The 56,383-nt window shown below is 72.1% G+C and carries 53 protein-coding genes, 1 pseudogene and 1 riboswitch (1 of these 55 only partly in view); of the genes and pseudogenes, 24 read left to right on the forward strand and 30 right to left on the reverse strand.

What is annotated here, in order from left to right; translation table 11 throughout:
* The 5 genes from BLA60_RS28695 to typA all read right to left on the reverse strand — a co-directional run.
* Nucleotides 1-933: the 5' portion of an ABC transporter permease gene (locus BLA60_RS28695; RefSeq protein WP_245812196.1), read on the reverse strand. 45 nt of this gene lie to the left of the window's left edge; the window shows 933 of its 978 coding nt (coding positions 1-933); it begins with the start codon at nt 931-933; its stop codon lies beyond the left edge, outside the window.
* A 10-nt stretch (nt 934-943) separates the two neighbouring features.
* The gene (locus BLA60_RS28700) at nt 944-1,876 is read right to left on the reverse strand and encodes an ABC transporter permease (RefSeq protein WP_075136129.1); all 933 of its coding nucleotides are present in this window, start codon (nt 1,874-1,876) and stop codon (nt 944-946) included.
* Between the two features lie 77 nt (nt 1,877-1,953).
* Nucleotides 1,954-3,678 carry a peptide ABC transporter substrate-binding protein gene (locus BLA60_RS28705; protein ID WP_075136130.1) on the reverse strand — a complete coding sequence of 575 codons (1,725 nt, stop codon included), beginning with the start codon at nt 3,676-3,678 and terminating at the stop codon, nt 1,954-1,956.
* 444 nt (nt 3,679-4,122) lie between these two features.
* Entirely contained in the window at nt 4,123-5,802 is a 1,680-nt protein-coding gene (locus BLA60_RS28710) for an ABC transporter family substrate-binding protein (protein ID WP_211288875.1), read from the reverse strand.
* 101 nt (nt 5,803-5,903) lie between these two features.
* Nucleotides 5,904-7,808, reverse strand: coding sequence for a translational GTPase TypA (gene typA / locus BLA60_RS28715; protein WP_075136131.1), 1,905 nt, complete (start codon nt 7,806-7,808; stop codon nt 5,904-5,906).
* Nucleotides 7,809-8,075: 267 nt separating this feature from the next.
* On the opposite strand from typA, the gene trpS reads away from it, so the two are divergent.
* Complete coding sequence (gene trpS / locus BLA60_RS28720; protein WP_075136132.1) at nt 8,076-9,056, forward strand: tryptophan--tRNA ligase; 981 nt, start codon at nt 8,076-8,078, stop codon at nt 9,054-9,056.
* Here trpS and BLA60_RS28725 read toward each other — a convergent pair.
* The 3 genes from BLA60_RS28725 to BLA60_RS28735 form a co-directional block, all read right to left on the reverse strand.
* Nucleotides 9,053-9,481: a (deoxy)nucleoside triphosphate pyrophosphohydrolase gene (locus BLA60_RS28725; RefSeq protein WP_075136220.1), complete on the reverse strand. Its 429-nt coding sequence runs from the start codon at nt 9,479-9,481 to the stop codon at nt 9,053-9,055. The genes trpS and BLA60_RS28725 overlap by 4 nt on opposite strands.
* A 269-nt stretch (nt 9,482-9,750) precedes the next feature.
* Nucleotides 9,751-11,046, reverse strand: coding sequence for a sensor histidine kinase (locus BLA60_RS28730; RefSeq protein ID WP_075136221.1), 1,296 nt, complete (start codon nt 11,044-11,046; stop codon nt 9,751-9,753).
* A gap of 65 nt (nt 11,047-11,111) precedes the next feature.
* A complete protein-coding gene (locus tag BLA60_RS28735; RefSeq protein WP_075136133.1) occupies nt 11,112-11,828 on the reverse strand; it encodes a response regulator transcription factor in 717 nt (238 codons plus the stop codon).
* A 156-nt stretch (nt 11,829-11,984) separates the two neighbouring features.
* On the opposite strand from BLA60_RS28735, the gene BLA60_RS28740 reads away from it, so the two are divergent.
* From BLA60_RS28740 to BLA60_RS28750, 3 genes are all read left to right on the forward strand, one after another.
* Entirely contained in the window at nt 11,985-13,082 is a 1,098-nt protein-coding gene (locus BLA60_RS28740) for a LolA family protein (RefSeq protein ID WP_075136134.1), read from the forward strand.
* Nucleotides 13,083-13,204: 122 nt separating this feature from the next.
* Nucleotides 13,205-14,200 (forward strand): ABC transporter ATP-binding protein, encoded by a 996-nt coding sequence (locus tag BLA60_RS28745; RefSeq protein ID WP_084735337.1) that lies wholly within the window; start codon nt 13,205-13,207, stop codon nt 14,198-14,200.
* Entirely contained in the window at nt 14,197-15,039 is an 843-nt protein-coding gene (locus tag BLA60_RS28750; RefSeq protein ID WP_075136135.1) for an ABC transporter permease subunit, read from the forward strand. Before BLA60_RS28745 ends, BLA60_RS28750 begins: the two co-directional genes overlap by 4 nt.
* Before the next feature lie 31 nt (nt 15,040-15,070).
* On the opposite strand, the gene BLA60_RS28755 is transcribed toward BLA60_RS28750, so the two are convergent.
* The 3 genes from BLA60_RS28755 to BLA60_RS28765 form a co-directional block, all read right to left on the reverse strand.
* Nucleotides 15,071-16,099 carry an ABC transporter ATP-binding protein gene (locus tag BLA60_RS28755; RefSeq protein WP_075136136.1) on the reverse strand — a complete coding sequence of 343 codons (1,029 nt, stop codon included), beginning with the start codon at nt 16,097-16,099 and terminating at the stop codon, nt 15,071-15,073.
* The gene (locus tag BLA60_RS28760; RefSeq protein ID WP_075136137.1) at nt 16,099-17,697 is read right to left on the reverse strand and encodes an ABC transporter permease; all 1,599 of its coding nucleotides are present in this window, start codon (nt 17,695-17,697) and stop codon (nt 16,099-16,101) included. Before BLA60_RS28760 ends, BLA60_RS28755 begins: the two co-directional genes overlap by 1 nt.
* Nucleotides 17,673-18,725 carry a thiamine ABC transporter substrate-binding protein gene (locus tag BLA60_RS28765; RefSeq protein ID WP_075136138.1) on the reverse strand — a complete coding sequence of 351 codons (1,053 nt, stop codon included), beginning with the start codon at nt 18,723-18,725 and terminating at the stop codon, nt 17,673-17,675. Before BLA60_RS28765 ends, BLA60_RS28760 begins: the two co-directional genes overlap by 25 nt.
* Nucleotides 18,720-18,833: riboswitch (TPP riboswitch) on the reverse strand. It overlaps the preceding gene by 6 nt.
* Nucleotides 18,834-18,879: 46 nt before the next feature.
* Here BLA60_RS28765 and BLA60_RS28770 point away from each other — a divergent pair.
* Complete coding sequence (locus BLA60_RS28770) at nt 18,880-19,206, forward strand: 4a-hydroxytetrahydrobiopterin dehydratase (RefSeq protein ID WP_075136139.1); 327 nt, start codon at nt 18,880-18,882, stop codon at nt 19,204-19,206.
* A gap of 27 nt (nt 19,207-19,233) precedes the next feature.
* Here the strand turns inward: BLA60_RS28770 and BLA60_RS28775 are convergent, their stop codons facing one another.
* Both BLA60_RS28775 and BLA60_RS28780 read right to left on the reverse strand, forming a co-directional pair.
* Nucleotides 19,234-20,832, reverse strand: coding sequence for an alkaline phosphatase D family protein (locus BLA60_RS28775; protein WP_075136140.1), 1,599 nt, complete (start codon nt 20,830-20,832; stop codon nt 19,234-19,236).
* Entirely contained in the window at nt 20,832-21,260 is a 429-nt protein-coding gene (locus BLA60_RS28780) for a hypothetical protein (protein WP_075136141.1), read from the reverse strand. Before BLA60_RS28780 ends, BLA60_RS28775 begins: the two co-directional genes overlap by 1 nt.
* A gap of 95 nt (nt 21,261-21,355) precedes the next feature.
* On the opposite strand from BLA60_RS28780, the gene BLA60_RS28785 reads away from it, so the two are divergent.
* The 4 genes from BLA60_RS28785 (at nt 21,356) to BLA60_RS28800 (ending at nt 24,834) form a co-directional block, all read left to right on the forward strand.
* Nucleotides 21,356-23,350, forward strand: coding sequence for a hypothetical protein (locus tag BLA60_RS28785; protein WP_075136142.1), 1,995 nt, complete (start codon nt 21,356-21,358; stop codon nt 23,348-23,350).
* A gap of 66 nt (nt 23,351-23,416) precedes the next feature.
* Nucleotides 23,417-24,121: an NIPSNAP family protein gene (locus tag BLA60_RS28790; protein ID WP_075136143.1), complete on the forward strand. Its 705-nt coding sequence runs from the start codon at nt 23,417-23,419 to the stop codon at nt 24,119-24,121.
* Between the two features lie 69 nt (nt 24,122-24,190).
* On the forward strand, nt 24,191-24,412 hold the full coding sequence (locus tag BLA60_RS28795) for a hypothetical protein (RefSeq protein ID WP_075136144.1): 222 nt from the start codon (nt 24,191-24,193) through the stop codon (nt 24,410-24,412).
* Between the two features lie 200 nt (nt 24,413-24,612).
* Nucleotides 24,613-24,834 carry a hypothetical protein gene (locus tag BLA60_RS28800; RefSeq protein WP_075136145.1) on the forward strand — a complete coding sequence of 74 codons (222 nt, stop codon included), beginning with the start codon at nt 24,613-24,615 and terminating at the stop codon, nt 24,832-24,834.
* On the opposite strand, the gene BLA60_RS28805 is transcribed toward BLA60_RS28800, so the two are convergent.
* The 3 genes from BLA60_RS28805 to map are packed head-to-tail and all read right to left on the reverse strand — an operon-like array spanning nt 24,790 to nt 27,391.
* Nucleotides 24,790-25,539: a nucleotidyl transferase AbiEii/AbiGii toxin family protein gene (locus BLA60_RS28805; protein WP_084735338.1), complete on the reverse strand. Its 750-nt coding sequence runs from the start codon at nt 25,537-25,539 to the stop codon at nt 24,790-24,792. The genes BLA60_RS28800 and BLA60_RS28805 overlap by 45 nt on opposite strands.
* Nucleotides 25,529-26,566 carry a hypothetical protein gene (locus BLA60_RS28810; protein ID WP_075136146.1) on the reverse strand — a complete coding sequence of 346 codons (1,038 nt, stop codon included), beginning with the start codon at nt 26,564-26,566 and terminating at the stop codon, nt 25,529-25,531. The genes BLA60_RS28805 and BLA60_RS28810 overlap by 11 nt, the downstream gene beginning before the upstream one ends.
* Before the next feature lie 54 nt (nt 26,567-26,620).
* A complete protein-coding gene (gene map / locus BLA60_RS28815) occupies nt 26,621-27,391 on the reverse strand; it encodes a type I methionyl aminopeptidase (protein ID WP_075136147.1) in 771 nt (256 codons plus the stop codon).
* A gap of 55 nt (nt 27,392-27,446) precedes the next feature.
* On the opposite strand from map, the gene BLA60_RS28820 reads away from it, so the two are divergent.
* Entirely contained in the window at nt 27,447-27,716 is a 270-nt protein-coding gene (locus tag BLA60_RS28820) for a helix-turn-helix domain-containing protein (RefSeq protein WP_075136148.1), read from the forward strand.
* Here BLA60_RS28820 and BLA60_RS28825 read toward each other — a convergent pair.
* The 4 genes from BLA60_RS28825 to ychF are packed head-to-tail and all read right to left on the reverse strand — an operon-like array spanning nt 27,698 to nt 30,795.
* A complete protein-coding gene (locus BLA60_RS28825) occupies nt 27,698-28,945 on the reverse strand; it encodes a type II toxin-antitoxin system HipA family toxin (protein WP_075136149.1) in 1,248 nt (415 codons plus the stop codon). The two genes, BLA60_RS28820 and BLA60_RS28825, sit on opposite strands and share 19 nt — an antisense overlap.
* Nucleotides 28,942-29,229, reverse strand: coding sequence for a helix-turn-helix domain-containing protein (locus BLA60_RS28830; protein ID WP_075136150.1), 288 nt, complete (start codon nt 29,227-29,229; stop codon nt 28,942-28,944). The genes BLA60_RS28825 and BLA60_RS28830 overlap by 4 nt, the downstream gene beginning before the upstream one ends.
* Before the next feature lie 58 nt (nt 29,230-29,287).
* The gene (locus tag BLA60_RS28835; protein WP_075136151.1) at nt 29,288-29,716 is read right to left on the reverse strand and encodes an acetyltransferase; all 429 of its coding nucleotides are present in this window, start codon (nt 29,714-29,716) and stop codon (nt 29,288-29,290) included.
* Nucleotides 29,713-30,795, reverse strand: a complete 1,083-nt coding sequence (ychF, locus tag BLA60_RS28840) for a redox-regulated ATPase YchF (protein WP_075136152.1) — start codon at nt 30,793-30,795, stop codon at nt 29,713-29,715. Before ychF ends, BLA60_RS28835 begins: the two co-directional genes overlap by 4 nt.
* 264 nt (nt 30,796-31,059) lie before the next feature.
* On the opposite strand from ychF, the gene BLA60_RS28845 reads away from it, so the two are divergent.
* Both BLA60_RS28845 and BLA60_RS28850 read left to right on the forward strand, forming a co-directional pair.
* Nucleotides 31,060-34,266 carry a S8 family serine peptidase gene (locus tag BLA60_RS28845; protein WP_075136153.1) on the forward strand — a complete coding sequence of 1,069 codons (3,207 nt, stop codon included), beginning with the start codon at nt 31,060-31,062 and terminating at the stop codon, nt 34,264-34,266.
* Nucleotides 34,267-34,359: 93 nt separating this feature from the next.
* Nucleotides 34,360-35,802, forward strand: coding sequence for an AlkA N-terminal domain-containing protein (locus tag BLA60_RS28850; RefSeq protein WP_075136154.1), 1,443 nt, complete (start codon nt 34,360-34,362; stop codon nt 35,800-35,802).
* A gap of 37 nt (nt 35,803-35,839) precedes the next feature.
* Here the strand turns inward: BLA60_RS28850 and BLA60_RS28855 are convergent, their stop codons facing one another.
* Nucleotides 35,840-36,292, reverse strand: coding sequence for a VOC family protein (locus BLA60_RS28855; protein WP_075136155.1), 453 nt, complete (start codon nt 36,290-36,292; stop codon nt 35,840-35,842).
* 138 nt (nt 36,293-36,430) lie between these two features.
* Nucleotides 36,431-37,402 carry a LacI family DNA-binding transcriptional regulator gene (locus BLA60_RS28860; RefSeq protein ID WP_075136223.1) on the reverse strand — a complete coding sequence of 324 codons (972 nt, stop codon included), beginning with the start codon at nt 37,400-37,402 and terminating at the stop codon, nt 36,431-36,433.
* A gap of 137 nt (nt 37,403-37,539) precedes the next feature.
* Between BLA60_RS28860 and BLA60_RS28865 the strand changes: the two genes are divergently transcribed.
* A complete protein-coding gene (locus BLA60_RS28865) occupies nt 37,540-38,373 on the forward strand; it encodes a PfkB family carbohydrate kinase (RefSeq protein ID WP_075136156.1) in 834 nt (277 codons plus the stop codon).
* Complete coding sequence (locus BLA60_RS28870) at nt 38,370-38,993, forward strand: nucleoside/nucleotide kinase family protein (RefSeq protein WP_075136157.1); 624 nt, start codon at nt 38,370-38,372, stop codon at nt 38,991-38,993. The genes BLA60_RS28865 and BLA60_RS28870 overlap by 4 nt, the downstream gene beginning before the upstream one ends.
* 17 nt (nt 38,994-39,010) lie before the next feature.
* Here the strand turns inward: BLA60_RS28870 and BLA60_RS28875 are convergent, their stop codons facing one another.
* Nucleotides 39,011-41,950: an AAA family ATPase gene (locus BLA60_RS28875; protein ID WP_075136158.1), complete on the reverse strand. Its 2,940-nt coding sequence runs from the start codon at nt 41,948-41,950 to the stop codon at nt 39,011-39,013.
* Nucleotides 41,947-43,128: an exonuclease SbcCD subunit D gene (locus BLA60_RS28880; RefSeq protein ID WP_075136159.1), complete on the reverse strand. Its 1,182-nt coding sequence runs from the start codon at nt 43,126-43,128 to the stop codon at nt 41,947-41,949. Before BLA60_RS28880 ends, BLA60_RS28875 begins: the two co-directional genes overlap by 4 nt.
* Before the next feature lie 149 nt (nt 43,129-43,277).
* Here BLA60_RS28880 and rmuC point away from each other — a divergent pair, with 149 nt between their 5' ends.
* Together rmuC and BLA60_RS28890 are read left to right on the forward strand one after the other, a co-directional pair.
* Nucleotides 43,278-44,264, forward strand: coding sequence for a DNA recombination protein RmuC (rmuC, locus tag BLA60_RS28885; protein WP_084735339.1), 987 nt, complete (start codon nt 43,278-43,280; stop codon nt 44,262-44,264).
* Nucleotides 44,265-44,491: 227 nt separating this feature from the next.
* Entirely contained in the window at nt 44,492-45,328 is an 837-nt protein-coding gene (locus tag BLA60_RS28890; RefSeq protein WP_075136160.1) for a DUF6542 domain-containing protein, read from the forward strand.
* Nucleotides 45,329-45,335: 7 nt separating this feature from the next.
* Here BLA60_RS28890 and BLA60_RS28895 read toward each other — a convergent pair whose 3' ends face one another.
* The gene (locus BLA60_RS28895; RefSeq protein ID WP_211288877.1) at nt 45,336-46,304 is read right to left on the reverse strand and encodes a 4-hydroxy-3-methylbut-2-enyl diphosphate reductase; all 969 of its coding nucleotides are present in this window, start codon (nt 46,302-46,304) and stop codon (nt 45,336-45,338) included.
* 66 nt (nt 46,305-46,370) lie between these two features.
* Here BLA60_RS28895 and BLA60_RS28900 point away from each other — a divergent pair, with 66 nt between their 5' ends.
* The 4 genes from BLA60_RS28900 to BLA60_RS28915 are packed head-to-tail and all read left to right on the forward strand — an operon-like array spanning nt 46,371 to nt 48,864.
* Complete coding sequence (locus BLA60_RS28900; RefSeq protein WP_075136162.1) at nt 46,371-46,988, forward strand: lipid droplet-associated protein; 618 nt, start codon at nt 46,371-46,373, stop codon at nt 46,986-46,988.
* A complete protein-coding gene (gene xseA, locus BLA60_RS28905; RefSeq protein ID WP_075136163.1) occupies nt 46,981-48,249 on the forward strand; it encodes an exodeoxyribonuclease VII large subunit in 1,269 nt (422 codons plus the stop codon). Before BLA60_RS28900 ends, xseA begins: the two co-directional genes overlap by 8 nt.
* Nucleotides 48,230-48,667: a sugar ABC transporter substrate-binding protein gene (locus tag BLA60_RS28910; RefSeq protein ID WP_075136164.1), complete on the forward strand. Its 438-nt coding sequence runs from the start codon at nt 48,230-48,232 to the stop codon at nt 48,665-48,667. Before xseA ends, BLA60_RS28910 begins: the two co-directional genes overlap by 20 nt.
* The gene (locus BLA60_RS28915; RefSeq protein ID WP_075136165.1) at nt 48,664-48,864 is read left to right on the forward strand and encodes an exodeoxyribonuclease VII small subunit; all 201 of its coding nucleotides are present in this window, start codon (nt 48,664-48,666) and stop codon (nt 48,862-48,864) included. The genes BLA60_RS28910 and BLA60_RS28915 overlap by 4 nt, the downstream gene beginning before the upstream one ends.
* Nucleotides 48,865-48,867: 3 nt before the next feature.
* Here the strand turns inward: BLA60_RS28915 and BLA60_RS28920 are convergent, their stop codons facing one another.
* Together BLA60_RS28920 and BLA60_RS28925 are read right to left on the reverse strand one after the other, a co-directional pair.
* Nucleotides 48,868-49,647 (reverse strand): enoyl-CoA hydratase-related protein, encoded by a 780-nt coding sequence (locus BLA60_RS28920; RefSeq protein WP_075136166.1) that lies wholly within the window; start codon nt 49,645-49,647, stop codon nt 48,868-48,870.
* A gap of 19 nt (nt 49,648-49,666) precedes the next feature.
* Nucleotides 49,667-50,467 carry a PaaX family transcriptional regulator gene (locus tag BLA60_RS28925; RefSeq protein WP_075136167.1) on the reverse strand — a complete coding sequence of 267 codons (801 nt, stop codon included), beginning with the start codon at nt 50,465-50,467 and terminating at the stop codon, nt 49,667-49,669.
* Between the two features lie 183 nt (nt 50,468-50,650).
* On the opposite strand from BLA60_RS28925, the gene BLA60_RS28930 reads away from it, so the two are divergent.
* A complete protein-coding gene (locus BLA60_RS28930) occupies nt 50,651-50,818 on the forward strand; it encodes a DUF3117 domain-containing protein (RefSeq protein WP_075136168.1) in 168 nt (55 codons plus the stop codon).
* 49 nt (nt 50,819-50,867) lie between these two features.
* A complete protein-coding gene (locus BLA60_RS28935; RefSeq protein ID WP_084735341.1) occupies nt 50,868-52,466 on the forward strand; it encodes a leucyl aminopeptidase family protein in 1,599 nt (532 codons plus the stop codon).
* Nucleotides 52,467-52,480: 14 nt separating this feature from the next.
* Here BLA60_RS28935 and BLA60_RS46450 read toward each other — a convergent pair.
* Nucleotides 52,481-52,831: pseudogene (locus BLA60_RS46450) on the reverse strand (GtrA family protein); the annotation flags it as partial.
* Nucleotides 52,832-52,901: 70 nt separating this feature from the next.
* Nucleotides 52,902-54,059 carry a glycogen synthase gene (glgA, locus tag BLA60_RS28945; protein ID WP_075136171.1) on the reverse strand — a complete coding sequence of 386 codons (1,158 nt, stop codon included), beginning with the start codon at nt 54,057-54,059 and terminating at the stop codon, nt 52,902-52,904.
* Nucleotides 54,060-54,105: 46 nt separating this feature from the next.
* Between glgA and glgC the strand changes: the two genes are divergently transcribed.
* Nucleotides 54,106-55,323, forward strand: coding sequence for a glucose-1-phosphate adenylyltransferase (gene glgC, locus BLA60_RS28950; protein ID WP_075136172.1), 1,218 nt, complete (start codon nt 54,106-54,108; stop codon nt 55,321-55,323).
* 37 nt (nt 55,324-55,360) lie between these two features.
* Entirely contained in the window at nt 55,361-55,660 is a 300-nt protein-coding gene (locus BLA60_RS28955) for a hypothetical protein (protein WP_075136173.1), read from the forward strand.
* Nucleotides 55,661-55,691: 31 nt separating this feature from the next.
* On the opposite strand, the gene BLA60_RS28960 is transcribed toward BLA60_RS28955, so the two are convergent.
* Nucleotides 55,692-56,342, reverse strand: coding sequence for an O-methyltransferase (locus BLA60_RS28960; RefSeq protein ID WP_075136174.1), 651 nt, complete (start codon nt 56,340-56,342; stop codon nt 55,692-55,694).
* Nucleotides 56,343-56,383: the final 41 nt, after the last annotated feature.

The raw sequence follows: 56,383 nt of genomic DNA on the forward strand, positions 1-56,383 counted from the left end.
GAACGCGAACGCCAGCGTGGTGATCACGATCGCGAGGCTGGGGAACATCCACATGTGCGCTTCGCCCTCGACGTTGAGCGACGGAACGGCCTTGGCGATCATCGTCCCCCATTCGGGGATGTCGGCCGGCACGCCGATCCCGAGGAACGCCAGCGAGGCCATCGCCACGATCGCCACACCGATGTGGCTGAACGAGTAGATCAGCGTCGGGCCGATGGCGTTGGGCAGGATGTGCCTGGTCACGATCCGGGTGTCGGACGCGCCGATGGACCTGGCCGCCTCGACGTACTCCGACTCGCGCAGCGACAGCGTCGAGCCGCGCATCAGCCGCGCGGCCGTCGGCCAGCTCAGGATCACCAGCGCGATGATCACCTGGGGGATGCCGTTGCCGAAGATCTGCACGACCAGGATGGCACCGATCAGGGCCGGGAAGGCCAGCACGATGTCGGTGATCCGCATGATGATCGAGTCGGTCGCCTTGCCGCGGAACCCGGCGATCGCGCCGAGCGCCAGCCCGACCACCAGCGACAGGATCATCACGCTCCAGCCGACGATCATCGCCAGCCGGGTGCCGTAGACGATCCCGGAGAACATGTCGCGGCCCAGGATGTCGGTGCCGAACCAGTGCCGGGCCGACGGTGGGTTCCGCGAGTTGATCGGGTTCTGTTCCATGGGGTCGAACGGCGTGATCCACGGCTGCAGGATCGCCAGCACCATCAGGAAGATGACCAGCGCGAGGCCGACGACGGCGAGCTTGTTGCGCTTGTACCGGCGCCAGATCTCCTTGAACTGGCCGGTCGAGCCGTTCTTCCTGCGGCCGTTTTTCGGCCCGGTCTCGGTGCTGTCCGGGTCCGGCGCCTCGAACCGCGTCATCAGTGCCTCGGCCGGGACGTGGGTGTCCGGCTCGCGCCCGCTCTGGGGTGGTGTCGTCACGGGATGCTCCTCAGTGCAGCCTGATCCGCGGGTCAAGGTACGCGTAGAGAATGTCGACCAGCGTCGAGAGCAGCACGAACACGACCACCGCGAAGACCACGATCGGCACGATGACGGGGTTGTTGTGCTGGCTGATCGCCCGGACCAGCAGGTAGCCCAGGCCCTGGTACTCGAAGATCCGTTCGGTGATCAGCGCCCCGCCCAGCAGCACGCCGAGGCTGACGCCGGTGTAGGTGACCACCGGGATGATCGAGTTGCGGAAGGCGTGCTTGCCGATGACCTTGCGCTCGGAGATGCCCTTGGCGCGGGCGGTGCGGATGAAGTCGGCCCGCAGGACCTCCAGCATCGACCCGCGCATCAGACGGGCGATGAACGCCGCGTCCAGGATCGCCAGGGTCAACGCCGGCAGGATGATCTCCTGCCACCACGGTGTCTCGACGGTGAAGCTGCGCGGTACGGCCGGGAAGATCCACTCGCCGGACAGCCACGCGCGAAGTCCGATGCCGATCACGAAGACCGGGATGCCGATGCCGAGGGTGGTGATGATCGTGATGAACACGTCGCGGAAGGTGTACGGGGCGACCGCGGCGATGATGCCGGCGGTCAGACCGATGATCACCTCGATGATGATCGCGAACAGGGCCAGCCGCGCGGTCGCCGGGACCGCCGTCGCGAGCATGTCGGCCACGTCGCGGCGCTGTTCGAAGTCGATGCCGAAGTCGAACGTGAACATGTTCTGCAGGTAAGTCAGGTACTGCATGAAGAACGGCTGATCCATGCCGAACTTCGCGCGCAGCGCCTCCTGGATCTCCGGTGGGACCGTCTTCTCGCCGCTGGAGGCGAACGGATCACCCAGGGTGAACAGCCCGAGGTAGATCAGGAAGGTGGCCGCGATGATGACCAGGACGGCGTGGGCGAGCCTGCGGGTGATGAACTTCGCCACGGCCGCTTCGACCTCTCTCGTAGGTGTGGTCGGCGGCCTCGTCGTGCGAGGCCGCCGACCACCGGTTTACGCGTTGACTACTTCTGGAAGATGACGTCGAGCGGCGGGTTCTCGTGGAAGTCCATGAACCCGGCGTTGCCCCACTTCGAGCTGTCGTACGCGCGGAACTGCTGGCGCTCGAACATCGGGATGTTGGCGAGGTCGTCACCGATCGCGATCTTCTCGGCCTTCTTGTACAGCTCGTTGCGCTCCGCCTCGTCCTTGGACGCGGCGGCCTCCTCGATCAGCTTGTCGAACTCGGGGTTCGAGTACCGGCCGCGGTTGTCGCCGGTGGCCGGCGCGTTCGGGTCGGAGGTGCCGATCGCCGAGGTGGCGAACAGCGGCTGGAGGAAGTTGCCCGGGGTGCCGTAGTCGCCACCCCACGACAGGCGGTAGATGCCGGTCGAGGTGGGCTGCTTCTGGTTCTCCAGCATGTCGCTGAACTCGACGCCCGAGTAGTTGACCTTCAGGCCGAGGTTCTTCTCCAGCTGCTGCTTGACCGCGGCGGTCCACTCCTCGTGGCCACCACCGGTGTTGAACTGGAAGTTGATCTCGGTACCCGGCTTCAGGCCGGCCTTCTCGGCCAGCTTCTTGGCCTCTTCGGGGTTGTACTCACAGGCGTCGCAGACACCAGGCTGGTAGGCGTCCTTGTAACCGCCGGGAACCCAGGAGGTGGCCGGCGCACGCGAGGAGTCGAACACGCCCTCGCTGATCGTGGCGCGGTCGATGGCCATCGAGACGGCCTTGCGGGCGTCCGCGCTGTCCATCGGCGCCTTGGTCACCGCGACCTGCAGGTAGTCGATACCGAAGGTCTTCTTCGAGATCCAGCCGTCCTGCGGCTCGTACTTGTCGCGGGTCGTCTTCAGCTGGTTCGGTGGGACGCGGGCCCAGTCGAACTGGCCGTTGTTCAGACCGTCGAGCTCCTTCTGCTGCGCGGTCTCGTCACCGACGAGGATGGTCAGCTCCACGGCGTCCAGGTACGCCTTGTCGCCGGTGGTGTAGTCCTCGTAGCGCTTGAGCTTGATGCCGGCGTCGTGCTGCCACGGGCCGTCCATCATGAAGGGGCCGTTGCCGATCGGCAGGTCGTTGTAGGCCTGGTTGTCCGCCGCGCCGGCCACGGTGGGAACCGGGCTCATCGCGGTGTGCGCCGTGCGCATGTAGAACTCGCAGCTCGGCTGGGACAGCTTGACCTTGAGGACCTTCGGGTCGCTGGCGTCCACGCCGGACAGCGTGGTGGCCGAGCCGCCCTGGATGGCGTCGTAGCCCTCGATCTGGTCGAAGTGGTACGCCACGTCGGACGCGGCGGCCTTGGCGGTGGTCCGCTCCCAGCCGCGCTTGAACGACGCCGAGGTGACCTCTTCACCGTTGTGGAACTTGTTCCCGGTCTTCAGGTTGAAGGTCCACTCGGAGCAGTCGTCGTTGGTCTCCCAGTTCTCCGCCGCCGCCGGCTCGGTCGTGCCGTCGGGGTTGGTGTGGGCGAGACCCGTGAACAGGGACTCGGTGACCAGCATGCCCTCGGACTCCTGGGCGTTGTACGGGTCGATGGCGGTCGGCTCGACGATCCCCAACCGGAACGTGCCGCCCGGCTTGCCTTCGGTGATCTCGGTGTTCTCGACCTCCGGGTAGCCGAAGGCCGTGGGCTTGTCGTCGCCGTCGCCGGAGTTGTCGGTTCCGGTATTGCTCTGCTGAGAGCACGCGGTCAGCACCAGACTGGACACCGCCAGCCCAGCTGCCGCGCGCAGCAGAACGGATTTCGTTCTCAAGTCGATCCTCCATGGGCGAGCATGCCCCGATCCGGGGGTGTGCTCCCTGTGTTGTCGTGACACATCGTGCACGGAGCCAGCCGCCACCGCGCGGTGGGGGCCGACGCGCCGCACCGATGTGCCGCATGATCGGCTCGCGCCGAGGCACACGTCGTTCCTGGGTGCACGTCGTCCGAACCCCTGTGTCAGTTGATCTTGTGACGCGTCCAGCCTGGAACGTCGACACGCCGTTGCAGGACGGTAGGAACTTCGGAAGTCGCCGTCACGGTTACCCGAGGGATCGTGACCAAAGGGTGACACGCTGGTGGCCGCACGCGACCTAACGGTTACCGCAAGGCATTTATTTGCAGGTTGAGCCCTACTTTTGGCGGGTTGCACGCTCAGTGCGTAGGCCGTCCGGATGACGTGACGATGTCCGGTCGGTGACCGGCCCGCCGCACCCGGTCAACCGGCCGCGCGCTGCCAGGACGCCGCGCCGGCAAACGGACCAACGAGCGGGGGGCCGACCGCGACACCCGATACCTCCGGGCGGACGGCCAGCGTCTCGGACTCCTGGTAGAGCGGCAGCGCGACCGCCGTGTCCCACAGCAGAGGCTCGATCGCCGCCAACGCGTCGGTTACGGAGAGTGCTCCCGTGAGCGCAGCGTCCATCGTCGGCTGGACCCCGGGATCACACAGCCCGAACACGTTCGCCGGGCTCGGCCCCTGCCCGTCCTGCGCCGGCGCGCAACCGAAGTTCGAGGCCAGCACCGTCGCCTGGTCGCCGTTCACCGGCCGGGAGATCACCGCCAGGTCCACCGTGTCCCCGTCCACCGGCTCCTCACCGTCGGTCTGGGCACCGGAGAGCTGGGCGTAGAGCTCGTCGGCCGGCGGGGTGACCACCCGCGCCGCGATGCCCACCGCCGCCAGCTGGCGGGCCACCTCCCGGGCGACCAGCTGGGCGGTCTCCCGCTCGGCCGGCGCACCGACCACCAGATCCAGCGGCTGGCCCTCACGCGTCCAGCCGGTCGCGGTGCGGGTGTAGCCGGAGCGGCCGAGCAGCGTCACCACGTCGGCCGGGCTGTGGCGGCGGCTCGCCGGCTGGGTCGCGCGGTAGCCGGGCAGCGCCGGCGCCAGCACCTGGGCATCGGAACGCAGCTCCACGCCCGGCCCGCCGGCCGTGCCGACCGTGACCAGCTGGTCGCGGTCCAGGGCGGCGATGACCGCCGCGCGCACCGTGCGTTCGGTCAGCTGCGGGCGGTCCGGGCGCACCGCCAACGTCAGCACACTGGGCCTGGCCGCCGTCTGGACCGGCACCGGCGGGGCGATCCGGGCGATCTCGCCGGCGCTGACCGCGTCCAGCCTGGCCAGCGCCAGCTGGTCGTGACCGGCCTCCAGCGCGTCGACGATGCCGGAGTTGTCGGCGCGGCGCAGCACGATCCGGTCCAGCTTCGGCGGCTCCTCCCAGTACCGGTCGTTGCGCTCCAGCACCACCTCGCCCCGGTCGGTGTCCAGCGCCTTGACCGCGTACGGGCCGGCGGTGGCCGGGAAGTTGGTCTGCAACGCGCCGTCCCAGCCGCCAGGGGCGTCCTTGAGCAGGTGCGCCGGCAGCAGGCTGGTGAACAGCGACCGCCAGCCAGGGTAGGGGTCGGTGAACACGACCTCCACCACCTTGCCGGCGTCGCGCGCGGTGATGTCGCTGATCAGCCGGTAGCCGGCGGCGTCGATCGCCCCCGTCGAGTCGATGATCTCCTGCCACAGGTAGACGAAGTCCTCGGCGGCGATCGGCGCGGTGTCCGACCAGGACGCGTCCGAGCGGATCCGGTAGGTCACCGTGTACGGGTCGTAGTCGGTCACGCTGGCCGAGGACATCAGCGTGTCGTCCAGCCGGGGCGTGCCGTCGGCGCCGGGCCGGAACACCGAGGGCAGCACCAGGTTGGCCAGCGCCGTGGTCACCACCGACTGGTCGCTGAGGTGGTGCGGGTTGTACCCGCCGGCGACGCTGCTGACCCCCACGACCAGCTCACCGGTGTCGACCTTCTCCGGCACCGGGCTGGTCACCGGCGTGTCGACCAGCCGGGGAGCCGGGGTGCACGCGGCCAGGGTGAGCACGACCAGCAGCGCGGGAAACCATGGTGCACGCACCCCCCGGCCTCCTCCCCAAGTCCCACCGGTGTGCCCCGACCCTTTCAGACCCCAACGGCGCACCCGCGTTGAGGTGACGCGCACGGGGCGGGCGCGGTTCCTCAGGCGTCCCGGGACTTCTCCCGCGAGCGGGCCCTGGCGCGCTGGACGCTGTCCAGGATGACCTTGCGGATCCGCACGACCTCCGGCGCGACCTCGACGCACTCGTCGACCGCGCAGAACTCCAGTGCCTCCTCCAGCACCAGCTTGCGCGGGCGGGCCAGGCGCTCCAGCTCGTCGCCGGTGGAGGAGCGCATGTTGGTCAGCTTCTTCTCCCGGGTGACGTTGACGTCCAGGTCCTCGGCCCTCGGGTTCTCGCCGACGACCATGCCCTCGTAGACGTCGGCGCCCGGCTCGACGAAGAACGAGCCCCGGTCGGCCAGCTGCAACATGGCGTAGCTGGTGACCGAGCCGGTGCGGTCGGCGACCAGCGAACCCGAGTGCCGGCCGCGGATCGCCCCGGCCCACGGGAAGTAACCCTCGAAGATCGCGTTGGCGATGCCGGTGCCCCTGGTCTCGGTGAGGAAGTCGGTGCGGAAGCCGATCAGCCCGCGCGAGGGCACCACGTACTCGACCTTGATCCGGCCCGTGCCGTGCCCGCCCATGTGCTCCAGCCGGCCCTTGCGCGCGGCCAGCAGCTGGGTGATCGCGCCAAGGTGCTCCTCGGGGGCGTCGACGGTGAGCCGCTCGAACGGCTCGCACAGCGTCCCGTCGACCGTGCGGGTCACCACCTCGGGGCGGCCGACGGTCAGCTCGAAGCCCTCCCGGCGCATCGTCTCGACCAGGATCGCCAGCGCCAGCTCGCCCCGGCCCTGGACCTCCCAGGTGTCCGGCCGCTCGGTGGGCAGCACCCGGACCGACACGTTGCCGACCAGCTCGGCGTCGAGCCGGTTGCGCAGCAGCCGCGCGGTCAGCTTCGTGCCGCCGCCCCGGCCGGCCAGCGGCGAGGTGTTCACGCCGATGGTGACCGAGATCGCCGGCTCGTCGACGGTGATCCTGGGCAGCGGGCGCGGGTCGTCGGGGGCGGCGAGGGTGTCGCCGATGGTGATCTCCGGGATCCCGGCGATCGCCACGATGTCCCCGGCCTCGGCCTGCTGGGCGGGCATCCGCTCCAGGGCCTCGGTGATCAGCAGCTCGGTGACCTTCACCGTGGTGACCGAGCCGTCCTCCCGGCACCACGCGACCGACTGGCCCTTGCGCATGGTGCCGGCATGGATGCGGCACAGCGCGATCCGGCCCAGGAAGCTGGACGCGTCGAGGTTGGTGACCAGCGCGCGCAGCGGGGCGTCCGGGTCGCCGGCCGGCGGCGGGACGTGCTCGAGCAGCGTGTCGAACAGCGGGTCGAGGGTGTCGCTGTCGGGCAGGCCGCCGTCGGCGGGGGCGGTCAGGCTGGCCCGCCCGGCCCGCGCCGAGGCGTAGACCACCGGCAGGTCCAGGATGTTGGCGTCCAGGTGGTCCAACTCGGTGGCCAGGTCCAGCAGCAGGTCGTGGGTCTCGGAGACGACCTCGGCGATCCGCGCGTCGGCCCGGTCGACCTTGTTGACCACCAGCACCACCGGCAGCCCGGCGGCCAGGGTCTTGCGCAGCACGAAACGGGTCTGCGGCAGCGGGCCCTCGCTGGCGTCCACGAGCAGCAGCACGCCGTCCACCATGGACAGCCCGCGCTCGACCTCGCCGCCGAAGTCGGCGTGACCCGGGGTGTCGATCACGTTGATCGTGATCGGACCGTCGGGGGTCTCCCGGCGCACGGCGGTGTTCTTGGCCAGGATCGTGATGCCCTTCTCCCGTTCCAGCTCGCCGGAGTCCATGACCCGGTCGACCGGTTCGGCACGGGCGGAGAAGGCCCCGGACTGGCGGAGCATGGCGTCGACGAGGGTGGTTTTCCCGTGGTCGACGTGCGCGACGATCGCGACGTTGCGGAGGTCGGTCCTGGCGATCGCAGGCGCCCCGGTATCGGTGGCAGGCACGCACGTGCTCCTGATTCGTGGCTTGGCGTCGTTGGTTGCGCGCGCAGATGGCGGTCGCGGCGCGTCCCAGGATAACTGTCGCCACTGGTGACCCGGGACCGTACGGGGTTCTAGACTGTCGGGGTGTGTGACGTCACGAACCGTGAGTGGTGGGCCGCTGACCGGCGGCCGTGACGCGCACGCGTGCGAGACAACAGGCCGCCCACGGGCGGCCTTCGTCGTGTCGGGGGCTGGTCGTGGGCGGTGACGACCCGAAGGAGCCCTGACATGCCCCGCCTCTCCGCGATCACCCCGTCCGGCCCCGCCCACCTGGGCAACTACCTCGGCGCCGTGCGGCGCTGGGCCCGCGAGGGCCGCCCCGGCGACCTCTACTTCGTCAGCGACCTGCACGCGATGACCACCTTCTACGACCCGCAGCGACTACGGTCACGCACCCGCGACCTGCTGGCGCTGCTGGTGGCCTCCGGGATCGACCCGGACCGGGTGTTCGTCCAGTCGGACCTGTTGGCCCAGCTCGGCCCGCTGACCTGGTTGCTGGAGTGCACCTGCTCGTTCGGCGAGGCGGCCAGGATGACGCAGTTCAAGGAGAAGAGCGCCGCGCGGGAACTGGCGGAGACGCCGGTCCGGGTCGGCCTGTTCACCTACCCGGTGCTGATGGCCGCCGACATCCTGCTGCAGGGCACGGCCGAGGTCCCGGTCGGCGACGACCAGGCCCAGCACGTGGAGTTGGCGCGGGCACTGGCGCGGCGGTTCAACGGGACGTTCGGCGAGGCGTTCGTGGTGCCGGTGGCGGTGACCCCGCCGGCCGCCGCGCGGGTCAGGGACCTGGCCGACCCGAGCCGCAAGATGGACAAGTCCGCCCGCGACGCGGCCGGCGTGCTGTACGTGATGGACGCTCCGGACCTGTTGCGCCGCAAGGTGAAGCGCGCGGTGACCGACAGCCTGGACCGGTTGGAGTACCGGCCGGACGAGCAGCCGGGCCTGGCGAACCTGCTGGAGATCCTGGCCGCCTGCACCGGCAAACCGGTCCGCGAGGCCGCCGACGGATTCAGCTCCTACGGCGAGCTGAAGGACACCGTGGCCGAGGTGGTGATCGAGGAGCTGCGCCCGGTGCGGGAACGGATCAGCGCCCTGCTGGCCGACCAGCCCGAGCTGGACCGGGTGCGGCGCCGGGGCGCGGAGCTGGCGACCGCGCGCGGCGCCGAACGGCTGGAGGTGGCGCTGCGGCTGGCGGGACTGGGTCGCTAGCCCAGCGGCCGTCCCAGCAGCCGGCCCAGTGCCGGCAGCAGGACACGGTCGGCCGGTAGCCAGCTGACCTGGCCGAACTGGTCCGGGGTGAGCCAGCGCAGCGCCTGGTGGTCGTGCGGGTGCGGTTGCGGCGCGGAGGTGGCGAGGGCGGCCCGGTGCACGCGCAGCACCCGGTCGCCCGGCAGCGCCACGTCCGGCCCGACCGTCTCGCCGACCACGACCGGGACGCCCAGTTCCTCGACGCACTCGCGGACCAGGGCGTCCCGGTCGGACTCGCCGTCCTCGACCCGGCCGCCGGGCAGTTCCCACTTCCCGGCGGCCGAGGGCGGATACGCCCGCTGCTGGGCCAGCACCGCCCCGTCCCGCACGATCGCCGCGCCGACGATCACCTCACCGCCGGCCTTGGCCGCGGCCCGCGCGGCCATGGTGTCCACGATCCCGCGCAGCGGCACCGGCGCGGACGTCTCGGCGGTGACCAGCACACCGTCCGGTGTGGTCGCCAGCCCGATCGTCAGCCGCGCCCCGCCGACCAGCGCCAGCCATGCCAGATCCACGTCCTCGACCAGGAAACGGTGGTGTGCCAAGGAGATCTCGTCGCCCGGGGCCAGCACGCCGGTGCCGCCGAACGGTTCGCGTTCGGTCAGCGTCGCCGACACCGCGCGCAGCGGCGCGTCCAGCAGCGCCTTATGTCGCGTCATCCGCTGTCACCGCCGGTGTCCAGGGCGCGCCACCGCACCTGGAACCGCGCCCCGCCCTCCGGCGACTCGACCACCCGCACCGAGCCACCGCGCCGGCGGACCACCTCGGCGACCAGCGCCAGCCCCAGCCCCGACCCGCCGGAGACCCGGGCGCGGTCGTCCTGCACCCGGTAGAACCGGTCGAACACCTTCTGCCGGTGCTCGGCGGCCACCCCGTGACCGTCGTCGTCGACCACCAGCCACACCGAACGCGGGCGCGGCAGCACCGAGACCGTCACCAGCGCGCGGCCGTGCCGCACGGCGTTGCGCAGCAGGTTGTCCAGCACCAGGTCGACCTCGGCCGGCGCGGCCAGCACCCAGCACGGCGCGGGCGGCGTGCTCGCGTTGACCACCAGCCCGGTGTCGCCCAGGCGGGTCACCGCGTCCCGCGCCGCCTGGCACACGTCGACCGGTTGCGCCGCCGGGATCTCCCCGGCGTCCGAGCGGGCCAACGTCAACAGGCCCTCGACCAGCGTGGACAGGCGCTCGGACTCGTGCACGACGTCGGTGAGCACCTCCTGGGCGAAGTCCGGGTCCGGGTTGGCGACCGCCACCTCGGCCTGCACCCGGATCGAGGCCACCGGCGAGCGCAGCTCGTGGGCGGCGTCGCCGGTGAACCGGCGCAGCCGGTCCGACGCCTCGTCGCGGCGGGCCAGCAGGCCGTTGAGCGCGGCCGCCAGCGAGCGCAGCTCGTCGTGCGCGCTGGGCAGCGGCAGCCGGTGACCGGCCGGCAGCCGGGACGCGGCGCTGCGCATCCGCTCCACCGGCCGCAGCGAGGACAGCACGGCGAACCAGGTCGCCGTGCCGGTCGCCGCCGAACCGATCAGCGCCGCCACCAGCAGCCAGTCCAACGCCCGCTCCTGGGCGACGAAGTACCCGGTCAGCGAGGTGCCGACGACCACGAGCCGCTGCACCCCGCCGGGGCCGGTGACCACCGTGCCCACCCAGCGCAGCGGCGGTTCGGCCGAGCGCCGCAGCACCGGCGTGCCGGCCTTGAGCGTGCGGATCTCCTCGGCCTCCAGCGGCGGCGCCGGCAGCCCGTCGACCGGCGCGCCCGAGGTGTCGAGCACCCTGGCCCGCACGCCCAGTGCGTCGTCGGCGGGAGTTCGGCCTTCGCGGACGTCGGTCACGGCGGCGTCCAGGATGGCGTTGAGCTGCTCGTCGGCCGAGCTGACCAGCAGCGGGCCGATCAGCCGGCTGGTCTGCACGGCCAGCACCAGCAGGACCACCAGCGTCGCCGCGGTGGCGACCATGGTGATCCGGAACCGGAGCGTCCGGCGCAGCCACAGCAGCCCCACGAGCCGCCCGACGCCACCTTTCAACGGCCGCGACCGGGTTCGAGCACCGCGTCCAGTTCCTTGCTGGAGGCGACGTAGCCGTGTCCGCGCACGGTACGCACGATCCCACCCGCGCCGGCCGCGTCCAACTTGCGCCGCAGGTAGCCGACGTACACCTCGACCGCGTTGCGGGTCGCCGCCTGCTCGTCGCCCCACACCGTGCGCAGCAGCTCGTCCTTGGTGACGACCGCGCCGGCCCGGCTGGCCAGCACCTCCAGCACCGCGAACTCCCGTGGCGAGAGCGCCACCACCGCACCGCCCCAGCGCACCTCGCGCATCGCCCGGTCGACCAGCAGGTCACCGACCTTGAGCCGCCGCTCGGCCCCGTCACCGGCGCCGCGCCGCAGCACCGCGCGCACCTGCGCGACCAGCACGACGAACGAGAACGGCTTGACCAGGTACCCGTCGGCGCCCAGGTCCAGCCCGTCGGCCTGGTCGATCTCGCCGTCCTTGGCCGACACCAGCAGCACCGGGGTGCCGACGCCCTCGGCGCGCAGCTGCTGGAGGACGCGGTAGCCGGACAGGCCGGGCAGCATGATGTCGAGCAGGATCACGTCGAACGCGCCGGTCCGCGCGATGTCCAGGGCGCTGGGCCCGTCGGCGGCGACCACCACCTCCATGCCCTCGGCACCGAGCCCGCGCTGTAGTGCCCTGCGTACCCCGAGTTCGTCGTCCACCACCAGCACACGCGGTTTCATGCGCCCCAGCATGCCGCGTCCGGGCGGCGACGTCGCGGTCCGTCTCAGCACTCTCTCAGCAAATCCGTCAGCGGGCCGTCACTCTCAGCGTCATCTCAGCGTCGGTGGTGCACTCTCGGTGTCACGGGAACACAGACCTGACACGAGGGGTACGACATGGAAACCAAGAAGACCGTGCTGGCGGTCGCGGCGGCCGGGACCGTCGCGGGCGTCGCCGGGCTGGTGCTGCTGGCTTCGCCGGCAGGCGCGGGGGAGGCTCCGCCCGCGCTGCCGGAGATCGGACCGGAGGCGCTGGTCGAGTCCGTACTGTCCACCACCGAGCTGCCGGCGCTGTCCGGAGCGGTCTCCCTGGAGAACAACCTCGGTCTGCCGGTCCCCGGCCTGTCCGAGATGGGCCAGGACGGTGCCGTGCGCGTGTTCACCGACGGCAACGGCAAGCACCGCCTGCAGCTGCCCTCCGACGGCGGCGAGACCACGGTCATCGACGACGGCAAGACGGTCTGGGTGTGGGACTCGGTCGACCGCACCGTCCAGAAGACCGCCCACGGCGCCGAGGGCAAGGGGAAGGCGGAAACCCCGCTGGAGAGCCGCTTCGCCGACCCGGCCACCGCCGCCCGCGAGCTGGTCGACACCATGCGCGCGGACAGCACGGTGGCCGTGGACGGCACGGCCAGGGTCGCCGGCCGCCCGGTCTACCAGCTGGTTCTCGCCCCGCAGCCGGACGAGCGCACGCTGCTGCGCGAGATCCGGGTGTCGGTCGACTCGGAGACCAGGGTGCCGCTGCAGATCGAGGTCCTGGCCAACGGCCAGGCCGACCCGGCGGTGAAGGTCGGCTTCACCGAGTTCACCGCGGGCCCGCAGGACGCGTCGCTGTTCCAGTTCACCCCGCCGGCCGGCGCCGAGGTGACCGAGCAGACCCCGGACAAGGAGTTCCGGGGCGAGTCGGCGGAGGACCTGTTCGCCGGTCTGGACATCGAGCCCTACGGCGAGGGCTGGGACACGGTGCTCACCGGCACCGTCCCGGCCGACCTGCTGACCTCGCAGCTGCCCACCGGGCCGCGCGGCGAGGCCGGTCCCGGCGGCAACCCGCTGGACCTGCTGGGCACCATCGGCAAGGAGGTCAGCGGTGATTTCGGCACCGGCTACGTCATCAAGGCGAAGGTCGGCACCGCGCTGATCACCGAGGACGGCAAGGTCGCCCTGGGCTTCGTGCCGGAAGAGGTGGTCACCGAGGCCGTCAACCAGATGAAGTGACGATCGACCCGCCGGCCCTGTCCCCGAAGCCCGGGGTCGGGGCCGGCGGGCTGTCCGGGGTGAGGAGGCGGGCGGTGACCCACGACGTTCGCGCTGATGAGCAGGTCAATAGTGTGGCGGGCATGACGATGGCCCAGGCCCCCGCCGGGCTCGCCGCCCGGACCCGTGACCTGCGCAAGGTCTACGGCAGGACGGTCGCTGTCAACCATGTCGACCTCGACGTGCCGGTGGGGTCGGTGCTGGGCATGCTCGGCCCCAACGGCTCGGGCAAGACCACCACGATCCGCATGCTGTTGGGCCTGGTGACCCCGACCGCCGGCACGGTGGAGCTGCTGGGCCACCCACTGCCCGACGGCGCGGCGGCGGCGTTGCCCGACGTCGGGGCCCTGGTCGAGAGCCCCGGTTTCCACCCGTTCCTGTCCGGCCGGGAGAACCTGCTGCGCTGCGCGGCCGCCGAGCCGCGCCTGGCGACCGGCGCGATGGCCGGGGCGGTCGACGTGGCGCTGGAGCGGGTCGGCCTGGCCGCGGCGGCCGGCCGCCGCTACCGGGGTTACTCCCTGGGCATGAAGCAGCGTCTCGGTCTGGCGGCGGCGTTGTTGCTGCCCCGGCGCCTGGTGGTCCTGGACGAGCCGACCAACGGCCTGGACCCGGCGGGCACCCGCGAGGTCCGGGCGGTGATCGCCGACCTGCACGACGCTGGCACCACGGTTCTGGTGTCCTCCCACCTGCTGGCCGAGGTCGAGGCGACCTGCACCCACGTGGCGGTGCTGCACCGGGGTTCGGTCGTGGCCCAGGGCGGCCTGCGCGAACTCCTCGAGGCCGGCAGCACGGGCCTGCTGGTCACCACCCCCGACGTGACGGTCGCCGTGAACGCCCTGCGCGACAACCGCATCCCGGCCAGGGCCACCCCCGAGGGCGTGTACGCCGACCTGACCGCCACGACGGCCCCCGAGGTGGTGGCGAACCTGGTCCGCGCGGAGGTCGCGGTGCACGAGGTCCGCCGCCAACGCACCGGCCTGGAGGACCTGTTCGCCCGCCTGACGGAGAACGACACCGTCCACCACCGCCTGTCCGATGACGGGCCGGCCGACGTCCTGGACGAGGAGTTCCCGCGATGACCACCGCTCCCGTCCGTGCCCCGCTGCCCCGGCTGCTGCGTTCGGAGCTGCGCTTCATGCTGCGCCGCCCCCGTACGCTCATCGCCCTGCTGGCCCTGGCGATCATGCCGGTGATCGCCGGTGTGAGCATCGCCATCGCCGCCGACTCGATGGGCGGCGGCCGCAACGCCGCGATCGAGGGCATCGCCTCCATGGTCGAGGGCAACGGCATGATGCTGCCGGTCCTGGTGTTGCTGCTGGCGGTGACGATGCTGTTGCCGCTGATCGGCTCCATGTGGGCCGCCGACGCCATCGCGGGCGAGGCGGCCACCGGCGGTCTGCGCAACCTGCTCCTGGCCCCTGTGTCGCGGGTGAGGCTGCTGGCCGTCAAGGCCTTCGGCGTGGCAACGCTCTCGCTGCTGGCCGTGGTGGTGATGGCCGTGGTCAGCGTCCTGGCCGGCGTGGTCTTCCTGGGTGGCGCCGAGATGGTGACGGTGTCCGGAACAACCCTCCCGTTCACCGAGGCCCTGGGCCGCGTCGCCCTGCTGGTCGTCGCGGTGACGGTCCAGGTCTGGGCCGTGGCCGCCGTCGCCCTGGCCATCTCCACCTGCACCGACCACCCTCTGGTGGTGCTGGCGGCAGCCACCGGCGGCATCATCATCTTCACCGTCCTGGGCGAGATCCCCTCCCTGGACTGGCTGCACCCCCTGCTGCTCACCGAGAGCTGGGAGGCCGTCGCCGACGTCGCGCGCGACCCACTCCCCATGAACGGCCTGACCGAAGGCTTCCTGAGAGCGGCCTGCTACCTCGTCATCGGCTACTCCCTGGCCCTGGCCCGGATAGTCACCCGCGACGGCTGAACCTCCCCGACCGTCGGCCACGGCCCGTTGGTCACGGCCGGGGAGACGGTTGGTCGGCGCGGCCTGGCGGCAGGACGGCGACCCCGTCGGCCACCAACGTCAGACACACCTCGTCCCCGACCTCGGCCACATCCCCCACCCCCGCCACGGCATCGACCACCATCTCCGCCACCCGAACCCGGACCCGAACGTGGTCCCGCCCCCGGACCCGCCACACCACGGTCCCACCGACCCCCTCCCGCGCCACCCGCAACGCCCCGGCCCGCAGCCCCAACCGAACGTCCCCGTCCCGCTCCCACTCCACGGTCACCGACCCCAACGCACACCGCGCCACCCCACCCGACACCGTCGCGTCCACGAACTCCCCGCAGCCGAGGAACCGCGCGGTCCGCTCGTCGACCGGCCGCTGCCACACCGCGTCGGGCGTGCCCACCTGCCGGATCCGCCCTTCCCGCATGACCGCCACCCGGTCCGCCAGGGTGAACGCCTCGTCGTGGTCGTGGGTCACGACCAGCGCCGTCGCCCCGGTCGCGCGCAGCACCCGCGCCAGGTCCACCGCCAGCTGTTCGCGCAGCGCCCGGTCCAGCGCCGAGAGCGGCTCGTCGAGCAGCAACAACCGTGGGCTCGGCGCCAGCGCCCGCGCCAACGCCACCCGCTGCTGTTCACCGCCGGACAGTTCGGTGACCCGCCGGGCTCCGTAGCCGTCGAGCCCGACGAGGGAGAGCATCTCGGCGACCCGCTCGGGCGAGCGTTCCCGCCGCATCCGCAGCCCGAACTCCACGTTGCCGGCCACGTCCCGGTGCGGGAACAGCTGCCCGTCCTGGAACACGAGCCCGAAGCCGCGCCGGTGCACGGGCACGCCCGCCAGGTCCTGGCCGTCCCAGCTCACCTGCCCGGTCGCCGGTTCCAGTCCGGCGACCGCCCGCAGCAGCGTCGACTTCCCGCACCCGGACGGGCCGAGCAGCGCCAGCACCTCACCGTCGGCCACCGTCAGGTCGGCGTCGGACACGGCGGCCAGGTCGCCGTAGGACACACCAAGACCGGACACGGTCAGCGCCATCAGAACTCCCCGACCCGGGTTCGCCCGGCCGACTCGACCAGCGCCACGGCCGCGACCGTCACCACGATCAGCAGCGTGCACGCCGCGTACGCCATCTGGTTGTTCAGTTCCCCCGGCCGCGAGATCAGCCGGGCGATCGCCACCGGCAGGGTCGCGGTGTCGGGCCTGGCCAGGAAGCTCGTCGCACCGAACTCGCCCAGCGCCACCACGAAGCCGAAACCGGCGGCGGTCAGCAGCGAACGGCCGGCCATCGGCACGTCGACCTCGCGCCACACCGCGGCCGGCGACGCGCCCAGGGACGCGGCCGCCTGGCGCAGCCGCTGGTCGATCGAGCGCAGCACCGGCAGCACCATGCGGATCACCAGCGGGGTCACCACCAGCGCCTGGGCCAGCGGGACCAGCGCCGGCGAGGTGCGCAGGTCACCGGGCAGCATGTCGAGGGTCACCAGGTAGCCGAAGCCGACGGTCACCGCCGACACCCCCAGCGGCAGCATCAGCGCGGTGTCCATGGTCTCCACGACACCGCGGCGTACCCGGCCGCGCGACAGCGACACCAGCACGACACTGGCCGTCACGCCCAGCAGCACGGCCAGGACGGTCGCGTCGGTCGCGGCGCGCAGCGAGTTCAGCGCGGCGTCCACACCGGACACCTGGAGCGAGCCGGCGTGGCCGAAGCCGGCCAGCGCGCGGTAGCCGGCCAGCCCACCGCCGAACGAACGCGCCACCAGCACCACCACCGGCACCAGCAGCAGCGCCACCACGCCCAGGGCGACCGCGACCACCGTCCACGACAGGGCGCCGCGCGGGCGGCGGGCGACGGTGGCGCGGCCGCGCAGCGCCAGCGCCGACTCGCCGCGCCGCCGGGCCAGCGCGCCGACCGTCAGCGCCGCCACCACCGCCGCCAGCTGCACCAGCGACAGTGCCGCCGCGCCGGGCAGGTCCAGCAGTTCGACCGTGCGCAGGTAGATCTCGGTCTCCAGCGTCCGGTACCGCGAGCCGCCGAGGATCAGCACGACGCCGAAACTGGTGGCACAGAACAGGAACACGACCGCCGCCGCCGACGTCAGGGCCGGGGCGAGCGCGGGGAGCGTGACCGACCGGAACGCGCGCAGCGGCGAGGCGCCCAGCGAACGCGCGGCGTCGCCCGCCCGTCCGTCCACATGTGACCAGAGGTTCGCGACGGTCCTGGCGACCACGGCCACGTTGAAGAACGCGTTGGCCAGCACGATCGCGAACACCCCGCCGTCGGGCAGCAGCGTGCGGAACGCCAGCCCGACCACCACCGTCGGCAGCACGAACGGCACCAGCACCGCCACCCGCACGAACCACAGGCCACGCAGCGACGTCCTGGCCAGCAGGTAGGCCACCGGCAGGCCGGCGAGTACCGCCAGCACCGTCGACGCGGCCGCCTGCCCGACGGTGAACCCGACCAGCCGCCACGTCTGCCCCGACCCGAGCACCGCCAGCACGCCGCCCTCGCCGACGCCCAGCCGCAGGATCGCCACCACCGGCCACACGAAGAACACCGCCAGGAACCCCAGCGGCAGCGCGGCGGCCAGCCCCAGCCAGGGGCTCAGCCCTGGACGAGCGCGCGCCACTCGTCGATCCACCGCTCCCGGTGCTCGGCGATCATCGCCGGGTCCAGTGTGGCCGACGCCTCGGGCTGGGGCGCCGCCTGCTGCCAGGCCGCCGGCAACTCGACGTCCGACCGCGCCGGATAGACGTACATCTGCTCGGGCACCTGCGACTGGAACTCGGGCGAGAGCAGGAAGTCCATGACCTCGCGGGCGTCCTCGCCGTTCGCCGCGCCCTCCAGGACGCCCGCGTACTCGACCTGCTGGAAACACGTGTCGAGCACGGCCGTGGTCCTCGGCTTGCCGTCCTCACCGATCTCGGCGGCCGGCGACGACGCGTAGGACACCACGATCGGCCGGTCACCCTTGCCGGAGGACCCGGAGAACTCCTGGGTGTAGGCCTCCTCCCAGCCGCTGACGACCAGCACGCCGCGTTCGGTGAGCGCGCGCCAGTAGTCCTGCCAGCCGTCCTCGCCGAGGGTGGCGATCGTGCCGAGCAGGAACGACAGGCCGGGCGATGACGTCGCCGGATCCTCCACCACCAGCAGGTTCGCGTACTCAGGGCGAGTCAGGTCAGCCAGGCCCGTCGGCACCGGCACGCCCTTGGCCGCCAGCGCCGCCGGGTCGACGTTGAGGCACACATCACCGACGTCCACCGCCGTCAGTCGCTCACCGTCACCGATCGCGTACCGCTGCGGGCCCTGGTCGGCCCCGGGGCCGCGGTAGGCGGCGAACACGTTCTCCGCCAGCGCCCGCGAGGCGAACGTGGTGTCCACACCGTAGGCGACGTCGGCGACCGGACTGTCCTTCGTGAGCACCAACTGGTTGGTCAACGCCCCCGCGTCACCGAGGCGACGCACGTCGATCGTGATGCCCGACCTGTCCCGGAACGCGTCGAGCACCTCCTCGCTCATCGCGAACGAGTCGTGGGTCGCCAGAACGACGCGCCGCTCGCCGTCCTGCGCGGACTCACCGGCGGTGAGCGAGCAACCGGTCAGCGTGACCGTCACGGTGAGCGCCAGCGCGGCGGCAAGCACGGTTCTACGTAACATGTTCGTCCTCTCTCCCTGCGCCGGCATGACCCGGATCAGGTTCGACGGTCGAGGGCTGCGAGCCCTCCTCTCAGCCCGGCGCTACACCGGACTCCCGTGGTGAACAGCAAGCCTACCGGTGCGACTCGAGTGGTGGGGGGCCACCATGGGGGGCATGCCAGAACTGCTCTCTGACGAAGCCAAGGGGAAAGCACTCGGTCGCCTGCGCAACTGGCGGCTGGCCGAGGGCGCTTTCGAGCGGACGGTCGAGTTGGCCAGCTTCCCGCAGGCGATCCAGGTCGTCACCGGGGTCGCCGACGTCGCCGAGACCAACAACCACCATCCCGACATCGACATCCGCTGGCGGACGCTCACGTTCCGCTGCACCACACATTCGGAGAGCGGCATCACGGCCAAGGACGTGACCCTGGCCGAGGCCATCGATCTCGTGATCGACGCCGTGCGCGCCGAGCGATCAGGGGGTGACGCCGTCGCCACGTGACGCGCCGACGGGCGTTGCCCGACGGGCTCAGTCGGTGAGCCCGACCGTGGTCAGGGGTTCGAGGGCGGGGGCGTCCGGGGTGCCGGTGGCGCGTTCCACCACGACCTTCGCCCGCCGGCCCTCGACGTGCAGGACGGCGATGGCGTTCCCGAAGTGCGGGCCGGTGGTCCTGGTCCACGTGACGGGCAGGGGCGCGACGCCCGCCACCCGCGCCCACCAGCGGGCGATCGCGGCCACCGGGCGCCACCAGCCCGCCCGCAGCGGCGGGCGCAGTGTCCACGGCACCTGGTTGTGGAGGGGGGAGCACACCAGTTGGTGCACCGACGCGCCGACCGGTTCCGGGAACCGTGCCCTGGCCGCGTACACGTGGTGGACATCGCCCGACAGCACGGTCACGGTGGCGGCGTTTCCCTTGGCCGCTCCGAGGATCAGGCGCGTGAGCCGGTCGGCGGAGTCGCGGAAGGACGGCCAGTGTTCGAGGTCGCCCGCCTGTCTGACGCGTTCGGCCAACGCGCCGCGCCAGCCAGGGCGGCGGCAGGCGACCTCGTTGACGGACTGGAGGTCGCTGATCGCGTGGGGCATCAGCCACGGCAGGGACGTGCCGATCAGCAGGTGGTCGTGGTCCCCGTCGGCGTGCTGTTCCAGCCAGGTGAACTCGGCGTCGCTGAGCATCGCTCGGGGGGTGAAGGTTCGGCCGGCGCGGGTGTCGATGGCCAGCAGCCGCACGGTGCCGAAGTCGCGACAGTAACTCCAGCGGACTTCCTTGTGGCCGTTGACTTCCCGGACCGCCCGTTCGGCGAGGTCGCGCAGGGCCGCTGTCACGTCGCCGGTGCGGACCTCGCGGTGAACGGGATCCTGGGCCAGTTCCGTGGGGGAGAGGTTGCCCAGGTGCTGGTAGACCCAGTACGACATCAGCGCCGCCAGCTCGCGTTCCGGCCACCACGGCTTCCCGGCCATCTGGCCGCGCCACGCCTGGGAGGTGTTCCAATCGTCGCGGACGTCGTGGTCGTCGAGCAGCATCGAGGTGGGGACGGTCGACAGCAGCCAGCGAACGTCGGGCGTCGACCACGACTCGTGGTAGAGGTGGGTGTATTCCTCGAAGTTGGCGACCTCGTGGCCGGGTGGTCGCGTCACGTCGCGGCGGGTGGCCAGCCAGGCCCGGGTCGCCGTCGTGGTTTCGTCGGCGTAGATCTGGTCGCCGGCCAGGAGAAGGGCGTCGGGCCAGGTGTGGTCCGGTTCGGTGCGCATGCGGTGGGCGTAGGCGGCCAGGGCGTCGATGCCGAAACGGCGCTGTTCGGCGGGATCTGCGGTGTCGGGCATGCGGCAGGTGCCGAACAGCATCGAGAACCGGGGATCGCCGCCCTCGGGGAACGTGCGGATGCGGCTGGGCGGGAACTCCGGCGGCGGCCACACGACCTCACCGTCCAGGGCCACCTCGTAGGGGGTGCTGGTGCCCGGCGCCAAACCCGTCAGGACCACCAGGGCGTAGTGGTGGCCGGCCACGGTGAACGTGGGGGTGTCGGTGCCGGCGACCGTGACCGTCGCGGGGGCGTCGGTCTCGACCCAGATCGTGGCGGACGTGCTGTCGACGTGGCGCAGCAGCGGGCCCAGCGTCAACGCCGGCATCAGGTGTCCAGGTACTTGCGCAGAACGTGGGTGAGCAGCGCGGTCGCCCCGTCGTACTGGGCCAGCACCTGGCGCGACCCCCGGTCGGCCACCACCCACGCACCCGCCCGCACCCCGAACAGGTCACCGTTGGCCTCACCGACCCACGTGCCCGACGGGTCACCCAGCCGCTCGTTGGACTCCACCACCCCGGCGACGAACATGCCCCCGACGTTACGGCCGTCGCGGGTGGCGTAGAGCATCGAACCGTTGAAGTCCAGGCCGTCGGTGCGGGCCAGCAAACCCCGGTAGGCCGCCGGCAGCACGCCGCCGGTGCGCGCCCGGAACCACCCGTCGACCCTGGCCAGGGCGCCGGGATCGGCCGGGCCGTTGAGCTCCCAGCCCTGCTCGGCCACCTCGTCGAGCAGCGGGTCAAGCGGTTCGGTCACCTGGACTCCTTCGGCTTTAGCCCGTTCGGTGCTAGCGGCTGGCCATGTCACGTGCCACGTTCGGCGGTGGCCATGACGTCGAACTGGGGAGCGCCATGAAGCGGTCGATGATGCCCGCCCTGATCGTGCTCGCCGCCCTGCTGGCGGCGGTCGTGACGGCTCCGAGCGTGTCGGCGGCACCACCGCGAACACCACCGCGGGCCACGCCGGTGTGCGACCCGATCGACCCGGCCGCCTGCCTGCTGCCGTTCCCGAACGACTTCTTCACGGTCCCCGACCGGTCGACGCCGACCGGCCGGCGGCTGAGTCTTGCCCCGGAGATGATGCCGCGCAACGTCGCGGGCGTGCCGATCGACCCCTCCGAGTGGAACCGGAGCGACGGGTTCTCGCCCGGGTCGATGCTGCTCGCGTCCGTGCCCGGCGTCGACCTCGCGCGCACCGGCGCCGCCCCCATCACCGACATCGGCCGCTCGCTGCGCCGCGACGCCCCCGTCGTGCTGATCGACGCCACCACCGGCAAACGGCACCCGTACTGGGTGGAGCTGGACTCGCGGGCCACCGACCCCACCCGGCAGGCGCTGATCGTGCGCCCCGCCAAGAACCTCGTCGAGGGCCACCGCTACGTCGTGGCGCTGCGGGACCTGCGCGACGGCGCCGGCCAGCCGATCCCCGCCGGGCCGGCGTTCCAACGGATGCTGCGCTGGTACCCGCCCAGCGACCCGACGCTGCGGGCCCGCTGGCTGCAGCTGCGGCCGGCGCTGGTCCAACTGTGGCTCTCCGGCGTCGACCTGTCCGACCTGCACCTGGCGTGGGACTTCACCGTCGCCAGCACCCGGAACCTGACCGGCCGGGCGCTGCACATGCGCGACGAGGCGTTCGCCGCCCTCGGTGACGCCGCGCCGGCCGTGACCGTCACCAGCGTCCAGGACCCCACGCCCGAGCAGGACCCGGCGTGGGCCCGCAAGATCGTCGGCACGGTCGAGGTGCCCCAGTACCTGACCGGCGAGACCGGCGGCCCCGGCTCGCGACTGGCCTACGGCCCCGACGGCCGGCCCGAGCCCGACGGGATCTACCGGGCGACGTTCCAGTGCAACATTCCGCGCAGCGTGCTCGCCGAGGGTGCGGCGAAGCCACTGCTGTGGGGGCACGGCCTGTTCGGCAGCCACACCGCCGTCAACGGTTTGGGCGCGGTCGCCAACGAGAGCAACTCGGTGCCCTGCGGCGCCAGCTGGCTGGGCATGTCCGGCGAGGACGTGCCGTTCATCGTCGGCGCGCTCGGTGACCTGTCGCTGTTCGGGTCGGTGCCCGACCGGATGCAGCAGGCGTACCTGAACGCGTTGTTCCTCGGCCGCTCGATGATCCACCCGGCCGGCCTGTCGGCGCTGCCGGAGTTCCAGGTGGGCGGCGCGCCGGCGCTGGACGCGTCGGCCGGTCTCGGCTACGCGGGCGCGAGCCTGGGCGGCATCCAGGGCACCGCGCTGTCCGCGCTGGGCCAGGACTTCACCCGCTCGGTGCTGATCGTGCCGGCGACGAACTTCTCCACGATGCTCAACCGCGCCTCGCCGTTCCAGCTGCTGCAACCGATCCTGGACGCCTCCTACCCGGACAAGCTCGACCAGCAGGTGGGTTTCGCGCTGATGCAGGTGCTGTGGGACCGGGGCGAGGGCAACGGCTACGTCGCGCACCTCGTCCGCGACCCGCTGCCCGGCACCCCGGTCAAGTCGGTGCTGCTGCACCAGGCGTTCGGCGACCACCAGGTGGCCAACATCGCGACCGAGGTCGCTTCCCGCACGCTGGGCCTGCGGGTGGTGCGCCCGACGCTCGCGCCGGGGCGGGACACCGCCGTCGAGCCGCAGTGGAACCTGCCGGCGGTGCCGAGGTTCCCGTACCGGGGTTCGGCGCTGGTCGTGTGGGACAGCGGCACGCCCGCGCCGCCGCTGGGCAACCAGGCCCCGACCCAGGGCCACGACCCGCACGGCGACACCGGCAACACTCCGGCGGCCCGCGCACAGGCCGCCCACTTCCTGCTCACCGGCGAGGTCATCGACGTCTGCGGTGGTGAGCCCTGCGTAGCGATCCCGACCAGCTGAGTGTCGGGGTAGCCCAATAAGGTGTCGCTCACCCGAGAGTCTCCATCGCAGAAGGAGCGGCCGCCGATGACCGAGGTTCTCGAACTGCGGCAGTACACGCTGCGTCCCGGCAGGCGGGAGGACCTGATCGCGCTGTTCGACCGGGAGTTCGTCGAGTCCCAGGAGGCGCTGGGCATCCGGTTGTACGGCCAGTTCCGCGACCTCGACGACGACGACCGGTTCGTCTGGCTGCGCGGATTCGCCGGCATGAGCGAGCGCGCCGAGGCGCTCACCGCGTTCTACGGCGGCCCGGTGTGGCGCGAACACCGCGACGCCGCCAACGCCACGATGATCGACTCCGACGACGTGCTGCTGCTGCGCCCGGTGACGACCGCCCCGGCGGTGGGCCCCCGCCCGCCGCTGGGCGCGCCGCCCCCCGGCTCGCTGGTGACGGTGACGATCTACCACCTGCCGGCCAGCGTCGACGAGTTCGCCGCCCTGTTCGTGTCCGAGGCCGTCCCCCTGCTCACCGAGCACGGCGCCGAGCCGGTGACGTGCCTGCGCACCGAGGCGGCCGAGAACACCTACCCGGCGCTGCCGGTGCGCACCGGCGAGAATGTGTTCGCCTGGGTGGCGTCGTTCCCCGACCAGCAGGCGCACACCGAGCACGTGCGCCACCTCGGCCGGTCGACCCGCTGGACCCACGACCTGTTGCCGCTGCTCACCAAGCACCTGGCCCGCCCGCCCGAGCAACTGCACCTGGCCCCCACGGCCCGCTCCCTGCTGCGGTGACGTAACGCGAGCCGGCCCGGGCGCGACCCTGCTTCCGAGTGCATGGGAGGTGGCCCGGTGGAGCCGCAAATGATCTGGGACGTTCCGGTCGTCGACGGTCTGGACCGCCAGCGCAGCCTGGTGGTGACGGTGTCCGACGGCCGGGTGGCCGTGCTCCCGCCCCCCGGCGAGGGTTTCTACCTGCCCGCACAGTCGATCTGGCAGCTGCACGAGGCGATCCGCGCGGCCGCGCTGGTGGCCGCCGGCATGGCGCAGCGTTCCGCCGCCGAACCCGCTCGCGCCGCCCACTGACGCGGCGCCCCCCGACCACACCGTGACGGCCCCCGGCACGGTGTGGTCACCCCCGATTCCACCCGATGGCTGTGACCTGGAGATGCGGCCGTTCGGCGGATACACGCGCGGCCGTTCGCTGAGGTACACAGTGGTGGTGGAGGTTCTGGCGCGGGCAACGCCACCCTCCCCCACGAACACCGGCGGACAGGGGAGAGCCGTTGACCGTTCCGCACAAGCGCCTCCGGGACGCCCGCTGGCGCGCCCGCGTCTGGCTGACCGTCGACCGCTACCAGCACGAACTGGACGACGGCCCGCACCTGACCACCGCCCCGGCCACCGCCACCCACCCCCGGCTGCGCGTCGTCGGCACACCGTCCCCGCGCCCGTTCCCGGACTCAGTCCCTGAGGGCGGCGTCCATCAGGTCACCCGCCAGTCGTAGGTCGTCGATCTCGACGTCACCGCCTTCGGGAACGGCGCGAATCCGCCGCAACGAGCGGTCGGCCGACAGGTCGAACCAGCGTCGGGCGTGGAGCAGGGCATCCTCGCGTAGTTGACGATCGGCCGCGTGAAGCTGATCCCGCGAGACGGGGCCGCAGACCGGATCGAGCATGAGGCGAACGATGTCGAGCAGGTCGGTGCCCTCCTTCGCCGATCCACGATTCATGATCGACTGCAGCTTCATCGCGACGATCGGGCCGGGCTCGGACACTCGCACCTCCAACGGCGCGAGCCCCGGCGCGCTCAGCGACACGGCGGACGCCGTTGACGCCGCCCAGGCGTGTGCCTGGACGTGCAGGCGATCGGTCGGGTCATCGGGAAGATGGGTGATCTCGTCATCGGTGACTTCCAGGACGTCGACCTGGACCTCGCCGTACGGGGTGCGGACCAGCGCCCCGGACGGGCCGCTCCGTGTGGCTCCGGTCGACAGGAGCAGTTCGAGTTGTGAGCGTTCGGCGGTGGTTCGTCGGTCGACGGTGTCGAGGTCGGTCGTCGCCCGGTGTGGTGTGGACAGGCGGCACATGACCGCGAGACCGCCCACGAGGACGACGGCACGTCCGGTCTGCTCGGCGACGACGGGAATGGCGCTGACGAGTCGGGTCATCGCGCCGCCGGCGAGATCGACGCGTGGAAGGTCACCAGACACGGTGCCAGGGTTCCTTCGGGGACCACAGGCTCAGGATCTCCCGGCCGCGACCGGGGTCCTGGGCGAGATCCAGCGCCACGAACAGTGGATGGGCCAACGGCCACGGTCCGTCGCCCCACGGTGATCCGTCGACGCGTCGGGCGCACACCAGCGGCGTGGGAGCGACGCGGACGCGACCCGCTCGCGTGGACGGTTCCGCGGCACTTCCCAGCAGGCGCGTGGCGCGTCGAAGCGCGCTTCGGTCAGGGACGTAGAAGTCGGGTGGGTGGTCGGCGCGTGCCGAGACCGGTGCGTCGTAACGCATCGCGGCAACGGTGTCGGTCAACGCCCACCCCACTGTGGACTCGACGTTGTCGAGGCCCAGGTGCAGCACCGAGTCGTCGCGGCTCCCGTCGGGCGCCGGAAGCCGCGACACATCGGCGCCGACCGGGTTCCAGTGTTCCGCGAGTTCCCAGAACATCTCCGGACGGACGGGTTCGTGCGTCGCGTTGACCAGCCCGGCCGCGCGGAGCGCGGCGAAGGCGCTGGACACGGAACTCGGTGCTCTCCCCAGAGCGGTCGCTGCCTCGCGCACCCCGACCCGACTGGTGGGGTCGAGGAGCAGCAGCGCCGCGAGTTCGAGGCCGACCTGTCCGCTCAGCGCCGGTCGTTCGGGACGGGAGGTGGACTGGGCGGGCACGTCCGCGTCGACGAACACGCCCGGGCCGACCAGTCTCAGGTGGCCGCGCAGATCGAGCCAGTTCCAGTTCGCCTGGTTGAGCGCCTGTCGCCCCTGCTCGGTGATCCGGTCGGCGACGACCAGCGGCGTCGCCTCAGTTCCGGGTTTGGCCCGGCGTCGCAGCAGCTTTGCCGTGCTCTCGGGCGTGACCAGGGAGGTCGACGTGATCTGAACCGGCAGGTACTCGCCGCTCGGTAGCGCGATGACGGCATCGACGGATGCGTCACCGGAACGGGTCTGGGCGTCGATGCCCACGTGTCGGAGTGCCTCCAGGAGCGCGTCCACGACGTCCTGCTCCGTCCGTTCCATGGGCACATCATGAGAGGTGTTCGGTGTTCGGTCAATACCGAACGCCGAACAGTGTCAGCGGGGCAGGGTGAGGATGTCGGCGCCGTCGTCGGTGATGGCGATGGTGTGTTCGCTGTGGGCGGTGCGGCAGCCGGTGGCGCTGCGCAGGGTCCAGCCGTCGTCGTCGGTGATGAGGGTGGCGGTGTCGGCCATGACCCAGGGTTCGAGGGCGAGCAGCAGGCCGGGGCGCAGGGTGAAGCCGCGGCCGGGGCGGCCGGTGTTGGACACGTGCGGGTCCTGGTGCATGGTCGAGCCGATGCCGTGGCCGCCGAACTCGGTGTTGATGGTGTAGCCGGCGGCGCGCAGCACGGTGCCGATGGCGTGGGAGATGTCGCCGATGCGCCGGCCGGGTCCGGCGGCGGCGATGCCGGCGGCCAGTGCGCGCCGGGTCGCGTCGATCAGGGCGACGCTGTCCGGCGGGCGGGTGTCGCCGACGACGAAGCTGACGGCGGAGTCGGCGGCGAGGCCGTCGAGGGACACGGCGAGGTCGAGGGTCAGCAGGTCACCGTCGGCGAGGGCGTAGTCGTGGGGCAGGCCGTGCAGGACGGCGTCGTTGACGGCCGTGCAGATGTAGTGGCCGAACGGGCCCCGCCCGAACGACGGCGCGTAGTCGACGTAGCAGGACACGGCCCCGGCCGCGACGATCATCTCCTGGGTCCACCGGTCGATGTCGAGCAGGTTGGTGCCGACCGTGGTGCGGCTCTCCAGTGTTGCCAGGATGTCGGCGACCAGCGCCCCGGTGTCGCGGGCGCGCGCCACCTCGGCCGGGTTCAGGATCTCGATCATGCCACTCCTCCAATAACTATCCCGGCCATATTATCCCGGGACTATTGTTGGAGCCATGGTCAGGTTGCCGCTCACACCCGCCGAGGTCGAACGCGGGGAGCGTCTGGGCGCCCTGCTCCGCCGCGCCCGGGGCGAACGCTCGATGCTCACCACCGCGCTGGAGGCCCGCGTCTCCCCGGAAACCCTCCGCAAGATCGAGTCCGGCCGCGTCGCCACCCCCGCCTTCCCCACCATCGCCGCGATCGCCGACGTCCTCGGCCTGTCCCTGGACGCCGTCTGGGCCGAGATCAACCAGCCCGACAACGATCACGTCCCGACCCCCTGACCGGCCGCGGCGACGGCCTCCAGACGTGGGTCGATCGACTCGGCCATCATGGTGATCTCCCGCTCGACGATCCCGTTCCCGCGCGCCCGGTCACGCCAGTCGGCCATCGACGAGGCGATGCCGCGCATCCGCTCGCGGGCCTGGTCGGCCGACAGGCCGCAGTCCGGCGCCAGGGCCAGCAGACCGTCGACCTCGTCGGGCTGGGTGTCGGCGCCCATGATCGAGGTCGAGCGGGGTCGCCACCGGTCCGGGTTCGGGTTCACGTCGAACGCCGGGCTCATCGTCCACGAGCCGTGATCGGCCAGAAAGCCGTGGTTGCGCAGGTGGTCGTCGGTGTTGCCGAGCGCGACCCCGGCGACGACGCGGTCGAACAGCTCGCTGTGGTCCCGCCGGGAGGACAGCGACAGGTCACGTATCGCCTCGGCGATGTCGGTGTAGTCCCGTTGCTCGCCGTCGGTGGAGCCGGTGGCCGTCATGGCGCTGATGTAGCCGACGCGGTCGCCGTCGCCGGTCCGGTCGAACCGGCGCAGGATCAGCACGCTGCGCCCGCCCACGCGGGTCAGCTGCCGGTGCGGCGTGCGGATCCCCGCGCCCTCCATCAGGTCGAGCGCGGTCGCCTCCCAGGACATGACGTCCCAACCGTCGCTGGCGTGCGGGAACTTGGCGATCGCCAGGCTCCCGTCCGCCAGCCGCACCGAGGCCTTCGGCCGCGCCCCACCCAGGCCCGTCGTCCCGGTGTCCAGCAGTTGCTTGACGGCGGAGGTGGGGTCCTCGTCGGAGGCCAGTTCGTCGGAGGCGCGCAGCAACGCTGGCAGCGAGACGAGCCGGGGCACGCTCGAGGGCTTCCCGAGGAACTCCTCGTGGCCGGGCAGGCGGAAACGCAGCGCGCCCTGGCGGGTGTCGTCGCTGACGCCCAGGAGGAAGTCGAGGTCGTCCAGGCGTCGCGGGGCCCGGTCTTCCTCGCGGGCGCGTGTGCGCTCGGCCTTCTCGATGAGGTTGCGGCCCCACCGGTCGGGGGCGCTGTCGGCGAACGCGCGGACCAGCCCGCTCTGGTGCTGGGAGCCCGACACCAGCGGCAGCGCCGGGTCGATGCTCATGCCGCCGCCCGCGAGGTAGTCGGGGGAGTAGAGGAACGTGGTGGAGATCTGACCGCGTGACCGGGTGACGTGCGCCTGTCCCACCGGCCTGGTGTGTCCGGCCTCCTCGACGAGAACCTCGACGGTGGTCATCGGGCGCGTTTCCTGGTGAGGCGGCCGGCGCGGAGGCGGCCGATGTCGCTGTTGAGCGGGTCGATCGCGTCGACGGTCGTGTCGAGCAGGCCGAGGGCGCGCAGCACCTGGGCGACGTTGTGGAAGCTCACGGTCGGGTCCCCGGTCTCGATCTTGCGCAGGGTGTCCCGCGTGATGTCGGCGCGCTCGGCGACCTGCTGGGCCGTCAGGCCAAGGACCATGCGCCAGCCGCGTACGTGCGCGCCGAAGCTGGCGATCTGTCGGTCGATCCGGTACCCGGCCATGGCCCCTCCCAATGGCGAGTGTACTCGTCATTGGACGCCGTTGTGGCGAGCAGCATGGTCACAAGGTCAGGTGAAGCAGCGGGTACGGGAGGCCCTGGTCGTCCACGGCGCTGCGGCCGGTCACGGTGAAACCACGGCGGCGGTAGAACGCGACGGCCCGCGTGTTCTGCTCGTTGACGTCCACCGCCGCCACGCCGCCGGCCACGACGCACGACAGCAGCGCGCTGCCGACGCCCTGGCCCCGCGCACCGGCCTCGACGAACAGCATCTCCAGCTTCGTGCCGGACACGCCGGCGAACCCCACGGCGACGCCCTCGCGTTCGGCGACGTACAAATCAACCTGGGGAAAGTGGTCCGACGCCAGTCGCGACTCGATCTCGTCCCGGTGCTCGGCGGCGAGGAAGTCGTGGGTGGCGTCGACCGCGCTACGCCAGATCTCGACCAGCCGGGGGTACTCGTGCGGTCCGGCGGCGCGGCGGACGGTCACACGTTGAACCGGAACTCGACGACGTCGCCGTCGGCCATGACGTAGTCCTTGCCCTCCATGCGGACCTTGCCGGCGGCCTTGGCGGCGGTCATCGAGCCGGCCTCCAGCAGGTCGTCGAACGACACGACCTCGGCCTTGATGAAGCCGCGTTCGAAGTCGGTGTGGATGACGCCGGCGGCCTGCGGGGCGGTCCATCCCTTGTGGATGGTCCAGGCCCGCGCCTCCTTCGGGCCGGCGGTCAGGTAGGTCTGCAGGCCCAGCGTGTGGAAACCCGCGCGGGCCAGCGAGTGCAGGCCCGGCTCGGTCTGGCCGATCGACTCCAGCAGCTCGCGCACCGACGCCTCGTCGTCCAGCTCCAGCAGCTCCGCCTCGACCTTCGCGTCCAGGAACACCGCGTCCGCGGGGGCGACCAGGGCGGCCAGCTCGTCGCGGCGGGCCTGGTCGGTGAGCACCGGCTCGTCGGCGTTGAACACGTACAGGAACGGCTTGGTGGTCAGCAGCGTCAGGTCCCGCAGCAGCGTGATGTCCACTTCGGACCCGGCGGCGAACAGGGTGCGGCCGCCGTCGAGGATGTCCTTGGCCGCGACCGCCGCGTCCAGCGTCGGGCGGGCCTCCTTGCGGGTGCGCGCCTCCTTCTCCAGCCGGGGCAGCGCGCGGTCCAGGGTCTGCAGGTCGGCCAGGATCAGCTCGGTGTTGACCGTCTCGATGTCGGCCGACGGGTCGATCCGATCGTCCACATGGGTCACGTCGGGGTCGTCGAACACGCGGATCACCTGGCAGATCGCGTCCGCCTCGCGGATGTTGGCCAGGAACTTGTTGCCCAGCCCCGCCCCCTGCGACGCGCCCTTGACCAGGCCCGCGATGTCCACGAAGGACACCACGGCCGGCACGGTCCGCTGGCTGGAGTACACCTTGGCCAGGTCGTCCAGGCGCGGGTCGGGCAGCGGCACCACCCCGACGTTGGGCTCGATCGTCGCGAACGGGTAGTTCGCCGCGAGCACGTCGTTGTTGGTCAGGGCGTTGAAGAGCGTCGACTTGCCGACATTGGGCAGCCCAACGATCCCGAGGGTCAGACTCACGTGCGATGAGTCTACGGACCTGGGGATCGGCCACCCACACGCACCAATGCGTTACCCAATCGTCGGTAGCGAACAGGTCACGGGTAGCGACACACCCGGTGGGATTGATCTCATAAGCGCACTTCAGAGAGAAGGATTACCCCGTTTGGACCCTAGTCAGCCTGGTGTTGGTCAACAACACTCCGTGAGCACCGCTGACTTGGCACAACCCGCGCGCGCGAGCGACCCGGCTTGCTCCCGCCCGCTCGAGAAGAAGGACGTGGGATGACCCATCGACACTCGCGCAGGCGGGCGACCGGCCTCGCCGCGGCGGTCCTCGCCGCCGCGGTGGGCGTGTCGCTCGCCGCGCTGCCGGCCACCGCGGGCGCGGCCCCGGCCGACAAGCCGACGGTGCCCGACCTCGGTATCGAACTCGGCAAGCAGGACCGCGAAACCCTCGACGAGGCGCGCCGGCAGGGCAAGCGCACGGTCGAGATCATGGTGATGGGCGACCGGGGGGTCGTCGACGAACTCACCGCCGCGGGCGCCGACATCCGTTACCGCGCCGACGATCTGGGCTACGTGCGGGCCGTCGTCCCGGTCGGCTCGGTCGAGAAGATGGCCAAGATCCCCGGTGTCGACGCCCTGGACGTCGACCGCGAGATCACCCTCGACGAGCCCCGTCCACTCGGCATCGACGACCCGACCCCGCAGCCCGCGCCCGGCGCGGACACCCCTCGGGTCAACCCGTACATGCCGACCGGCGACACCGGCGCGGCCCAGTTCGTCGAGTCGAACCCGAAGTTCGACGGCCGGGGCGTCACCGTCGGCATCGTGGACCTGGGCATCGACCTGGCCCACCCGGCGCTGCAGAAGACCACCACCGGCGAGGACAAGATCGTCGACTGGGTGACCGCCACCGACCCCGGGTTCACCGACGGCGCCAACAACGACCAGGACCCGACCTGGATCGACATGTCCAGCCCGGCGCCCGGCCAGCCGGCCGGCTACCGCTACGGCGTGTTCGACGAGCGCAGCCCGCTGCTGGGCGGCGCCATCGGCCAGGACGTCAACCGCGACGGCAACCCGGCCGGCAGCGTCGGCACCTACGGCGTGCTGTGGGACCCGGCCAGCGGCCAGGTGTGGGTGGACACCAACCAGAACAAGGACTTCGCCGACGAGTCGCCCATGCGCGACTTCAAGGTCAACCAGGACGTCAACTACTTCGGTGAGGACGACCCGTCGACCGCGATCGCCGAGGAACTGCCCTTCGTGGTGCAGACCAACCCGGACACCGAGTCGGTCAACATCGGCATCGTCTCCGGTGACCACGGCACGCACGTGGCCGGCATCGTCGCCGCCAACGGCATGTTCGGCGGCGAGATGAGCGGCGCGGCCCCCGGCGCGAAGCTGGTGTCGGTGCGCGCCTGCCTGTTCGTCGCCGGCTGCACCGTGCACGCCATGACCGAGGGCATGATCTACGCCGCGACCGAGGCCGACGTCGACGTGATCAACATGTCGATCGGTGGCCTTGACCTGATCAACGACGGCAACACGGTCCTGGAGAAGCTCTACAACGAGCTGATCGAGACCGAGGGCGTGCAGATGTTCATCTCCGCCGGCAACGACGGCGCGGGGTCCAACACCGTCGGCTTCCCGTCCACGGCCGACAAGGTGATCAGCGTCGGCTCGTACATCACGAAGAGGACCTGGCAGCGCAACTACGGCTCGGACGCCGCCGACGAGGAGAACCTGCACGGCTTCTCCTCACGCGGCCCGCGTGAGGACGGCGGCTTCAAGCCGACGCTGATCGCGCCCGGCTCGGCGATCTCGCCGACGCCGATGTTCATGCCCGGCGGCCCGCTGCCCGGCACCTACGAGCTGCCCCCGGGCTACGCGATGCTCAACGGCACGTCGATGGCCTCGCCGCAGGCCGCCGGCGTCGGCGCGGTGCTGGTCAGTGCCGCCAAGCAGCGCGACGTCGGGCACAGCCCCGCGCAGCTGCGCCAGGCGCTGACCTCGACGTCGCGGTTCATCCCCGGCTACGGCGCCTACGAGCAGGGCAACGGTCTGATCGACGTGCGCAAGGCGTGGAACGCGCTGCGGTCCAACATCGCCACCGTCGACATCAGCTCGTCGGTGCCGGTGAACACGGTCCTGTCGGGCTTCCTGGCGACGCCGGGCGTCGGTGTCGGCATCCACGACCGTGAGGACGTGCGCAAGGGCGACCGCTACACCCGGGAGTACACGTTCAAGCGCACCTCCGGTCCGGACCACCCGCTCACCTACAAGGCGCGCTGGGTCGGCAACGACGGCACGTTCAGCTCGCCGAACTCGATCACGCTGCCGAAGAACTCGGCGGTCAAGTACAAGGTGACGATCAACCCGCGCACGGCCGGTATCCACTCGGCGATCCTGAACCTGGACAGCCCGATGACCACCGGCATCGAGTACCAGACGCTGAACACCGTGGTCGCCGCCGAGGACTTCACCGAGTCCGCCGGCTACCAGATCCGCCACGGCGGCGAGATCGGCCGCAACGAGACGCAGAGCTACTTCGTCCGCGTGCCGGAGAACACCCCCGCGCTCAAGATCGACCTCGAGGGCGGTGGCACGGAGGAGGGCGCCGGCCAGATCCGGTTCCTGCGCTTCCACCCGTACGGCGTGGGCATCGAGGACAACTCGACACCCAACTGCTACAACCCGCCGGTGCCGCCGGCGAACGCGTGTGACGCGGGCGACCCGCACAGCCGCACGTTCACCGACCCGCTGCCCGGCGTGTGGGAGATCGTGATCGAGGCGCGGCGGACCTCGGACGCGGCGTTCGCGCCGTACACGCTGACCGCGTCGGTGCTGGGCGCGACGGTGAGCCCGAACCCGGACACCATCGCCTCGGCGACCGCCGGTGAGGCGATCGAGCGGGAGTACACGCTGACCAACGCGTTCGGCCCGTTCACCGGCCGGGCGACCGGCACGCCGCTGGGCAGCGCCAAGCTGAACACGCCGACGATCGCCGACGGCGCCCAGCAGCAGTTCCCGGTGACCGTGGCCGCCGGGGCGACGCAGCTGCGGGCGAAGATCGGCGGCACGTCCGACCTGGGCGCCGACCTGGACCTGTACGTGTTCGACTGCACGTCGGGCTCGTGTGTGCAGGCCGGGGTGACCGCCGACGGTGACTCGGAGGAAGAGGTCCGGATCGCCAACCCGACGGCCGGCCAGTGGGTCGTGCTGGTGGTGGCCTACGCCGTGCCGGAGGGCGAGACCACCTACGACTACGTCGACGTGTTCACCAGCCCGGCGTTCGGCACGCTGGACGTCGCGGACGCCGACGCGGCCCGCCCGGGCGGCGAGGCGTGGACGGTGTCGGCGACCCTGACCCCGAAGGCCGCCCCGGCGGCGGGTCGGGTCCTGCTGGGCAACGTGCGGGTGCTGACGAGCGACGACTCGCTCGTGGGCACCGGCGACGTGGTGGTCCAGGCCGTCACGTCGTAGTACCGCTGGAGTGAAGGGGGGCCGTCTCGCTGAGGGGCGGCCCCCCTTTCCATGTCCGTTTCCCGCTAGCCGGGGACGGTTTCCGCAGGCAGCATGGGTGTCGTGCGTATTGACGATGAGCAGAGCTACCGGGCGTCGGCGTCCCGGGACGCCCGGTTCGACGGCCAGTTCATCGTGGCCGTGCGGACCACGGGGATCTACTGCCGGCCGTCGTGCCCGGCGATCACGCCCAAGCGCCACAACATGCGGTTCTTCCCGACGGCGGCGGCCGCGCAACAGGCCGGTTTCCGGGCGTGCCGCCGGTGCCTGCCGGACTCGGTGCCCGGCTCGCCGGAGTGGAACCTGCGCGCCGACCTGGCCGGCCGGGCGATGCGACTGATCGGCGACGGGGTGGTGGAGCGCGAGGGTGTTCCCGGGCTGGCCAGCCGCGTCGGGTACTCGGAGCGCCACCTGACCAGGGTGCTGACCGAGGAGCTGGGGGCCGGGCCGTTGGCGCTGGCCAGGGCGCACCGGGCGCACTCGGCGAGGCTGCTGATCGAGACGACGGACCTGGGTTTCGCCGACATCGCGTTCGCCGCCGGGTTCGCCAGCGTCCGGCAGTTCAACGACACGATCCGGGCGGTGTTCGCCACGACCCCGTCCGGTCTGCGGCTGGCGGCCCGCCGCCGCTCCCGCGCCGCGGCGACCCCCGGCAAGGTGACGTTGCGGCTGCCCTACCGGCCGCCCTACGACGCGGCCGGCATCGTCGCGTTCCTGGCGGCACGGGCGATCCCCGGCGTCGAGTCCGTGGTGGACGGTGAGTACGCGAGGACCCTGCGGCTGCCCCACGGAACCGGCACCGCCCGCGTCCGGCCGGCCGACGGTCACCTCGACGCCACCCTGGGGCTGACCGACCTGCGGGACCTGGGCAGCGCCGTCTCCCGGCTGCGGCGCCTGTTCGACCTCGACGCCGACCCGAAGGCGGTCGACGAGGTTCTCGGCGCGGATCCGGCGCTGGCGCCGTTGGTGGCGGCCGTGCCGGGGATCCGGCTGCCGGGAAGCGTCGACGCGGCGGAGATCGTCACCCGCGCGTTGATCGGCCAGCAGATCACGGTGGCGGCGGCGCGGACCGCGCTGGGTTCGCTGACCACGGCGCTCGGGGAACCGCTCGCCGAACCGGACGGTTCGCTGACGACCCTGTTTCCCAGCCCGGCGGCGATCGCCGAGCACGGGGCGCGGACGGTGCGGGGCCCGCGTCGTCGGGTGGAGACGGTGGTGGCGGTGAACGCCGCTCTGGCTTCCGGTGAGCTGGCCGTGCACGTGGGGGCGGACGCGGCGGAGCTGTCGGCGGCGTTGCGGGGGTTCGCCGGGGTGGGCCCGTGGACGTCCGGCTACGTGGCGATGCGGGTGTTGGGGGATCCGGATGTGCTGTTGGAGACGGATGTCGCCCTGCGGAAGGGGGCGGCGGCGGTGGGGCTCACGGGCGATCTGACCGGTCGGGCCGCCGCGTGGCGCCCGTGGCGTTCCTACGCCGGTCTTCACCTGTGGCGGGCGTGACTGGATCACGTCATGACGTTGTTGCCAGGAAAGCGAATCAGGAGGCGCAGAACTCGTTCCGCTCGGGGTCGAGCATGACCCACCAGTGCCCGGCCGGACCCTTGTCGATCTCGGTGACGCGGGTGGCTCCCAACGCTTCCAGGCGCTCGACCAGGGCGTCGAGTCCACCGCGCTGGGCATGGATGTCGATGTGGAGGCGGTTCTTGACGGTCTTGTGCTCGGGCACGTCCTGGAACAGGATCCTGCGCCCGTGACCAACGCCGCTGGTCGGGTCGAACGGGTCGTCGGGGTGTCGGATCCCGGCGAAGCCCCGGAAAGTCCTGCGGCCGTCCCGTTCCAGCACCGCCTCGTCGGTGAGGTGGCCGGCCGCGAGCAGCTGGTCGATCAACGTGCTGGGGTCCTCCACCTCGTACTCGAGGGCGGCTGCCCAGAACTCCGCCTGCGCGGCCGCGTCCGCGGTGTCCACGACCAACTTCCAACCCATCGCCATGTAACCAGTTATAGAGGTTACAGGAGGTGATCGCAACTGGTGACGAGATCTCACTCGCCGTGCTGTGTCGGTGCCTCACGGTAAGCTGGTTACCGGGGGCCGGCGGCCAGGGCCACAGGGTCAGGCCACCGCGAGAACTCAGGGGCAGCCGCAGCTGTTGCGGTGGATGAACGTGGTGGGCAGGCGCTTGGTCACCGCCGGCCGGTCCGGGTTGGCGATGCGTTCCAGCAGCAGGCGAACGGCCGTTCGTCCCATTTCCTCGACGGGTTGGGCCACCGTGGTCACCGGGGGGTCCAGCAGCTCCGCCCACTCGACCTCGTCGTAGCCGACCACCGCCAGGTCGCGGCCCACGCGTATCCCCCGGCGGCGGCATTCGTGGAGGACGGCGGTCAGCATCGCGTTGTTGCCGGCGATCACGGCCGTGGGCGGGCTGGCGAGGTCCAGGAGCGCGCCCAGCCCGGACTCGGCGGGCACGACCAGGTCGTTGTCCCAGGTCAGGCGGGAGCGGCCGAGGCCAAGGCGGTAGCCGAGCTCGCGTTCGGAGGTGGTGGCCAGGCCGGCGGCGCCGCTGATCATCCCGATGCGGCGGTGGCCAAGCTCGGCCAGGTGGCGGACCAGGCCGGAGGTCGCGTACACGTTCTCCGGGCCCACCTGGTCGATGTGCTGGCTCGTCGTCAGGCGGTCCAGCAGGACGATCGGGACCCCGAGTTTGAGCAGGTCGGGGACGGGGGTGCCGGACGTGCTGGGGGACGGGGTCAGGATGAGGCCGTCGACGCGCCGGGAACGCAGTGTGCGCACGGCCGACTGTTCGGCGTCGAGCTCGTCGTGGGTGTCGGCCAGGACCAGGGTGTAGCCCGATCGGGTGGTCTCGTGCTCGATGGCGCGGAGGAGTTCGGCGAAGTACGGGCCGGCTGCCAGGGAGATCGCCAAACCCAGGGAGCGGGTGCCGCCGGTCACCAGGGAGCGCGCGATAGCGTCTCCGGTGTAGCCCGTCCGCTCGATCGCGTCCAGGACCCTGGCCTTCGTGTCCGGCGCGACCGATCGGGTCGAGTTGACCACGTGCGACACCGTGGTGATGGACACCCCGGCCAGCTCAGCGATGTCCCGCATCGTCACCACGACAGACTCCTGGATCGTTCCGGGCGCAAGCGTTTGCGCACACGGTTGCGCCACCGTACAGAGATCAATAACTTCCTCGCAAACCGCCTCGCCGTGGAGGTCCGCTGGTGCTTGACGACGATCGTGCGGTGGTCGCGGTCGGGCTGTGTACGGTCGACCTCGTGCAGCGGGTCGACGAGTTGCCCCGGCCCGGCCACAAGGTCCAGTCGGCGTCCGTCGAACTGGCGGCCGGCGGTCCGGCGGCCAACGCGGCGGTAGCGGCCGCCGCGCTCGGCGCCACGACCCGGCTGTCGACCGTGTTGGGGGCGCATCCGTTGGCCCGGTTGGCCTGGGAGGACCTGACGGCCCGCGGGGTGCTGGTCACCGACGTGCTGCCGTACCGGGTGGCGCCGCCGCCGGTGAGCGCGGTCTGCGTCCGGGTCGGCGACGGGGAACGCACGGTGGTGTCACACAACGCTGCCGGCATCACCGCGGTGGCTGAGGTGGACCTCACCCGAGCGGGTGTTCTGCTGCTCGACGGTCACCACCCGGAGTTGGCGTTACGGGCGGCGCGGGCGGCCAGGGAACTGGGCGTGCCGGTGGTGCTCGACGCCGGCAGCTGGAAGCCGGTGTTCACCGAACTGCTGCCGCTGGTCGACGTGTGTGCGTCCTCGTCGGCGTTCGTCCCACCCGCGCCGGTCGCCTGTCCGGTGGTGATCCGCACGGCGGGAGCCGATCCCGTGCGGTGGACGGTCGGGGACGCGCACGGTCAGGTGCCCGCCCGCGCCGTGGTTGCCCGTGACACGGCAGGGGCCGGCGATGTCTGGCACGGTGCCGCCGCGGTGGCCATCGCTCGGCTCGGGCGGGTGCCGGCCGCGGCCGACCTGCCGGAGCTGATCGACTTCGCCAACGCGGCGGCCGCGGTGCGCGTCGCCCAGCACGGGCCACGGTCCTGGATTCCCGCCCTTCGGGAGCTGACATGACATTCGCTGATCTGCTTGACCGGGCCCGCGCGCTGATGACCTCCGAGCGGGCGATTCTGGGTATCTGTGGACCGCCCGGGTCGGGAAAATCCACCCTGGCGCAACGATTGGCGAACGCCCTCGGGAATTCCGCCCAGCACGTCGGAATGGACGGTTTCCACCTGGCCCGGTCGGAGCTGGACCGGCTCGGCCGCACACCGCGCAAGGGCGCCCCCGACACGTTCGACGCCCACGGCTACGTCCACCTCCTCGAACGGCTCAAACCCAAGCGGGGCAACGCGATCGTCTACGCTCCGGTCTTCCGCCGGGACCTGGAGGAACCGATCGCCTGCGCCGTGCCGATCGGGCCCGACATTCGCCTGGTGATCACCGAGGGAAACTACCTGCTGCTCCCCGACAGCCCGTGGAACACGATCAGAACCCTGCTCGACGAGACCTGGTTCCTCGCACCCGAGGAGAATCAGCGGCGGGAATGGCTGACGAAACGCCACCAGGCCCACGGCCGAACTCCGGAAGAAGCCGCCGAAAGAACCATGGGCTCCGACGAGCGGAACGCGGTACTGATCAACGCCACCGCGAGCGCCGCCGATCTGGTCGTCCACACCCCACTGGAGGACTGACCCTGGAGCCGATCAGCTCAGCCGATCAGCTCCACCGACGACCCGGTCCGCGACTTGCGCACCCGCAGCCGCGTCGGGATGCGCTGGCGCAGTTCCTCCACGTGCGACACCAGGCCGACCACCCGGCCGCCGGCGCGCAGCTCGTCGAGGGTGTTCATCACCTCGTCGAGGGTGTCGGCGTCGAGCATCCCGAAACCCTCGTCCACGAACAACGTGTCCAGCAGCGCCCCGCCGGTCTCGGCCGCGACGACGTCGGCCAGGCCCAGCGCCAGGGCCAGCGACGCCAGGAACGTCTCGCCGCCGGACAGGGTCTTCGCCGGCCGCACCCGGCCCGAGTAGTCGTCGAGCACGTCCAGGCCCAGGCCGCCGCGCTTGCCCCTCGGACCGGCCGCGTCGCTGTGCACGAACGAGAACCGGTCCTCGCTCATCCGCCGCAGCCGGGCGCTGGCCGCGACCGCGACCTCCTCCAGCCGCGACGCCAGGACATAGGCACGCAGTGACATCTTCCGGGCGTTCTGCCCCCGTCCGTTCACCACATCGGTGAGGGCCGACAACTCCTCATACTCGGCTTCCACTGGGGCCAGGGCGGCCGACACCGCCCGCAGCCGCTCGGCCAGCGCGGCGACGTCGCCGCGTGCCGACCTGGCTACCCGCTCGGTGACCTTGGCCTGCTCGAACGTTTCCCGCGCCTGGGTGACGGCGTCGGCGGCGGCGCCGAGCGGCACCTGCGCGGTCGGGTCGACGTCGCCGAGCGCGGCCAGCTCCCGCCGGGCGGCGGCCTCCCGCGCCCGCGCGTCGTCCAGTTCACGTTCGAGGCGCTGGATCACCCGATCGGGTCGGGCGGCGGCGGTGGCCTCGTCGACGTCGGCGAAGCCGGCCTCGGCGACCGCCTTCGCCAGGACGGCCCGCTGTTCGGCCGCCCTGGTCTCGGCCGAGTCGAGGGCGGCCAGGGATTCGGCGAGCGCGTCGAGCCGGTCGGCCGTGTCGAGCAGGGACGTCCGCCGGGCGGCGACGTCCGCGTACTCGCCGCGTGCCTCGTCGAGCCGGGCCGACCGCTCGGCGATCCGCTCGGTCAGCACGTCCCGCTCGCGCTCGTACCCGGCGGCCTGCTTCTCGGCCGCCAGCCGGCGTTCGCGGAGTCGCTCGGCCTCGCGCTCGACCGCGTCCAGCCGGGTCGCCAGCCGGTCCCGGCCGGCCGCCAGCGCGGCGGCCTCGGCGTACGCGGCGGCGGCGTGCGCCAGGTCGGTCGCGACGTCCCGGCCGCCGACCCGGTCGCGGAGCGCGCCGAGAGTTTGGTCGGCCTGCGCCAGCCGGTCCCGCGCCCGCTCCCGGGCGGCCTGCGCGTCCTGTTCGCGCTGGGCGGCCTCCCGTTCGTCGGCCGCCGTGACCCGCCCGACCGCGCCCTGGGCCGGCGCCGGATGCTCGCCGGACCCGCACACCGGACACGGCGCGTCGTCGGCGAGCGCCCCGGCCAGCTCGGCGGCCATACCGGCCAGCCGGCGCTGCCGTATGTCCTGGAAGGACTCCCGGGCGTCCTGGTGATCGTCCACGGCCGTGGTGTGCGCCAGCGCCGCCGCCGACGCCGCCGCCTCGGCGGCCGGAATCCGTTCGGCAGCGAGGGAAAGCTCCGTCAGTTCGTCCCGAGTGGACAGCAGGCCGGGCAGCAGACCAGCCGCCCGGTCGGCCTGCGCCAGCCGTTCCCGCCCGTCCGCGATCTCCGCCGGCAACGACGACAGCCGCCCGGCGCACTCCTGGATCGCCGCGTCCGCCCGCCGTGCCTCGATCGTCAACGCCGCCAACGTGTCCCGGTCGGAGTCCTGGGCCCGCGCCTGCGCCACCAGCGCCGCGAGTGTCCCCGCCTCCTCCCGCGCCCGGGCGGCCCGCGTCCGCGCCCAGCCCGCGTCGGGCGTGGGCCCGGCGGAGGCCGGCAGCGCGCCGAACCGGTCCTCGACCTCCCGCTCCGCGTCCCGCACCAGCTCCGCGACCCGCTCGTACTCGCGGGCGACCGGCGGCACGCCGCCGGCCCGCCGCGCCGCCGACAGCTCCGCCCGCCGAGCCTCGCGGTCCTGTGCCTGGGCGTCGAGCCTGGCCAGTTCTGCGTGGGCGGACCTGGCGCTGGTGACCCGGTCGGCCAGCTCCCTGGTCACCAGGAACTTCGCCTCGGCGCGGTCCCGCTCGGCGGCGGCCGCCAGCTCGGCGGTCACCGCGTCCGACGCGGCCAGCTCGGTCCTGGTCACCAGCTCGGCGAGCCAGTCGTCGCCGGCGTGCTCCGGCGGCTCCTCGCCCACGACCTGCGCGACCCGCGCGGCCAGCTGCCCGGCCGCCACCCGCCCGGCCTCCAGCTCCCGGCCGCGCAGCACCCGCCGGTCGCGGAACCACTGCTCGACCAGCGCGAAGTGCTGGGTCCCGAACAGCTTCTCCAGCAGCTTCTCCCGCTCGCCGGTCTCCGCGCACAGGAACCGCGCGAACTCGCCCTGCGGCAGCAGCACCACCTGGAAGAACTGGTCCTTGCTCATCCCCAGCAGCCGCTCGACGGTCCGGCCGACCTCGTCGAGGCGGGTCACGCCGTCCGGCGCGTGACCGCGCGGCGCGTCACCCACCCAGGTGAGTGACGCGCGCGCCTGCTGTTTCGTGGTACCGCCGCCGCGTTTCTTCGGCCGCTCGTACTCCGGCCCGCGCACCAGCAGCAGCCGGTGCCCGCGCACGCTCAGCTCCAGGGTCACCTCGGTCGCCACCGCCGGGTCCGCGTAGTCACACCGCAGCCGTCGCGCCTGCTCACGCATGCCGGGGACCGCGCCGAACAGCGCGAAGGCCACCGCGTCCAGCAACGTCGTCTTCCCCGCGCCGGTGTCGCCGTGCAGCAGGAACAGCCCGTCGGCGCCCAACCGGTCGAAGTCCACGACCTCCTGACCGGGGTAGGGCCCGAACGCCGTGACCGCCAGCCGGTGCAGCCTCATGCCACCCGGGTTCCCCGCTGCTGGGCGAGTTCCGCGCGCTCCTCGTTGGCCACCGAGGCCAGCGCCTCGCGCAGCAACGCCGACTCCCGCGCCGACGGCTCGCGACCCCGGCAGTCCTCGACGAACTGGCGGGCCACCTCGTGGTCGGAACGGCCGCGGGCCGCGCCGGAGTAGGTCAGCTTCGCCGCCAGCGGGCCGCCGGACGGGCGCCAGTCCAGGTGCACGGCGTGCGGGAACCGCTCCCGCAACCGGCGCAGCGCGTCGGTCGGCCGCACGTGGTCGGTCAGCTCGACCGACAGGTAGTGCTCGCGCAGGCCGTCGTGCGCGGGGTCGGCGAGCACCTCGTCCAGCGTGCCGCGCAGCGTCGAGAGCGCGCGCGGCACCGGCAGCTCGCGGCGTTCCACCCCGGCCAGGCCGCCCGCGTCCAGCTCCACCAGCCACACCGACTTGCGGTGCCGGGCCTCGGAGAACGAGTAGGCCAGCGGACTGCCGGAGTAGCGCAGGTTCTCGGCCAGCCGCTGGGGCCCGTGCAGGTGCCCGAGCGCCACGTAGTCCACGCCGTCGAACACCGCGCCCGGCACCTGCTCGACCCCGCCGACGGCGATCGTCCGCTCCGACGCACTGGGGTCACCACCGGTGACGAACGCGTGGGCGAGCACCACTGACCGGGTGCCGTCGGCCCGGCGCGCCAGGTCGTCCCGGACGCGGCGCATCGCCTCGGTCAGCACGCCGGCGTGGCCGGTCGCGCCGATCAGCATCGCGTGCCGCGCCGGCTCCGGCTCCAGGTAGGGGATGCCGTACAGGGCAACGGGTCCGTGCGCGTCGTCGAGGACGACGGGACGGTCAAGCTCGGCGATCCGGGTGCGCAGGTGCAGTCCGCCGGCGGCGGCGAACTCGGCGAACGCGCCCAGTCTCGGCGCCGAGTCGTGGTTGCCGGGAGTGATCACCAGTCGTGCGCCGGCCGCCCTGATCCGGTCAAGGACGCGGGTGCAGGCCGACACCGCCTCACCCGAGGGCACCGCCCGGTCGTAGAGGTCGCCGGCCACCACGACGACGTCCACCCGCTCGTCGACGACCAGATCGGCCAGCCCGCCGAGCACGGTTTCCTGATCGGCCAGCAGATCGCGACCATGGAACATCCGGCCAACGTGCCAGTCGGAGGTGTGCAGCAGCCGCATGGCGGTCAAGTTAGGGCGCCCGGCCCGCGAAGTGCGGGAGGCACGCCACCCGAACAGGTGATCGTGCGCCGAGCGGCGACCGGGCCGCCGGAACTGTCGGACCCCCCGGCCAAGATGGTCGCGACCGGCCCACGTGAAGGGAGACCAAGGTGGCCGCAGTGTTCGGCACCGTAGCCGTCGTCCTGTTGTTGCTGATCGTCGCGGGTGCCGTGCTGTTCCAGCGGCTCTACGCCGACGGTCAGCGCCGCCTCGACGCCGCCGCGCTCGCGGTGCGCCAGGAACGTGAGCGCACCGACGCGCACGCGGCCGCGTTACGCCGGTACGAGGTCACCTTCGCGTCCATCCACGGCCGGGGTGAGCTGGGCGAACGCGCGCTGGTCGAGACCGCCCGCGCGCTGGGCCTGCGCGAGGGCCTGCACTTCACCCTGCAGACCGACGTCGGCGGCGGTGGTTCGGTGCGTCCGGACATGCTGCTGGTGGTCGGCGACGGCCGGCGGGTGCCGGTCGACGCGAAGATGAGCATCGCCTGCTGGATCGAGGCGGTGGAGACCGACGACGCCGACGAGCGGCTGGACGCGTTGCGCGTGCACGTGCGCAACATCCGTTCGCGGGCGGCCGAGCTGGCCGGCAAGGGCTACCAGCGTTGGGCGGACGCCATCTACGGCACGGTCATGTTCGTGCCGTCCGACGCGGCGGTGGTCGCCGCCATGGACGCCGACCCCGACCTGCTGCGCTGGCTGCTGGACCGGCGGGTGTTCGTCTGCGGGCCGACGGGGTTCGCGGTGATCGCGTCGGCGTCGATGCTGGCGGCCAGCGAGCGGGTGCTGGTCGAGGACATCGAGGCGCTGCGCGGGCACGCGGCGGGCGCGCACCGGGCGGCCGAGGGCGCGATCGACGCGGTCAACGTGTCCAGTACGCACCTGCAGCGGTTCCTCCAGGCGCGGCGGCGTGAGCTGGACGCGCTGACCCAGTTCGCCACGGCGGTGGGCCCGCTGACCGAGGCGGCGGCCAGCCCGACGCCGGTCGCGGCGGTCCGCCGTTCGGACGACGTGCTGGTCACCGGCGCTCCGGTCCGTCGCGAGGAGCTGACCGACAGCGAGCGGCCGGAGGAGCTCGACACGGAGGTGCCGTTCTGAAATCAGCCCACTCGGTGTGATCACCGCCACGTTCGGGTGATCAACTCAGCCGCCGAACGGTGGTACCCACCCCCGGGCAACCTCGGACAACTCAACGAAATCGGACTCCTCCGGCGGCAGTGGACAGTAGGCGCCCTGTGTCTGGATTCACATCAAGGTGTGGAGTGGGCGGCGCCGTTTCCAGAACGGCGGTCAGCAGGGCCAACAGACCTACTAACGTGTGCGCCGTGACCGCGACCCGCGATCGCCGGAGCGATCCTGCACAAGACGCTGAGCCGGCGTGGGATGACCGCCTGATCCTGGGCAGGTCCCGTGGTCTGCCGTGGTGGGCGTGCGTGGCACTCGCGTTCGGCGTGACGGGCATCGCGGCCGTCGTCGAGATGCAGCTCCAGGACAAGCTCGGGCTGATCTTCCAGATCGTCTACGTCCTCGCGTGCGTCGTCGCCGTGTGCCTGGTCCGCCGCCGCGGCCTGTTCGGGCCGATCGTGCAACCGCCGCTGGTGTTCGCGCTGACGGCGGTGCTGGCCGTGCTGCTGCTCGGCGAGAGCGCCGGCAACGGTTTCCGCCAGCGGATCATCTCCGTGGCACTGTCGCTGACCAGCAACTTCCCGACGATGGCGATCGCCACGGCGGTCACCGTGGCGATCGGGCTGTACCGGCTGTTCAAGGAGCGGGACCCGAACCCGCCGGTCCGCGCGGCCAAGCGACCGCCCCGGGACGCCGAGGCGCCCCGGCGGGAGCCCCGGTCCGGGGAACGCCGTGGCCGGCCCCGCCCCGACGAGGGCGACCGCGAACGGCCCGGTCGCGGTGGCCGCCCGGCGCGGGACGGCGAACGGCGCGAGGCCCCGCCCCGGGACCGCGAACGCGGCCGCCGGGAGCCGGGGGAACGCCGTGGACGGCCGCGCGAGCAGGAGCCGCGCCGGCGCGAGCCCGAGGACCGGCCCCGCCGCGACGACCGGGGACGGGGCGACCGGGGTCGTGAGGACCGCAACCGCGAGGACCGGGGCCGCCGGGAGCCGGGCCAGCGCCCCGCCCGGCGACGGCCCCCGGAGTCGCACCGCTGAGGCGGACCTACCGGACGCTGCCCTTGAGGTCGTTGGACGCCAGCACCTTGCGCAGCTCACGCGGCAACGCGAAGGCGACCTTCTCGTTGGCCGTGGTCACCTCCTGGACCTGCGGCCAGCCCCGCTCCGCGAGCCAGGACAGCAGGTCCATCACCAGGATGTCCGGCACCGACGCGCCGCTGGTCACCCCGACCGTCTCGACGCCCTCCAGCCACGCCGGGTCGACCTCACGCGCGTAGTCGACCAGGTACGACGCCCGGGCGCCGGCCTGCAACGCCACCTCGACCAGCCGCTTGGAGTTCGACGAGTTCTGCGAGCCGACCACCAGGACCAGGTCGCACTCGGCGGCCATCGCCTTCACCGCCACCTGGCGGTTCTGGGTGGCGTAGCAGATGTCGTCGCTGGGCGGGTCCTGCAGATCCGGGAAACGGTTCTTGAGCTGGTTGACCCGGATGAGGGTGTCGTCCACCGACAGGGTCGTCTGGGACAGCCACACGACCTTCGACGGGTCGCGGACGGTGACCTTCTCGACGTCCTCGGCGGTGTCCACCAGCTGCACGTGCTCGGGGGCCTCGCCGGCGGTGCCCTCGACCTCCTCGTGGCCCTCGTGGCCGATCAGGAGGATGTCGTAGTCGTCGCGGGCGAAGCGCTTTGCCTCCTGGTGGACCTTGGTCACCAGGGGGCAGGTCGCGTCGATCGTGCGCAGGTCACGGGAGGCGGCCTGCTCGTGGACGGCGGGGGACACGCCGTGCGCGGAGAAGACCACCAGTGCGCCCTCGGGCACCTCGTCGGCCTCGTCGACGAAGATCGCGCCGCGTTCGGTGAGGGTCTCGACAACGTGCTTGTTGTGCACGATCTCCTTGCGCACGTACACGGGCGGACCGTAGGTCTCGAGCGCCTTCTCCACGGTCACCACCGCCCGGTCGACGCCGGCGCAGTAGCCGCGTGGTTTGGCCAGCAGGACTCGCTTGGTCATGCGACCCAGGGTACGGACCGGCATGGCCGGTGGGCATATCGCATGACCTGAGGCACGCTGTAACCCATGAAGTCGATCCCGCTACCGGTGCGCGTGGCGGCCGGGCTCGCCGCCACCGCCGTGGAGCAGGCAATGGCCCTGCCCGCCAAGCTGGCCGGCCTGCCGGTCACCGTCGCCAGCCAGGCGCTCCAGGTCTCCATGCGCGTCCAGCAACAGGTCACCGAACTGGCCATTCGTGGCGACGAGGTGCTGTCCAGCCTGAGCCCGGTCGAGGAGAACCCGGAGTGGGCCACCTTCGACGAGGACATCGAGAACGACAGGAACACCGAGTTCGACGACGAGTTCGACGACGAGCCCGTCCGCCCGGACCGCCGGTCCGCGTTCGACCGGGTCTCCGAGGAGGACGCCGATCTCGAGGAGCGGACCAACGGGTTCGCCCCGGCCGACCCGTGGGTGGCCGAGCAGCGGGCGGTGGCGGCGCGGACCGACGCCGACGCGCGGGACCTCGCCGAGGCGGAGAACTACGACGCGCTGTCGCTGCCGCAGCTGCGGGCGCGGCTGCGCCGGTTCTCGGTCGACGAGCTCGCCGAGCTGTTGGAGTACGAGCGCGCCCACGGCAACCGGCCGTCGTTCGTCGGGATGCTGACACGCCGGATCGCGACGGTGCGCGACAGCGGTGACTGAGGCCAACCCGACACCCACCCCCACCACCACCCCCGAGCACCCCTGGCCGGTCCGCACGGTCGCCCGCAAGATCGCCGACTGGATCAACCGGCTCGGGGACGTCTGGGTCGAGGGGCAGGTCACCCAGATCTCCAACCGGCCGGGCACCGGCACCGCGTTCATCACCCTGCGGGACCCGGCGGCCGACGTGTCGATGACGGTCACCTGCGCCACCGGGCTGCTGCGCGACCAGCCGCTGCGCGACGGGACCCGGGTCGTCGTGCACGCCCGGCCGGCGTTCTTCATCGGCCGGGGCACGTTGTCGCTGCGGGCCGACGAGATCCGTGCGGTCGGGATCGGCGAGCTGCTCGCGCGGATCGAGCGGCTGCGCAAACTCCTTGCCGCGGAAGGGATCTTCGACCCGAGGCGCAAGCGGCGGCCACCGTTCCTGCCGCACACGGTCGGCCTGGTGACCGGCCGCGCCTCGGCCGCGGAGAAGGACGTGCTGACCAACGCGCGCGCCCGCTGGCCCGACGTCCGGTTCCGGGTGGAGAACGTGGCCGTGCAGGGCGCGCTGGCGGTGCCGCAGATCATCGACGCGTTGTCCTCTTTGGACAGAGACCCGAACGTGCAGGTCATCGTGATCGCCAGGGGCGGCGGCAGTGTCGAGGACCTGCTGCCCTTCTCCGACGAGACCCTGCTGCGCGAGGTCGCCCGCTGCCGCACCCCGGTCGTCTCGGCGATCGGCCACGAGCAGGACACCCCGCTGCTCGACCACGTCGCCGACGTCCGCGCCTCCACCCCCACCGACGCCGGCAAACGCGTCGTGCCCGACATCGTCGAGGAGGCGGCGCGGGTCCGCCAACTGCGCGACCGTGCTCGCCGCGCCCTCCACGGTTGGGTGGATCGTGAACGCCGCCTGCTCGACGCCCTGCGCAGCAGACCGGTCCTGCGCGACCCACTCAGCCCACTGGAACAACGAAGTGCGCAGGTCACCGCCCTTGTGGAACGCTCGCGCCGGTCGGTGCGCGGCCTGCTCGCCACCGAGACCGCCAACCTGAACCACACTGGTGCCCGCTTGACGACGTTGGGACCAGCCGCCACGCTTGCCCGCGGATACGCGGTCGTACAGCGCGTCGACGACGACGGGACCCCGCTGGTGCTCCGCTCGGTGGCGCAGGCCCCCGACGGTGCCCACCTCCGGGTCCGGGTGTCGGACGGCGCGGTGCACGCGACCGTGACCGGCGCGAGCGGAGGTAACGGTGCCGAGACTGGAGCGTGACCCGACCTTCCTGCCGTTGACCATCAGCGCGACCTACGCCGTCGCCGAGGCGATGGCCCGCACCCCGACCCTGCGCGCCACCGCCGAACTCGTCCGCGACCGTGCCCGTCGCGCCGACGCGGCGGCCGCTGAATGCTGGGCCGCCCTGTGCGCCGGCTGCGACGCACCCGGCCGGCGGGCGCTGCCCAACCGCCTGCGGGAACTGTCGGAGGTGACGTCGGTGTACGCGGGAACACGGTGGTGGTTCGGTCGCGGATCGCAACACCGGGAGCGGGTGTCCAGCGCGCTGGAACGCATCGAGGAAGCCGTCGCCGAACGTGACGGGGCGGAGTTCGCGGAGGCGTTCGTGGGATACGACCAGGCGGTCGCTACGGTGCTGGTGAACTCGCATTCGCGATTGGAGACGCACGTCCAGTGACCGACGATCTGAATTACGAACAGGCTCGGGACGAGCTGGCCGAGGTGGTGGCTCGGCTGGAGGCCGGGGGATTGTCCCTGGAGGACTCTCTCGGGTTGTGGGAGCGTGGTGAGGCGTTGGCGAAGCTGTGTGAACGGCATTTGGCCGGGGCTCGGGAGCGGGTCGAATCCGCTCTCGCCTCTGTTGAATCCGAGTGAGAATCACCGTCCGACAAACCGCGGCTCCCGCTTGGAAACGAAAGCCTCGACAGCTTCCCGATGGTCAGGCGATCCGCCGAGGGAACGCTGCCCAGCCTCTTCCCCGTCCAATGCCGCCGCCAACTCGACCCCGGCGGCGAAAAGCACGGCTTCCTTGATCCGCGCGTACCCCGTGGTGGGCCCGGCGGCCATCCGGGAAGCCAACTCGTGGGCGGTCGACAGCGCGTCGTCGGCGACCTGGGTGACCATGCCCAACCGCAGGGCCTCCTCCGCCACCACGGGCCTGGCCAACAACATCATCTCCATCGCCCGGCCGTAGCCGATCAGCCGTGGCAGGGTCCACGACGCACCGGAGTCCGCGGTGAGGCCGATGGTCGCGAACGCCATCAGGAACTTCGCCGTCGGGGCCGCGACCCGCAGGTCGCAGGCGTAGGCGAACGACGCTCCCGCCCCGGCCGCCATCCCGTTGACCGCGGCGATCACCGGCTTGGGCATGGTCGTGATCGCTCGGACGATCGGGTTGTAGTGCTCGGCGACGGTCCGGAACGGCTCGGGGTCCTCGTCGCGCAGCGCCGCCACGTGCTCCTTGAGGTCCTGGCCGGAACAGAACGCCTTGCCGGCGCCGGTGAGGACGACCGAGCGCACGGTGGGCTCCGCCCCGGCGTCGGTCAGGGCCGCCAGCAACTGTTCCTTCAGCTCGACGGTCAGGGAGTTGAACGACTCCGGCCGGTTCAGGGTCAGCGTCCGGACCCCGTCACTGTCGTCGACCAGCAGGACGGCCACAGGCCACTACCTCCACGTGTCAGGCGCTGGATCGCGCTCGGTTACCTCGGTTGAGACAGTCGGTGAGGAACGACTCGGCCGCGGGGGCCAGGCGGGCGGTCTCGCGGTCGAAGAACGCCGCGGCCTCGGTGCCGGGCCAGGTCGCCGGTAACAGCGACGGGGGCAGGCCGGGGTCGCGGAACAGGAAGCGGCGCCACGCGTGCAGCAGGCCCTGGGACGCGGCGAACGCCTCCGCCGGGACCGATCCGTCCACTGCGGACAGCACGGGCCGCCACTCGGTGACGAACGCGGCGTAGTCGGCGCCCAGGGTGTCCAGGTCCCAGGCCCTGGCCGCCAGCTCGGCGTCGTCGCCGTCGTGTTCGCCGTAGAAGGTGCGGCCGGCGAGGCCCTCGGCGGCCAGGATCTCCGGCAGCTCCGTCGACGGGCGGGGGGCCACCCAGGTCGTGGGCCCCAGCGGACCGTAGCCGAACAGGCGCAGCGAGGAGTCGAGGCGGTCGCGGGCCGTGCGGGTCGGCAGCTCCTCCAGGACCAGCACCTGCCACCTGCCGTCCCATGTAGAGGGACTGGTGCGGTAGATCCTGGCGGCGGCCTCGTCCAGGCGCCGCTCGGCCCTGGCCGTCAGGGCGTAGCCGGGGCCCTCCGCCAGCCGGACCGGGCGCAGCCAGTCCTGACGCACCATTCTGGACACCGCCGTGCGGATCGCCGGCGCCTCGAAGCCCAGCGGCTCGAGCAGCCGCACCAACGCGGCGATGGCGGCCTCACCACCTCGGGCTCTGAGGTAGCTGCCGTAGACGTCGAACAGCGCGGACCTGGCTCGCACGATCTCCGAGTCTCCCAGCCGACCACGGCCCCGCGCCAGGGGGTTTCACCGGCATAAGGGCCGGTCATCGACACGCAGTTGATCGGTTCGATTTCACCGCTGAGATGCCATAGGGGAGAATGTCACCGTCTTCGGCCGGTTGGCCCCGTCCGGAGCGGCAGGCTATGACGGAGGGAGCACGCTATGGCGGCCATGAAGCCCCGGACCGGTGACGGTCCCCTCGAGGTGACCAAGGAGGGCAGGGGCATCGTGATGCGCGTCCCACTCGAGGGTGGTGGGCGCCTCGTCGTCGAGATGTCGGCGGAGGAGGCAAGCGCCCTGGGTGACGCGTTGAAGGTCGCGGCCGGCTGACCCGCCTGTCCTGAGTGGAGGGCCCGCGGTCCTCGAGTGTGGAGGTCTGGTGCACACGTCGGTACCCGTCCTGCCGACGGCACTTCCCGAGGTGGAGACGATCACCGCCCCCCGGCGGGGGACCCCCGTCGCGGTGGTCACCGCTGAGGGCACGGACACCGTCGAGGTGGTGGTCGGCGGGCGGGACGCGCTGACCACGGAGTGGTTCGACGCCGTCGGGCACACCGGCAAGGCCGGCGAGGTGCACCCCGGGCCCGCCGGCTCCGGGGTCGCCTGGGTGGTCGGGACCGGGAAGGGGGAACCCGGTCACTGGCGTGCCGCCGGCGCCGCGCTGGCCCGCGCGGCCAACGCCCGGATCGCCGCCCGGACCGCCGCCGCCGACACCGGACGGCCCGCCGGACGATCCGCCGACACCGTCCTCGCGCTGGCACCGCCGCCCGGTCTCGGCGCCGACGAGGTCACCGCGCTGGTGCTCGGCCTGCGCCTGGGCGGCTACGACTACCAGGTCACCGGCGAGCCGGCGCCGCCCCGGCTGCGCACGATCCGGCTGGTGACCGACGAGCGCGACACCGCCGACACCGTGCGGCGGGCCTCGGTGCTGGCCGCCGCGACCGGGCTGGCCAGGGACCTGGCCAACACGCCGTCCAACGTCAAGGACCCCGCCTGGCTGGCCCGCACGGCGCAGCGGGTCGCCGGCCGGGCGCCCGGCCTGCGGGTGACCGTGCGCGACGAGCGGTGGCTGGCCGAGCAGGGCTTCGGCGGGGTGCTGGCGGTCGGCGGCGGGTCCGCCAGGCCGCCGAGGTTCGTCGAGATGGAGCTGGGCGGGCGGCGGGGGGCGCCGCACGTCGTGCTGGTCGGCAAGGGCATCACGTTCGACACCGGCGGCCTGTCGATCAAGCCGGCCGACGGCATGCACCTGATGCGCACCGACATGTCCGGCGCGGCGGCGGTGATCGCGGCGGTGACCGCGCTGGCCGAACTGGCCCCGGACGTGCGGGTGACCGGGCTGGTCCCGTGTGCCGAGAACCAGGTCTCCGGGTCGTCCTACCGGCCCGGTGACGTCGTGCGCCACTACGGCGGGCGGACCACCGAGGTCACCAACACCGACGCCGAGGGCCGCATGGTCATGGCCGACGCGCTGGCCTACGCCGTCGAGCGGCTGCGGCCCGACCTGGTGGTCGACGTCGCCACGCTGACCGGGGCGATGAAGGTCTCGCTCGGCCTGCGCACCGGCGGCGCGTTCGCCAGCCAGGACGACGTGTGGGAGCGGGTCGACGCGGCCGGTGTCGCCGCCGGGGAACGCTGGTGGCGGATGCCGCTGGCCTCGGACGCGGACACCGTGGCCGACGAGTTCGCCGAGTCGGTGCACAGCCGCCTCGCCGACGGGGCACAGTGCCCGACCGGGCCGGGAGGGATCGCGGCGGCGATGTTCCTGCGGGAGTTCACCGGCGGGCTGCCGTGGGCGCACCTGGACATCGCCGGGCCGGCCCGCGCCGAGCGGACCTACGACGAGGTGACCGCCGGGGCGACCGGGTTCGCCGCACGGACCCTGGTGGAGCTGGCCGCCGGGTACGGGCGGCGCGAGGCGAACGCGCGGTCGAACAGCGCGAACTTGACCAGGAACACCGGGCCGCTGGCGGCCAGGTAGCTGCCGACCAGCATCACCGCGCGCCACCCCTGGTCCTCGACCAGCGGCAGGAGCGCCTGCTCGGCGACGGTGGTCAGGCCGATCGAGGCGACCCCGCTGAGCAGCGTGACCGCGAAGTAGGTGGTGAGCTGGTGGCGCAGGCGGCCGGGGTCGGTGTCGGCCCAGGCCCAGTAGCGGACCATCAGGAAGTGCGGCACCGAGCCGGCCAGGAACGCGATCGTGCTGGCCGCCGTGGCGTCCTCGCTCCAGCCGACCCAGTAGACGGTCAGCAGCACGAGCTGGCTGATCCCGGTGGCGATCGCCGAGGCCACCGAGAACCGCGCGAAGCGGATCCGGAGCCTGGGTGCCGGGGATGTCTGAGCCACACGGCCAAGTTAGCCGCCGGCGGCTGAACCCGCTCTCAGGAATGGCCCTGAGATCGACCCGGAACTCGTCTCAGGGGAGCACCGATCCGTAGACCTCGACCGTCCGGGCCGCCGCGATCTCCCAGGAGAAATCGCGCACCGCGCGCGCCCGGCCCCGCGCGCCGAACCGGGCGGCCAGGGACGGATCGGCGACCAGTGCGTTCACCGCCGTGGCCAGGTCCACCCGAAAGGATGACTCGTCTGTCGGGTCGTAGTGGACGAGCAGCCCGGTCTCGCCGTCCTCGACGACCTCGGGGATCCCGCCGACGTCGGAGGCGACCACGGCCGTGCCGCAGGCCATCGCCTCCAGGTTTACGATGCCCAGCGGCTCGTAGACCGACGGGCAGACGAACACCGTCGCGTGGCTGAGCAGCTGGCGGACCTCCGCCGGCTGGAGCATCTTCTGGAGCCACACCACGCCCTCGCGGGCCCTGGCCAGCTCGGAGACCTCGGCCTGGGTGCTGGCCGCGATCTCGGGCGTGTCCGGGGCGCCGGCGCAGAGCACGACCTGGGCGGCCGGGTCGAGGTGGTGGGCGGCGGCGATCAGGTGGGACAGGCCCTTCTGCCGGGTGATCCGGCCGACGAACACCACGATCGGGCGATCGGGGTCCACGCCGTAGTGGCGTAACGCGTCATCCTCGGTGACCGGGTGGTAGGCGGCGGAGTCGATGCCGTTGTGCACCACCCGCACCCGGCCCGGGTCCAGCGTGGGATAGCAGTCCAGGACGTCGGCGCGCATCGCCTCGCTGACCGCGATGACCGCGTCGGCCGCCTCGAAGCAGGTCCGCTCCACCCACGAGGAGATCCGGTAGCCGCCGCCGAGCTGCTCGGCCTTCCACGGCCGGCGCGGCTCCAGCGAGTGCGCGGTGACCACGTGCGGCACGCCGTACTGGAGTTTGGCCAGATGTCCGGCGAAGTTGGCGTACCAGGTGTGCGAGTGGACCAGGTCGACGCCGTCGAGGGCGGCGGCCATCGACAGGTCGGCCGACAGCGTGCGCAGCGCTGCGTTGGCGTGCTCCAGGCCGGTCGGCCCGTGCGAGCGCACGCCGTCGGCCGACCGGGGCGCCCCGAACGCGTGCACGTCCACGTCGATCAGTTCCCGCAGGCGGGGGACCAGGAACTCGACGTGCACGCCGGCCCCGCCATAGACCTCCGGCGGGTACTCCCGCGTCACCAGTCCGAGTCGCACCTTCGCAAGGTAGCCCCGATCACCGGCACGCGGTTAGGGTCAGCACGTGAAGGGCCAGCCCAACGTGCTCGCGATCGTGCTCGCCGGCGGCGAGGGGAAGCGGCTCTGGCCGCTGACCGCCGACCGCGCCAAGCCGGCGGTGCCCTTCGGGGGCAACTACCGGTTGATCGACTTCGTGCTGTCGAACCTGGTCAACGGCGGCTACCACCGGCTGTGCGTGCTGACCCAGTACAAGTCGCACTCGCTGGACCGGCACATCTCCACCACCTGGCGGCTGTCCAGCGTGCTCGGCCAGTACATCACCCCGGTGCCCGCCCAGCAGCGGCTCGGCCCCCGCTGGTACACCGGCAGCGCCGACGCCATCTACCAGTCGCTGAACCTGGTCTACGACGAGCGCCCCGACCAGATCGTGGTCTTCGGCGCCGACCACGTGTACCGGATGGACCCCTCGCAGATGGTGCGCCAGCACATGGACACCGACGCCGGGGTGACCGTCGCCGGCATCCGGGTGCCGCGCACCGAGGCCAAGGCCTTCGGCTGCATCGACTCCGACCGCGACGCGCGGATCACCCGCTTCCTGGAGAAACCGGCCGAGCCGCCGCACGTGCCCGACGACCCGGACGTCACGTTCGCGTCCATGGGCAACTACGTCTTCCGCACCGACGTGCTGCTCGACGCGCTGCGCACCGACGCGGCCAACCCCGAGTCGATGCACGACATGGGCGGCGACATCATCCCGATGCTCGTCGCCGAGGGCGGCGCGATGGTCTACGACTTCGACGACAACGAGGTCCCCGGCGCCACCGAGCGCGACCGGGGCTACTGGCGCGACGTCGGGACCCTGGACGCCTACTACGAGTCACACATGGACCTGGTGTCGGTGCACCCGGTGTTCAACCTCTACAACCACCGCTGGCCGATCCGGACCGCGACACCGCCGCTGCCGCCGGCCAAGTTCGTCAACACCGGCACGGCCGTCGAGTCGATCGTCGGGCCCGGGTCGATCATCTCCGGCTCGTTCGTCAAGGACTCGGTGATCAGCGCGGACGTCAAGATCGAGGACGGGGCGACGGTCGAGGGCAGCGTGCTGCTGCCGGGGGTGCGGGTCGGGCGGGGCGCGGTGGTGCGCCGGGCCATCCTGGACAAGAACGTCACCGTGGTCGACGGCGCGCGCGTCGGCGTCGACCTGGCCGCCGACCGCGAGCGGTACACGGTCAGCCCGGGCGGCGTGGTCGTGCTCGGGAAGGGCGAACGCGCCGAATAGTTCCCCGTTCGGGGGCGCGGCGGAATACCGTGGAGCCATGGAGCCGCAACCGCCGCCCGAGCAGGACCCGTTCCGCTCCATGTGGCAGATGTCCCCGGTCGCCGACGCGCGCGCCGGCGGCAAGGCCGGCCGCAAGCGGACCGGGTTGCGGCTGGGCGCCGGGCTGATCGGCGGCCTGGTCGCGTTCACCCCGTTCGGCCTGGTCACCAGTGCGTTCTGGGGCTGGTGGCAGGGCGAGTCGAACTGGGGTGCCAGTGGCTGGGCCGTGGTGATCATCGGCCTGGGCGTCGGTGCCCTGGTCGGCGGGTTCGTGGCCTCGGAGAGCGGCGACCAGTAACGCTCAGTGTGCCCGGGTCAGTGCGCCTGGGTCAGTGTGCTTTGGCGGCGACCAGCAGGCCGTCGCCGAGAGGCAGCAGGACGGGCACCAGCCGGTCGTCCTCGCGTACCGTGCGGATGACCTCACGCAGCGCGACCGCTTCCGGGTCGCGGCGCGCGGGGTTGGTGATCTGGCCGGCCAGCAGCACGTTGTCGAACGCGATCACGCCGCCGGGCCGCAGCAGCCGCACGCCCTGCTCCAGGTAGCCGGGGTACTCCTGGCGGGACCCGGAGACGTAGAGCAGGTCGTAGGCCTCCTCGGTCAGCCGGGGCAGCACCTCCAGCGCCCGGCCCATGATCAGCCTGGCCCGGCCGGGGCCCATCCCGGCCCCGGAGAACGCCCGCTTGGCGGCGCCCTGGAACTCCGGCTCGACGTCGATCGAGGTCAGGACCCCGTCCGGGGCCATCCCCCGCAGCAGGTACAACCCGCTGACACCCGATCCGGTACCGATTTCGACGACGGCCCTGGCGCGCAGCGTGGTCGCCAGCAGACGCAGCGCGGCCCCGCCCAGCGGTGAGATCGGCGAGCAGCCGAGCTCGACGCCCCGTTTCCGGGCGCTGACCAGCGCGTCGTCCTCGGAGACGAACCCCTCGACGTACGCGCTGAGCACGTCCGAGTCGATCGTCGGCGTATCGGCTGCCACGACGTGTGAGATTAGCGTTCGCGGGCCGGAATCGGGCGCAA

It is taken from the genome of Actinophytocola xinjiangensis (genome assembly GCF_001921215.1).
In the GTDB taxonomy this organism is placed as follows: domain Bacteria; phylum Actinomycetota; class Actinomycetes; order Mycobacteriales; family Pseudonocardiaceae; genus Actinophytocola; species Actinophytocola xinjiangensis.

Bases quoted from the DNA above. Each gene is read 5' to 3' on its own strand.
- trpS (WP_075136132.1), top strand. From the start codon at position 8,076: ATGCCCCGCCTCTCCGCGATCACCCCGTCCGGCCCCGCCCACCTGGGC.
- BLA60_RS28725 (WP_075136220.1), bottom strand. From the start codon at position 9,481: ATGGCCGCGCGGGCCGCGGCCAAGGCCGGCGGTGAGGTGATCGTCGGC.
- BLA60_RS28730 (WP_075136221.1), bottom strand. From the start codon at position 11,046: ATGGTCGCCACCGCGGCGACGCTGGTGGTCCTGCTGGTGCTGGCCGTG.
- BLA60_RS28735 (WP_075136133.1), bottom strand. From the start codon at position 11,828: ATGAAACCGCGTGTGCTGGTGGTGGACGACGAACTCGGGGTACGCAGG.
- BLA60_RS28740 (WP_075136134.1), top strand. From the start codon at position 11,985: ATGGAAACCAAGAAGACCGTGCTGGCGGTCGCGGCGGCCGGGACCGTC.
- BLA60_RS28745 (WP_084735337.1), top strand. From the start codon at position 13,205: ATGACGATGGCCCAGGCCCCCGCCGGGCTCGCCGCCCGGACCCGTGAC.
- BLA60_RS28750 (WP_075136135.1), top strand. From the start codon at position 14,197: ATGACCACCGCTCCCGTCCGTGCCCCGCTGCCCCGGCTGCTGCGTTCG.
- BLA60_RS28755 (WP_075136136.1), bottom strand. From the start codon at position 16,099: ATGGCGCTGACCGTGTCCGGTCTTGGTGTGTCCTACGGCGACCTGGCC.
- BLA60_RS28765 (WP_075136138.1), bottom strand. From the start codon at position 18,725: ATGTTACGTAGAACCGTGCTTGCCGCCGCGCTGGCGCTCACCGTGACG.
- BLA60_RS28770 (WP_075136139.1), top strand. From the start codon at position 18,880: ATGCCAGAACTGCTCTCTGACGAAGCCAAGGGGAAAGCACTCGGTCGC.
- BLA60_RS28775 (WP_075136140.1), bottom strand. From the start codon at position 20,832: ATGCCGGCGTTGACGCTGGGCCCGCTGCTGCGCCACGTCGACAGCACG.
- BLA60_RS28785 (WP_075136142.1), top strand. From the start codon at position 21,356: ATGAAGCGGTCGATGATGCCCGCCCTGATCGTGCTCGCCGCCCTGCTG.
- BLA60_RS28790 (WP_075136143.1), top strand. From the start codon at position 23,417: ATGACCGAGGTTCTCGAACTGCGGCAGTACACGCTGCGTCCCGGCAGG.
- BLA60_RS28795 (WP_075136144.1), top strand. From the start codon at position 24,191: ATGATCTGGGACGTTCCGGTCGTCGACGGTCTGGACCGCCAGCGCAGC.
- BLA60_RS28810 (WP_075136146.1), bottom strand. From the start codon at position 26,566: ATGGAACGGACGGAGCAGGACGTCGTGGACGCGCTCCTGGAGGCACTC.
- map (WP_075136147.1), bottom strand. From the start codon at position 27,391: ATGATCGAGATCCTGAACCCGGCCGAGGTGGCGCGCGCCCGCGACACC.
- BLA60_RS28820 (WP_075136148.1), top strand. From the start codon at position 27,447: ATGGTCAGGTTGCCGCTCACACCCGCCGAGGTCGAACGCGGGGAGCGT.
- BLA60_RS28825 (WP_075136149.1), bottom strand. From the start codon at position 28,945: ATGACCACCGTCGAGGTTCTCGTCGAGGAGGCCGGACACACCAGGCCG.
- BLA60_RS28830 (WP_075136150.1), bottom strand. From the start codon at position 29,229: ATGGCCGGGTACCGGATCGACCGACAGATCGCCAGCTTCGGCGCGCAC.
- BLA60_RS28845 (WP_075136153.1), top strand. From the start codon at position 31,060: ATGACCCATCGACACTCGCGCAGGCGGGCGACCGGCCTCGCCGCGGCG.
- BLA60_RS28850 (WP_075136154.1), top strand. From the start codon at position 34,360: ATGGGTGTCGTGCGTATTGACGATGAGCAGAGCTACCGGGCGTCGGCG.
- BLA60_RS28855 (WP_075136155.1), bottom strand. From the start codon at position 36,292: ATGGCGATGGGTTGGAAGTTGGTCGTGGACACCGCGGACGCGGCCGCG.
- BLA60_RS28860 (WP_075136223.1), bottom strand. From the start codon at position 37,402: ATGCGGGACATCGCTGAGCTGGCCGGGGTGTCCATCACCACGGTGTCG.
- BLA60_RS28870 (WP_075136157.1), top strand. From the start codon at position 38,370: ATGACATTCGCTGATCTGCTTGACCGGGCCCGCGCGCTGATGACCTCC.
- BLA60_RS28875 (WP_075136158.1), bottom strand. From the start codon at position 41,950: ATGAGGCTGCACCGGCTGGCGGTCACGGCGTTCGGGCCCTACCCCGGT.
- BLA60_RS28880 (WP_075136159.1), bottom strand. From the start codon at position 43,128: ATGCGGCTGCTGCACACCTCCGACTGGCACGTTGGCCGGATGTTCCAT.
- BLA60_RS28895 (WP_211288877.1), bottom strand. From the start codon at position 46,304: ATGACCAAGCGAGTCCTGCTGGCCAAACCACGCGGCTACTGCGCCGGC.
- BLA60_RS28900 (WP_075136162.1), top strand. From the start codon at position 46,371: ATGAAGTCGATCCCGCTACCGGTGCGCGTGGCGGCCGGGCTCGCCGCC.
- BLA60_RS28930 (WP_075136168.1), top strand. From the start codon at position 50,651: ATGGCGGCCATGAAGCCCCGGACCGGTGACGGTCCCCTCGAGGTGACC.
- BLA60_RS28955 (WP_075136173.1), top strand. From the start codon at position 55,361: ATGGAGCCGCAACCGCCGCCCGAGCAGGACCCGTTCCGCTCCATGTGG.